Annotated in this window: 57 protein-coding genes and 1 other RNA gene (2 of these 58 only partly in view); 39 read left to right on the forward strand and 19 right to left on the reverse strand. The window is 37.0% G+C overall.

Translation table 11 applies throughout. The features are described 5' to 3' along the window. The 13 genes in view from KO172_RS04460 to KO172_RS04520 are tightly spaced (at most 50 nt apart) and all read right to left on the reverse strand, a layout consistent with a single transcriptional unit that may run on beyond the window. Positions 1–399, reverse strand: partial view of a gamma-glutamyl-gamma-aminobutyrate hydrolase family protein gene (locus KO172_RS04460; RefSeq protein WP_215492320.1) — the 5' portion only. 300 nt of this gene lie to the left of the window's left edge; 399 of the gene's 699 nt are visible here — the first part of the coding sequence; it begins with the start codon at positions 397–399; its stop codon lies beyond the left edge, outside the window. Next, the gene (locus tag KO172_RS04465; RefSeq protein ID WP_215492321.1) at positions 396–1058 is read right to left on the reverse strand and encodes a uracil-DNA glycosylase; all 663 of its coding nucleotides are present in this window, start codon (positions 1056–1058) and stop codon (positions 396–398) included. Before KO172_RS04465 ends, KO172_RS04460 begins: the two co-directional genes overlap by 4 nt. After that, a complete protein-coding gene (locus KO172_RS04470; protein WP_215492322.1) occupies positions 1048–1428 on the reverse strand; it encodes a metallopeptidase family protein in 381 nt (126 codons plus the stop codon). The genes KO172_RS04465 and KO172_RS04470 overlap by 11 nt, the downstream gene beginning before the upstream one ends. Continuing rightward, positions 1425–2150, reverse strand: coding sequence for an MTAP family purine nucleoside phosphorylase (locus KO172_RS04475; protein ID WP_215492323.1), 726 nt, complete (start codon positions 2148–2150; stop codon positions 1425–1427). The genes KO172_RS04470 and KO172_RS04475 overlap by 4 nt, the downstream gene beginning before the upstream one ends. A 2-nt stretch (positions 2151–2152) precedes the next feature. Next, positions 2153–2740, reverse strand: coding sequence for a ComF family protein (locus KO172_RS04480; protein ID WP_215492324.1), 588 nt, complete (start codon positions 2738–2740; stop codon positions 2153–2155). Beyond that, positions 2737–4941 carry an SF1B family DNA helicase RecD2 gene (recD2, locus tag KO172_RS04485; protein WP_215492325.1) on the reverse strand — a complete coding sequence of 735 codons (2205 nt, stop codon included), beginning with the start codon at positions 4939–4941 and terminating at the stop codon, positions 2737–2739. Before recD2 ends, KO172_RS04480 begins: the two co-directional genes overlap by 4 nt. 22 nt (positions 4942–4963) lie before the next feature. Beyond that, positions 4964–5167: a hypothetical protein gene (locus KO172_RS04490; protein WP_215492326.1), complete on the reverse strand. Its 204-nt coding sequence runs from the start codon at positions 5165–5167 to the stop codon at positions 4964–4966. Positions 5168–5171: 4 nt separating this feature from the next. After that, the gene (locus tag KO172_RS04495; RefSeq protein ID WP_215492327.1) at positions 5172–5624 is read right to left on the reverse strand and encodes a hypothetical protein; all 453 of its coding nucleotides are present in this window, start codon (positions 5622–5624) and stop codon (positions 5172–5174) included. Position 5625: 1 nt separating this feature from the next. Then, on the reverse strand, positions 5626–6714 hold the full coding sequence (locus KO172_RS04500) for an FAD:protein FMN transferase (protein ID WP_215492328.1): 1089 nt from the start codon (positions 6712–6714) through the stop codon (positions 5626–5628). A gap of 50 nt (positions 6715–6764) precedes the next feature. Next, entirely contained in the window at positions 6765–7814 is a 1050-nt protein-coding gene (locus KO172_RS04505) for a DHHW family protein (protein WP_215492329.1), read from the reverse strand. 9 nt (positions 7815–7823) lie between these two features. Next, positions 7824–9203, reverse strand: a complete 1380-nt coding sequence (locus KO172_RS04510) for an MBOAT family O-acyltransferase (RefSeq protein WP_215492330.1) — start codon at positions 9201–9203, stop codon at positions 7824–7826. Continuing rightward, positions 9203–9658, reverse strand: coding sequence for a DUF4358 domain-containing protein (locus KO172_RS04515; protein WP_215492331.1), 456 nt, complete (start codon positions 9656–9658; stop codon positions 9203–9205). Before KO172_RS04515 ends, KO172_RS04510 begins: the two co-directional genes overlap by 1 nt. A 13-nt stretch (positions 9659–9671) precedes the next feature. After that, positions 9672–10580: a GDSL-type esterase/lipase family protein gene (locus tag KO172_RS04520; protein ID WP_215492332.1), complete on the reverse strand. Its 909-nt coding sequence runs from the start codon at positions 10578–10580 to the stop codon at positions 9672–9674. 289 nt (positions 10581–10869) lie between these two features. Between KO172_RS04520 and KO172_RS04525 the strand changes: the two genes are divergently transcribed. The 15 genes from KO172_RS04525 (at position 10870) to serS (ending at position 28280) form a co-directional block, all read left to right on the forward strand. Next, positions 10870–11505, forward strand: coding sequence for a glucosaminidase domain-containing protein (locus tag KO172_RS04525; protein WP_215492333.1), 636 nt, complete (start codon positions 10870–10872; stop codon positions 11503–11505). Between the two features lie 376 nt (positions 11506–11881). Continuing rightward, entirely contained in the window at positions 11882–13327 is a 1446-nt protein-coding gene (locus KO172_RS04530; protein WP_215492334.1) for a copper amine oxidase N-terminal domain-containing protein, read from the forward strand. 18 nt (positions 13328–13345) lie between these two features. Next, the gene (locus KO172_RS04535) at positions 13346–15796 is read left to right on the forward strand and encodes a hypothetical protein (RefSeq protein ID WP_215492335.1); all 2451 of its coding nucleotides are present in this window, start codon (positions 13346–13348) and stop codon (positions 15794–15796) included. Positions 15797–16160: 364 nt separating this feature from the next. After that, the gene (locus tag KO172_RS04540) at positions 16161–16346 is read left to right on the forward strand and encodes a hypothetical protein (protein WP_215492336.1); all 186 of its coding nucleotides are present in this window, start codon (positions 16161–16163) and stop codon (positions 16344–16346) included. Beyond that, positions 16336–17760, forward strand: a complete 1425-nt coding sequence (locus tag KO172_RS04545) for a TldD/PmbA family protein (RefSeq protein WP_215492337.1) — start codon at positions 16336–16338, stop codon at positions 17758–17760. The genes KO172_RS04540 and KO172_RS04545 overlap by 11 nt, the downstream gene beginning before the upstream one ends. Further along, positions 17760–19040 (forward strand): metallopeptidase TldD-related protein, encoded by a 1281-nt coding sequence (locus tag KO172_RS04550; protein WP_215492338.1) that lies wholly within the window; start codon positions 17760–17762, stop codon positions 19038–19040. Before KO172_RS04545 ends, KO172_RS04550 begins: the two co-directional genes overlap by 1 nt. Further along, positions 19040–19708 carry an orotate phosphoribosyltransferase gene (gene pyrE, locus KO172_RS04555; protein WP_215492339.1) on the forward strand — a complete coding sequence of 223 codons (669 nt, stop codon included), beginning with the start codon at positions 19040–19042 and terminating at the stop codon, positions 19706–19708. The genes KO172_RS04550 and pyrE overlap by 1 nt, the downstream gene beginning before the upstream one ends. Further along, a complete protein-coding gene (locus tag KO172_RS04560) occupies positions 19708–20607 on the forward strand; it encodes a DUF2232 domain-containing protein (RefSeq protein WP_215492340.1) in 900 nt (299 codons plus the stop codon). The genes pyrE and KO172_RS04560 overlap by 1 nt, the downstream gene beginning before the upstream one ends. Position 20608: 1 nt before the next feature. Then, the gene (locus KO172_RS04565) at positions 20609–22642 is read left to right on the forward strand and encodes a DHH family phosphoesterase (RefSeq protein WP_215492341.1); all 2034 of its coding nucleotides are present in this window, start codon (positions 20609–20611) and stop codon (positions 22640–22642) included. Further along, positions 22642–23085, forward strand: a complete 444-nt coding sequence (gene rplI / locus KO172_RS04570) for a 50S ribosomal protein L9 (protein ID WP_215492342.1) — start codon at positions 22642–22644, stop codon at positions 23083–23085. The genes KO172_RS04565 and rplI overlap by 1 nt, the downstream gene beginning before the upstream one ends. A gap of 12 nt (positions 23086–23097) precedes the next feature. Continuing rightward, positions 23098–24429 carry a replicative DNA helicase gene (dnaB, locus tag KO172_RS04575; protein WP_215492343.1) on the forward strand — a complete coding sequence of 444 codons (1332 nt, stop codon included), beginning with the start codon at positions 23098–23100 and terminating at the stop codon, positions 24427–24429. Then, on the forward strand, positions 24419–25009 hold the full coding sequence (locus tag KO172_RS04580) for a GNAT family N-acetyltransferase (protein WP_215492344.1): 591 nt from the start codon (positions 24419–24421) through the stop codon (positions 25007–25009). The genes dnaB and KO172_RS04580 overlap by 11 nt, the downstream gene beginning before the upstream one ends. After that, on the forward strand, positions 24984–26054 hold the full coding sequence (locus KO172_RS04585) for a DnaD domain protein (RefSeq protein WP_215492345.1): 1071 nt from the start codon (positions 24984–24986) through the stop codon (positions 26052–26054). Before KO172_RS04580 ends, KO172_RS04585 begins: the two co-directional genes overlap by 26 nt. 1 nt (position 26055) lies before the next feature. After that, complete coding sequence (locus KO172_RS04590) at positions 26056–26991, forward strand: ATP-binding protein (RefSeq protein WP_215492346.1); 936 nt, start codon at positions 26056–26058, stop codon at positions 26989–26991. Between the two features lie 11 nt (positions 26992–27002). Further along, positions 27003–28280, forward strand: a complete 1278-nt coding sequence (gene serS / locus KO172_RS04595) for a serine--tRNA ligase (RefSeq protein ID WP_215492347.1) — start codon at positions 27003–27005, stop codon at positions 28278–28280. 74 nt (positions 28281–28354) lie between these two features. Here the strand turns inward: serS and KO172_RS04600 are convergent, their stop codons facing one another. Beyond that, a complete protein-coding gene (locus KO172_RS04600) occupies positions 28355–28873 on the reverse strand; it encodes a flavin reductase (protein ID WP_215492348.1) in 519 nt (172 codons plus the stop codon). A 187-nt stretch (positions 28874–29060) separates the two neighbouring features. Between KO172_RS04600 and KO172_RS04605 the strand changes: the two genes are divergently transcribed. The 4 genes from KO172_RS04605 to KO172_RS04620 are packed head-to-tail and all read left to right on the forward strand — an operon-like array spanning position 29061 to position 31520. After that, complete coding sequence (locus tag KO172_RS04605; RefSeq protein WP_309557646.1) at positions 29061–29513, forward strand: chromate transporter; 453 nt, start codon at positions 29061–29063, stop codon at positions 29511–29513. 4 nt (positions 29514–29517) lie between these two features. Beyond that, positions 29518–30054 carry a chromate transporter gene (locus tag KO172_RS04610; RefSeq protein ID WP_215492350.1) on the forward strand — a complete coding sequence of 179 codons (537 nt, stop codon included), beginning with the start codon at positions 29518–29520 and terminating at the stop codon, positions 30052–30054. A 9-nt stretch (positions 30055–30063) separates the two neighbouring features. Further along, positions 30064–31035 carry a phosphate acetyltransferase gene (pta, locus tag KO172_RS04615; RefSeq protein ID WP_215492351.1) on the forward strand — a complete coding sequence of 324 codons (972 nt, stop codon included), beginning with the start codon at positions 30064–30066 and terminating at the stop codon, positions 31033–31035. Then, positions 31035–31520: a dihydrofolate reductase gene (locus tag KO172_RS04620; RefSeq protein WP_215492352.1), complete on the forward strand. Its 486-nt coding sequence runs from the start codon at positions 31035–31037 to the stop codon at positions 31518–31520. The genes pta and KO172_RS04620 overlap by 1 nt, the downstream gene beginning before the upstream one ends. Before the next feature lie 171 nt (positions 31521–31691). On the opposite strand, the gene KO172_RS04625 is transcribed toward KO172_RS04620, so the two are convergent. After that, the gene (locus KO172_RS04625; protein ID WP_215492353.1) at positions 31692–32633 is read right to left on the reverse strand and encodes a hypothetical protein; all 942 of its coding nucleotides are present in this window, start codon (positions 32631–32633) and stop codon (positions 31692–31694) included. Between the two features lie 344 nt (positions 32634–32977). On the opposite strand from KO172_RS04625, the gene KO172_RS04630 reads away from it, so the two are divergent. Beyond that, positions 32978–34078, forward strand: coding sequence for an MFS transporter (locus KO172_RS04630; protein ID WP_251320167.1), 1101 nt, complete (start codon positions 32978–32980; stop codon positions 34076–34078). 9 nt (positions 34079–34087) lie between these two features. Then, positions 34088–35245: an ArgE/DapE family deacylase gene (locus KO172_RS04635; RefSeq protein ID WP_215492354.1), complete on the forward strand. Its 1158-nt coding sequence runs from the start codon at positions 34088–34090 to the stop codon at positions 35243–35245. Positions 35246–35296: 51 nt separating this feature from the next. On the opposite strand, the gene KO172_RS04640 is transcribed toward KO172_RS04635, so the two are convergent. Further along, positions 35297–36625, reverse strand: coding sequence for a DUF2254 domain-containing protein (locus KO172_RS04640; RefSeq protein WP_215492355.1), 1329 nt, complete (start codon positions 36623–36625; stop codon positions 35297–35299). Between the two features lie 119 nt (positions 36626–36744). On the opposite strand from KO172_RS04640, the gene KO172_RS04645 reads away from it, so the two are divergent. From KO172_RS04645 to KO172_RS04670, 6 genes are all read left to right on the forward strand, one after another. Continuing rightward, positions 36745–38130, forward strand: a complete 1386-nt coding sequence (locus KO172_RS04645; RefSeq protein ID WP_215492356.1) for a DUF438 domain-containing protein — start codon at positions 36745–36747, stop codon at positions 38128–38130. A gap of 123 nt (positions 38131–38253) precedes the next feature. Continuing rightward, a complete protein-coding gene (locus tag KO172_RS04650) occupies positions 38254–38757 on the forward strand; it encodes a prolyl-tRNA synthetase associated domain-containing protein (RefSeq protein WP_215492357.1) in 504 nt (167 codons plus the stop codon). Continuing rightward, the gene (locus KO172_RS04655) at positions 38747–39385 is read left to right on the forward strand and encodes a hypothetical protein (RefSeq protein WP_215492358.1); all 639 of its coding nucleotides are present in this window, start codon (positions 38747–38749) and stop codon (positions 39383–39385) included. The genes KO172_RS04650 and KO172_RS04655 overlap by 11 nt, the downstream gene beginning before the upstream one ends. Beyond that, entirely contained in the window at positions 39382–41577 is a 2196-nt protein-coding gene (locus tag KO172_RS04660; RefSeq protein ID WP_215492359.1) for a DUF3160 domain-containing protein, read from the forward strand. The genes KO172_RS04655 and KO172_RS04660 overlap by 4 nt, the downstream gene beginning before the upstream one ends. Positions 41578–41594: 17 nt before the next feature. Beyond that, entirely contained in the window at positions 41595–42044 is a 450-nt protein-coding gene (locus tag KO172_RS04665; RefSeq protein WP_215492360.1) for a PPC domain-containing DNA-binding protein, read from the forward strand. A 166-nt stretch (positions 42045–42210) separates the two neighbouring features. Beyond that, positions 42211–43551 carry an MATE family efflux transporter gene (locus tag KO172_RS04670; RefSeq protein ID WP_215492361.1) on the forward strand — a complete coding sequence of 447 codons (1341 nt, stop codon included), beginning with the start codon at positions 42211–42213 and terminating at the stop codon, positions 43549–43551. Positions 43552–43622: 71 nt separating this feature from the next. On the opposite strand, the gene rbr is transcribed toward KO172_RS04670, so the two are convergent. After that, positions 43623–44204, reverse strand: a complete 582-nt coding sequence (rbr, locus tag KO172_RS04675; protein ID WP_215492362.1) for a rubrerythrin — start codon at positions 44202–44204, stop codon at positions 43623–43625. Between the two features lie 197 nt (positions 44205–44401). Between rbr and KO172_RS04680 the strand changes: the two genes are divergently transcribed. From KO172_RS04680 to KO172_RS04730, 11 genes are all read left to right on the forward strand, one after another. Continuing rightward, positions 44402–45295 carry a YitT family protein gene (locus KO172_RS04680; protein WP_215492363.1) on the forward strand — a complete coding sequence of 298 codons (894 nt, stop codon included), beginning with the start codon at positions 44402–44404 and terminating at the stop codon, positions 45293–45295. Between the two features lie 169 nt (positions 45296–45464). After that, a complete protein-coding gene (locus KO172_RS04685) occupies positions 45465–45989 on the forward strand; it encodes a hypothetical protein (protein WP_215492364.1) in 525 nt (174 codons plus the stop codon). Between the two features lies 1 nt (position 45990). Continuing rightward, on the forward strand, positions 45991–46551 hold the full coding sequence (locus KO172_RS04690) for a DUF5317 family protein (RefSeq protein WP_215492365.1): 561 nt from the start codon (positions 45991–45993) through the stop codon (positions 46549–46551). A 1-nt stretch (position 46552) separates the two neighbouring features. Continuing rightward, complete coding sequence (locus KO172_RS04695) at positions 46553–47737, forward strand: CapA family protein (protein WP_215492366.1); 1185 nt, start codon at positions 46553–46555, stop codon at positions 47735–47737. Positions 47738–47748: 11 nt separating this feature from the next. Next, positions 47749–48816, forward strand: a complete 1068-nt coding sequence (locus KO172_RS04700) for a uroporphyrinogen decarboxylase family protein (protein ID WP_215492367.1) — start codon at positions 47749–47751, stop codon at positions 48814–48816. A gap of 162 nt (positions 48817–48978) precedes the next feature. Beyond that, a complete protein-coding gene (locus tag KO172_RS04705) occupies positions 48979–49800 on the forward strand; it encodes a hypothetical protein (protein WP_215492368.1) in 822 nt (273 codons plus the stop codon). Next, on the forward strand, positions 49793–50794 hold the full coding sequence (locus KO172_RS04710) for a uroporphyrinogen decarboxylase family protein (protein WP_215492369.1): 1002 nt from the start codon (positions 49793–49795) through the stop codon (positions 50792–50794). Before KO172_RS04705 ends, KO172_RS04710 begins: the two co-directional genes overlap by 8 nt. After that, on the forward strand, positions 50787–52505 hold the full coding sequence (locus KO172_RS04715) for an ASKHA domain-containing protein (protein WP_215492370.1): 1719 nt from the start codon (positions 50787–50789) through the stop codon (positions 52503–52505). The genes KO172_RS04710 and KO172_RS04715 overlap by 8 nt, the downstream gene beginning before the upstream one ends. Before the next feature lie 9 nt (positions 52506–52514). Continuing rightward, entirely contained in the window at positions 52515–53159 is a 645-nt protein-coding gene (locus tag KO172_RS04720) for a cobalamin B12-binding domain-containing protein (protein ID WP_215492371.1), read from the forward strand. A 23-nt stretch (positions 53160–53182) separates the two neighbouring features. Then, positions 53183–54535 (forward strand): Na+/H+ antiporter NhaC family protein, encoded by a 1353-nt coding sequence (locus tag KO172_RS04725; RefSeq protein ID WP_215492372.1) that lies wholly within the window; start codon positions 53183–53185, stop codon positions 54533–54535. A 36-nt stretch (positions 54536–54571) separates the two neighbouring features. Further along, on the forward strand, positions 54572–55714 hold the full coding sequence (locus KO172_RS04730) for a double-cubane-cluster-containing anaerobic reductase (RefSeq protein WP_215493401.1): 1143 nt from the start codon (positions 54572–54574) through the stop codon (positions 55712–55714). 87 nt (positions 55715–55801) lie between these two features. On the opposite strand, the gene ssrS is transcribed toward KO172_RS04730, so the two are convergent. Beyond that, positions 55802–55978, reverse strand: a non-coding RNA gene (ssrS, locus tag KO172_RS04735) — 6S RNA. Between the two features lie 42 nt (positions 55979–56020). Then, positions 56021–56917: an RluA family pseudouridine synthase gene (locus KO172_RS04740; RefSeq protein ID WP_215492373.1), complete on the reverse strand. Its 897-nt coding sequence runs from the start codon at positions 56915–56917 to the stop codon at positions 56021–56023. Positions 56918–57041: 124 nt separating this feature from the next. On the opposite strand from KO172_RS04740, the gene KO172_RS04745 reads away from it, so the two are divergent. Further along, a protein-coding gene (locus KO172_RS04745; RefSeq protein ID WP_215492374.1) for an NAD(+)/NADH kinase crosses the window boundary here: on the forward strand, positions 57042–57671 show its 5' portion. The gene runs 174 nt beyond the window's last position; only the first 630 of its 804 coding nucleotides appear in the window; the start codon lies at positions 57042–57044; its stop codon lies beyond the right edge, outside the window.

Raw genomic sequence — 57671 nt, forward strand, 5'->3', positions numbered from 1 at the left:
AAGCTTAGCTACATTTGCTTTGTATATGTCTTGGTATAGCGTTCCCCCTAAGTATGCGTTTATAAGCTGCATACCTCTGCATATACCAAGTATTGGCTTCTTCGCCTTGATTGCTTCATCTACAAGCTTTATGTCGAAGGCATCCCTCTCATTCGATATACCAAGTATACCTTTTTGCAATTCTTCGCCATAGACAAGTGGGTTCACGTCGTGTCCGCCAGTTAGTATGACAGCATCAGCAATATCTACGAGCTCCGTTACACCAATAAGGCCAGTGTATGGAGCAATGAAAGGTATTGCACCCGCCATGCGCACAGCTTCAGCGTAGTTTCTATTGATTTGTACATAATGCCTCTCACCATCTGAGTATGGCTGAGAGCTTATCAAAATTTTCTTCATTGTATTCTCCAATCTATCTCTTTAATATTGTGTGCTTTTAAGTAGGCATTCGTCTTTGAGAATGGTCTTGATCCGAAGAAGCCTCTATATGCCGACAGTGGCGACGGATGAGCAGATGTGATTACAAGGTTCTTCTTTGTGTCAATGTACTTCATCTTGCTCCTTGCATAAGCGCCCCACAGTATATAGACAACGTTTTCTTTCTTCTTGCTTAAGGTCTCTATGATCTTGTCGGTAAATATTTGCCAGCCTATGTCCTTATGTGAGTTTGCATAGCCTTTGCGCACAGTTAGTGTTGAGTTAAGTAGCAATACTCCTTGCTTAGCCCAAGCGTCTAGCCTGCCTGTCCTATTAACAATGCCGAGGTCGTCGTAGAGCTCCTTGTATATATTTCTTAAAGATGGTGGCAAGAGAACGCCATCATTAACAGAGAAGGCAAGACCATTGGCCTGATTTACTTCATGGTAGGGGTCTTGACCTAAGATAAAGACCTTAGTATCCTTCAAAGGTGATAGCTCAAGCGCCTTAAATATCTCGTAGTACTTAGGGTATATAGTGTGCTCTTTGTACTCTATGCGCAGTGCGTCACGCATCTTGATGAAGTAGTCCTTAGTGTATTCACTTTGTAAAAATTCTTCCCAATCGCTATTAATGATCATGTCTTTTCATTTCCTTATATCTTGCAAGCTCAATCTCATCTTCTACTTCAAGGTCTCTAAAGTTTGCGAGGCCTTCCATATGATGAGTGAACTCATGTTTTAAAACGTGGTATATCATGTCCCTAATTATCTCTTCGGAACAATCTCCATACATCTTCATAAATGATCCGTAGTGGATGTATATAGCCTTGCCCATGGCAGATTTTTCATACTGACCTAAGATGAAGAGGTCATCATCGATTGCCTCGGGCGATATTTTTAAATCCTCTGAGACAACAACACCTAAGTTTAGATCTCTAAAGAAGACCTCAGGTAGTCTTTCGCAAGCCTGATCAACCCACTCAGTGAAGGTATCAATGTCCGGCATCATAGGAACTTCGCTCCATCATTAAAGTCTAGACCAGCTTTGAATATTTCAAGAACAAGATTAGCTGCCTTAAGAGCAATACCCTCTTGTTCATTAGTGATTTCAACGTGCTTATCAGTAACGCCTGTGCCGTAGTTACCAACAACGTTTAGTGAAGCATACTTAATGCCTAGCTCGTTCATTAGTATAACTTCAGGTGAGCCAGTCATGCCAACGACGTCACCACCTATGGACTTGTAAAATTTATTTTCAATCTTAGTCTCAAATTTTGGCCCTTCAGTAGTAACAAGGACACCACTAGTAAGTTTGCTATCGTATTTTTCTTCAAATAATCTATTCATCTCAAGTGAGTATGGCTCGTCCATCGATATAAACTTCACGCCCTTATCAAGTCCAGTGAAGAAAGTGTAGTCTCTCTTCTTAGTAAAGTCTAAGAAGTCAATCGCCATGACTATACTAAGGGGTTCTATGTCCTCTCTAAGTGAGCCAACTGAGTTGATGGCGTAGGCATACTCCACACCTAAGTCCTTCATCGCCTTGACATTGCATCTGTAGTTTATAAAGGTAGGTGGTACAGAGTAGTTTAGTCCATGTCTTGGCACGAAGATGGTATCTTCATTAAGAACATTGTACTCGCAAATGCCATATTCATTTTCTATCCTTTTTGTTTCGATGCTCTTCATAGTCTTAAGAGCCGTTCCACCAATTATTGCGTATTTAAACATATTTACCTCCTTGAGCACAGTATGAGACCGAAGACCTTGGCGAAGCCTGCGTCCTTCATAACGCGTGCCGAGTCCTTCATAGTCGTTCCTGTAGTTATTATATCATCGATTATAAGCACATTGCCATGCGCATCTGTGCCTTTCTTAAATATTCCTTGCATGTGAGACCTTTCAGCGTAGCTAAGCTTATGCATATCATGTACTTGCAGCTTCTCATAAGTGTATAGTTTAAGACCCATATCCTTAGCAATGACTTTTACAACCTCACCCATGTGGTCAAAGCCTTTCTTTCTAAGCTTTTCTTTGTTCATAGGCACGCTTGCAATGTAGTCAATAGTGTTGTCTTTTAAAATATTTTTGATCTCTTCTTCGTAAAGGTAGGCGAAAGCAGAGATGTATTTTTTTTGTATTCCAAACTTATAGTTGAAGAGGTGCTCTCTAAAAAAGTCGTTGTAGTAGACTATGGAGTAGAGCTCATCAAAGCCATCAATAAAGAATGCCTTGCGTATTATATCAATGTTAGAGCCGCAGCTAGAGCAGTAAGCTAGCTTTGCATCGAGCTCTTCATTACAAAATGGACAGCTTTTCATTTGAAGACCCTCTTTAGATCACGAATTCTTTTCTCTAAGCTTGTGTACCTCTGCATGATGAAGTTGTTATCAATCATAAGCTTTAAGTACTTTTCTCTTCCAACTAAGATGAGAAGCTTTTTCGCCCTCGTTATGGCTGTGTAGAGAAGGTTTCTTGTTAAGAGTTTTTCATTTGCGTAGGTGATAGGCATGATGACGCAGTCGAACTCACTACCTTGCGACTTATGAACTGTAAGCGCGTAGCTAAGCGATAGCTCGCCAAGTAGTGAAAAGTCATAAGTAGCACTCTTGCCATCATCAAAGTCTATGTCAATGGTCTCGCTATCTTTGTCAAGGCTAGTAATGATACCTGTGTCACCGTTGAAGACACCCTTTACTTCTTCATACTTGCCACTTTTATACTCATGCGAAATTATATCGTAGTTGTTTTTCATCTGTATGACCTTGTCACCAACACGAAACTCCTTACCCATAGCTCTGACAGTTTCAGTATCGGCTCGAGAGTTAAGTAGGTTTTGCAGCATGTAGTTAAGGTTAACTGTACCGAGCTTGCCTTTTTTAGTTGGAGTAAGTATCTGCACATCTTTGAATGGATCGAGGCCAAAGTAGTTTATAAGCCTTTCATTTAAAAGGTCAAGTATCTCATCAAGTATGTCATCATCCGAGTCCTTGCTTATGAAGAAGAAGTCGCTGTTCTTCTTATTCACTTCAGGCATCCTGCCCATGCGTATCTCTTGCGAGTTGATAGCTATCATACTGTTTTCGCTTTGCCTATATATATGGTCTAGCTCAGTTGTTTCAACCTGCTTAGACTTGATTAAGTCCTCTAAGACATTGCCAGCGCCAACACTAGGCAGCTGATCCTTGTCGCCTAAGAGTAGGAGAGTCTTACCCGGCTCTATAGCTGCTAAGAGCTCGCTAAAGAGCAGGGTGTCCATCATAGATACCTCATCCACGATGATGAAGTCCGCTTCGATTTCCTCAGAGCTTTCGAAGAAGTCCGCTCCATCGATAGGGGCGATGTTAAGTAGTCTATGTAGAGTCATAGCTGCCTCGCCAGTTTTTTCTTCCATGCGCTTAGCTGCCTTGCCAGTCGGTGCAGCAAGTGCGAAGGATACATCAAAGTTCTTAAGTATAGTTATGATTGCTTCAATGATGGACGTCTTGCCAGTACCAGGGCCACCTGTGATGATAGATATATTATTGACAAAGGCTTTCTTGATAGCAAGCTTTTGCTTTGCATCGAATACTATATCGTTGTCATCCTCATATTTATTAATTAGGTCTTCACAGTCAAAGATAGTAATACCTTGTGATGCGTTCTTGATGTCGTAGAGCCTCTTTGCACACTCAATCTCTTTCTCGTAGTATATGCTAAGGTAGACATTGTATATGGAGCCGCGCTCTTTCTTAACAGCAATGACGCCCCCTGTTGCAAGCTCCTTGATGGCGAGATTGAACTTATCTTCATCCATCGTCATAAGAAACTTTAGCTCCTCATACAGTCTGTCCTTCGGTATGTAGGTTGAGCCTTGTGCAAGGTAGATGTTAAGTAAGTAGATGATGGCGGCCTTTAGTCTCTCAAGACCATTGGCATCGACTCCTTCTTCAAGAGCAATCTTATCAGCAGTCTTAAAGCCTATGCCTATCTTGTCATAGATAAGTCTGTATGGATTTGTCTTCAATATGTTTATGGCCTCGTCATTATAAATATTGTAGATTTTTAACAAAGTAGCAGTAGGTAAGTTATACTTCGCAAGCTTTTGCAAGATCTCCTCACGCTCTTTGTTTGACTTTATGTACTCTTTTATATCTTCAAGCGCCTTCTTACCTATGCCTCTTACTTGAAGTAGTTTATCTGTTTCGTTGAAAATTACTTTAATAGAATCAAGGCCGAAGAGGTCTATAATCTCTTCGGCTCTTTTTTCACCAATTTTAGGAATGCCACTTTTAATCAAGTAGCTCCTAATAGATTCAATTGTATCTCTTTCTTTAAAATTAAGCTTAGTAAAGCTTAATTGCTCGCCATACTTGTCGTGGAAGACAAGTTCGCCCTCAAGCTCAACATAGTCGTGCTCCTTAACAGTCAGAGCAGTACCCACACAAGTAATAAGCTCACCATCAGAGTTAACTTGCATAACAGTGTAAGCATTCAAATCATTTCTATATACAATTTTAATTACTTCACCGTCTATAATCATATTAACTCCTTTAATAAATTAATTATTCTTCTTCAGTATTTTCTTCGTTTGAATTGTTATCTTCTTTTAATGAATTCTCGATAAGTTCTTTTTCTTCTTTGCTTATAAGTCTTGTTCCTGTGCTTGACATCTTAGGTATATTGTTGATTTTGTCTCTAAGTGCATTAAACTTCTCGTTTGTCTCCTTAAGTATGTCCGTAAATTTATCGTCGATAGTCTTTGCCATATTATCACTTCCTTAATCTGTATTTGCCCTTTACACCTAGTGAGTAAAGAAGCTTTGTCAGTAGAAACACAATGAATGCTGTAATCGCGTTTACCGGTATGAAAAAGCTCCTTAGAACCAGGTACATGGCTTGATTTATCATATTAAATATAAAATATTTCTCTGTGAATAGTTCTGCCTTTATGTAGAACTTAGCTAGTATTAGCGATATTAAAAATATTATCGTGCCTATAAAAATGATTAAGTTGTACGACTTTAAAGTCTTTCTCATCCTATACCTCGTATTTACCAAGTAGCCTGATAAGTAGAAGAGGATCAGTATTATCAGTGAGTAGATAATCATCACGCCTCTTTGTATGATGGGGCTAGTGAGTTTCTTCAGTGAGAGCATCATAAAAACAGATAAAACTGTGATTAGGATGTATGAAAGCACCGCTTTTATAGTGTTCTTAAGCATTTTACTTCGTTGCTCCTAAAGACTTTGAGTAGTGCTTAAGGCCATCTGTGTAGAACTCAGTGTTGTCGAAGTTTATCCATAAAGCTTCTGTATCAGGGAAGTCCTTCAAAGCCTCTACACCTTCTTCGTATGTCATAGTGAACAGTAGAGTAGATAGGAAGTCAGCTATGCCTGAGTCCTTGGTAATAACAGTTACCGCTCTAAAGTTTCTTGCACTCGATAGAGTTCTTGTATCTATGATGTGATTGTACTTAACATTGTCAAGACCGTAGAAATATCTTTGGTAGTCGCCAGAAGTAACTATAGACTTGTCCATGGTGTAGAGTATGTCATAGATACCTGAGTCGCCATCTTTCATCTCTGAAGCAGAGTAGGGGTTCTCAACACCTATGGTCCACTTTTTATTAGTCTCGCCGTTAGGATGACCTATGGTCTTAACATTGCCACCGGCACTTATAACAACTGAGTCAAAGCCTTCACTCTTTAGCTCGTTACATATAAGCTCAACAGCATAACCCTTAGCAACAGAACCTAAGTTTAGCTTAGTGCGTTCATCTGTTATATAAACTGTGTTTTCTTCTTTATCTATGATGATATTGTTTAAAGACGCATACTTAGCTCTCTCTTTAAGTTCATCGATATTAGGAGTAGCAGCCTTAAACTCTTCATTATTGAAGGCTTCATTCATACTCTTCTCCCAAAGTTCGATTATAGCACCAAAAGCAATATTGACACGCGAGTCATACTTAAGACCAAGAGTCTTTGATTGCGATATAAGATCTATAAGCGCCTTATCAACTTTAACCTTTTCCTTGCCAGCCATCTTGTTGATGGTGTAGACATTGTTCACGCCCTCATGCTCTTTGTGACAATCGAATAAGTTGTCGTAGTGTTTTAATTTTTCAGAAAGCATTTTATCAAATTTATCAGCTTCGTCCTTAGTATAGAAGTAGCCAGTTGCCTTAACCAAAGTATCGAAGCTGTCGAAGTAGTCGAAAGTAAACTTCATTCTTAACTTTGGCTTGCAAGATGCTAGCACAGAAACTAATAAAACTAGCGTTAGGAATAATGATATTTTTCTCTTATTCATCGTTTCACCTCTAAGTATATAATACAACATAAAGTGCGATTTTTCAAGCTTTAATTAAGTCCGTTCACGCTGCCAAGCACTAGAGCCGTATCAATCTTCTTCTCATGAACAAAGTCATTAATCTTTTGATTGAAGAAGCGCTTGTCAATCATGTATATAGTTTTGTACTCGTTTGTAAAGAGACTTGCTACGGCATTAGCAAAAGAGTCTTTTATAATAAGAAGGCTCTTAGTAGATGAAGGATTTCCTTCTATCTCAACAAGACCATAGTTACCACTAAAGAGTGCCTTGTACTTATCCTTGTTCTTGAACTCGTCTCTATCAAGAACCTTTATGTCCTTGCCGTCGCCCTTGACCTTGATACCCTCATAGTTCTTTGGAAGGTAGAATAGTATCTCATCCACGGCGCTATTGTAGTACGAAGACTTCGAATCAAGCGAGCCTCTAAAGTTTTCACAAGTAACCTTGTGGGTATCTTTCATCTCTTCAAGGCCCATCGCGCTAGCTATCTCTTGGTAGGCAAGGTAGGCACCTTCACGCCAATGGTGATCCGATTTGTAGAAGATGTACTCGTCCTTGTGAGCCATAAGTGGGCTATATAAGTCAATGTAAGTAGCGTTAATTTCATTTTTGTATCTATCAAGAACAATTCTTTCGTCACTAAAGAGAGCACCCTTAGGAAGCTTATCTCTATATATCTCGCCTTTGTCAGGACTGATTGCAATGTATTTATCCTTAACATCGACTTCGTTTAGATACTTTATAAACTTTTCGACTTTTTTCTCGTCGTAGATATATTTTTCGTAATAGTTTTTATCCGTACCTATATAGACACCGTTGAACTCTCTTTTGCCAAGAGCGTAGTCAAGCCTTGACCTTGCGCCAACAAGTTCGTCCTTGAAGATGAATTGATCCTTTAAGTAGCTTTCAAACTTCTTAGTGAAGTCACCACTTTTTAGCGAGAAGAAGGAGAACTTCGGAAGCTCTTCTAAAACTCTATTTTCATTTTGACTAAAACTTCTGTCTTTACTAATCACGTTTGCGATTAAGACCGCAGATATAAAGACGAAGAATAAAATTTTAAGTAGTTTATCTTTCATACTCATCACCTAAAATCTAAAGTATAAGAATGGGTTGTAGGACTCGCTAATTAGCGACATAGTTACAATGATTAGCAAGGCGAATAAAAATGCGATTTCTAAGTAAGTAGTCTTTCTCTCTTTGTCTATAAGCTTCTTACAAGCGCCGAAAGATAGAGCGGTACCTACTATTATATAGAAGCCATACTCTTTTAAGTAGAAAAGAGTCTCAGATGAAGCAAAGTTTTTGAAGTTAATCATCGCTTTTAAGAATGGTCCTATATCAGATACTTTAAATTCGAATATAACCCAGCCTATAATTATGAATATTAGAGCATATATATGCCTTATGAAGCCTGGAGCCTTATCAAGAGCCTTAGCAATAAGAAATTTTTCTATTACAAGGAGAGTGAAGTAGTATAGTCCCCATAGTATGAAGTTAAAGTCCGCTCCATGCCAAAAACCTGTTAAGAACCAAGTGATGAAGAGGTTAAAAATTTGTCTAGCAAGCTTCACTCTATTGCCACCAAGAGGTATATAGACGTAGTTTCTAAACCATAAGGACAGACTCATGTGCCAACGTCTCCAAAACTCAGTTATCGACTTTGAGATGTAAGGGAAGTTAAAGTTTTCTAAGAAGTCAAAGCCAAGCATGCGTCCTAAGCCTATCGCCATGTCGGAGTAGCCACTGAAGTCAAAGTAGATCTGAAGAGTAAAAGCGATGATGCCAAGCCACGCCATTGATGCAGGCAGTGTTATTATTTCTTTCGCAAGTATTAATTTATATAGCTCGCCAAGCTTGTTTGCAATCAAGACCTTCTTCGCAAGGCCATAAACAAATCTTTTGATACCATAGGCGACGGACTTGTCAGAGAAGTCTCTCTTCTTCAATTGATTAAAGATATCGATGTACCTAACTATAGGTCCAGCAACTAGCTGAGGGAACATCGCAACATATGCACTGTAGTCGAAGAAGCTCTTCGATGCTTCAACCTCGCCTCTATATACATCTATGGTATAGCTTAATGTTTGGAAAGTGTAGAAGGATATACCAAGAGGAAGACTCAATGTGCTTGCGCTGATGTTTAGATTAAATAGATAGTTTAAGTTATCAATCACAAAGTTGTAGTACTTAAAGAAAAAAAGCAGACCAATATTGACGATAACACTCAATATAAGGACTGCTTTACGTTTCCATTCAACTTTAAATTTATCTAATAGTCTTCCGTTGCAATAATCAAATACACTGGAAAAAAGCATTATCCCTACATATATCGGCTCGCCCCACGCATAAAATATGAGCGAGAGTATAAAGAGCGTGAAGTTCTTTATCTTGTCTGGCGATATATAGTATAGAAATAATGCAATTGGTAAGAATACGTATAAGAATAAAAGTGATGAGAATACCATTATTTAAAAAGCGAAGCTAAAGCCTTTTTAACTTCGTCCGACTTATCAGAAATTACGAGTACGATAGTCTTGCCATGTTCTTCATATACACTGTCTTCAACAAGCTTTGCTTGATCAGGAGCGTAGTCTTTGTATATTTTTATAAGATTTTCTTTGTATGCGTCGATTTTATCTTTAAATTCACTTGCATCCTTTGCATCTTTAAGTCTTAGTAGCAAAACGGCATTAGTATTAAGGTTAGTTTGAGGACCATACATCTCATAAGCTTCAACCTTATCAGTATCAAAGTCAAAAGTATCCTTTAAATAAGAACCTTCTTCTTCCTTTGAAAAGTTTGAGAAGTCAATAGTCTCCTTAAGCTTGTCCTTAATGCTGTCAAGGCTTACATCTTTACTTGAGCATCCCACCATAAAAACTAAAATTGCAACACTTACAAATAGCAATAACTTTTTCATAATCAACCTACCTTTAATTGTGTATATTTTTAACTTCATTTAACCATACCTTGTGGAAGCTGCTCTTTAGATGCATGCCGTCTGGTTCAAAGTAGTCTTGGTTCTCATCCAATAGGTAAGAGAAGTCCAAGTAAGTCAGACCTCGCTCACTAGCGATAGACTTAACAACCTTGTTAAATGAGTTTATCTTCATATTATTAACCCTTGCGTCTTCCTTGGTATCCAAAGCCTTGCTTACAGGGAATATACCTTGTAAGTATATATTAGAGTTTGGAAATTTTTCTTGTAGAGCACTAAGCATAGCCTCATACCTTTGTTTAAACTTTTCTTCACTCTTAACAAAGACAGAGTCATTTAATCCCATCATCAAGTAAATGTTCTTAGGAACTATATTGAAGTTTTCATTGGGAAGAAGCTTTCTAAGAGTATCCGTATTTAGACCAATCTTAGAAAAAACATTGTCATCAAACAAGAACTTGTAGTACTTAAGCTCCTCAGTGATTGAGTCACCAATGAAGAGGTCGTCCTTAAAGTAATCCTTGTAAACGGATATAGGAACAGTGTTTACAGATGACTTAGATACCTTAATCTTTTTAAAGTCATCAGCTTTAATTTCTCCACCTTCCTTAGGAAGTTTTGCGAGCTCTTCCTCTTGAATCTTCTTTCTGTATGCAAGAAGCTCCTTTTCTCTTATATCAAAATTATAGTTATAGATCTCTTTGTCAATCAAATCATTAACAATGTTCGTTTGCTTAATTCCATCAAAAATTTCATCTACATTAATATTTTCTTTGTCTTTATTTAAATTATATCTATTATGTAAAAAATAAATTATGCCTATTAAGATAAGAATAAAAATTGCTCCTGAGATAAATTTTCTTCTCTTTCTAGTTTTTTTTCTATATACAAAATTGTCTTTCATATTACACTCCCATTTATTTCGAAATCATTTTTATGAAACAAAATTATATAATTTCATTTTTTTGAAACAATTTTAATCATAAAAAAATGATATTAGTGCGAAATATCTCTTTTCATATTATATAATGTAAATGTAGAAAATTCAATACTCTTTGCCTAAATTGTCAGAAAATAATATGAAAAGTTCGTAACAAATTGTAACATTTGCGTCATAATTTAATTAAAAAACTTTAACTAGACATTCATAATAAATTTTGTTACAATAGGACTTGTTAATTAGGAGGGACAAAATGAATAGGAAAAAAATTATAATTACATTTTTACTATTGTTTGTTTTTCTTTGTGGATATTTTTTAAATAGTACTGGCACTATGGCGCAAAGGGAAGATGACAAAAACCAAGACAATAATCAAGAAGATATAGATATTGTTGTTAACTACAGTGAAGATGACATGATCAACAGAAATGATGACGTAATCGATGACTTAAACGAGCTAGTTTTAGTTATGGAAGAAGAGAAGAATCTTACATATAATGTATATGAAAAAACAAACTTAAGTGTAGAAGAGTTTAATAAAGTTCTAGAAAAGACAGGCTTAGCTGGTCAAGGCGAAAGCTTCAAAGCACTAGAAGACACATATGGAGTCAACGGCATATTTGCCATCGCTGTTTCAATCGCAGAGGCAGGTTGGGACGGTAGACAAGCAAACACAAACAACTTCTACGGTATGAAAGGTTCAAACGGCTACTTAAAATTCTCCTCAGCAAAAGAAAACATACTTTACTTTGGAGAGATGATCACAAAGAGCACATACAAAGGAAAAACATTACAAACAATAGCAAAAATATATTGCCCACCACGTCATAAGAAGTGGCACTCAGATGTACTTTGGTTGATGGGTAAGTTAATCGAAAAACTTAATTAATAGTAAAATGTAATTGATAAGCTTGCAGATATGCAAGCTTATTTTTTATGTTCACAGTAAAAACATATCATGTATGATAAAAAATATATAGAAAGATCAAATTCATAGTAAAAACAAAAATTTAAACAAAAAACAATGCTTTTTCTTGCATTTTAAAAAATTCTTCAATTACACCCCAAAAACATTAGACAAAATATAGCACTTCATAAAACTATACACAAAAACAAAATAAACTATGTTCATATTTAAAAATATGAACATGTTTGGAAATGATAGAACAAAATATAATTTTAAATAAAACTAGAAATATTTATAAGCATATTGTATAATTAAGATAAAGTAAAACAAAAATTATCTAAATAAAGGAGAGTTTATAATGAAAGTCAAAAAAGCAATATTAAGTACAATTATCGCAACACAAATTTTAAGCACAGCAGCACTTGCAGCACCAGATGAAGCAATCAAAGAATTTAACAAGGTAGCACCAATTAAGCAAGAAGTAAAACACTTCCAAGGCGAAGTAAAACTATTCATCATTAAAGACGGAGAAAAAGTCAGAGTCGATCAAAAGATGACAGATGGTTTAAGAGTAGTTAATGGAAGAACATGCGTAGGAGTAAGAGACCTTGTAAACGCAATCGAAGGAGCAAAAGTTGAGTGGGACGGCACTAACCACATAGTCGACATAACATATGCTGGCAAGACAATATCATACCCAGTAGGCAAGCCGCTTATGTGGGCAGATGGCAAAGCAGTAACCATAGACGTGCCAGCACAAATAGACCCAGCAATATCAAAAACATTCTTACCTATAAGAAACATAGCAGAGACATTAGGCTTCAAAGTTGATTGGGACAATAAAGCAAAGGAAGTAGTCCTAACACCAGGCGCAGGCAAAGGGGTAACAACAGCAACAGCTCAACCAACAAGACCAACAACACAAACACCTACACAAAACAAAAACCTAGCATGGGTAACAGCAAGTGGACAAAGAATACCAAAACCAGAGGAGCTACCTATGCACACTATAGGTCAAGATGGTGTAACAGTAGATTTTAATAGTGGATACACAGTTAATTTAAAACCAGAAGATTTAACTCAAAATCCAAATGGTTCTACTACTTTCTTTAAAGGCACTGTGCTTGAATATACTACAGGCATTCCATTTAAAAAGGTAGATACTATCGCTAAAAGACCATCCACATTTAATATATTTAAACCAAACAAAAATGATCCAAGAGTAGGTACTGCAATAATAACAAAAGGACATTCTTTCTACGATTCATCATACAGCGAAGTTGTTAATGATATAAAGAGTGGAAATCCAGAATCTAGTCTTCTTTTAAACATAACTAAGTTTATAAAATATTTTACTGGTGATAATGTAAGAGAAATACCTAAGGAAGAATTTAAAAGACAATGTAAAGATTTTAACAGAGAAAAATCTGGTTATTGGGGAACTGATTTAATTGATTTTGCTTTTAATAATAAGCCAAAAGTATATGATGCAACTGGACTTATAGATGTAACACCGATAGGGTTAATAAAGCATCCTGGAGAAACTCCTTTTATAGTATGGTCTAGTTTTCCAAGTTTTTATATAACAACGGAAGGTGCAGTTTTAAATACTTCTTCGGATGTAAAAGAATATATAAAAAAGAATGGTAATTTTGTAATAGATAAAGTAATATTTAAATACTACTCATATTATGTAGCAGATATACCAAATTTAAACTTTATGGAATATATAAATAATAACAAGCATTATGATGCTAATTGTTTTATATTAGGAGATTTTAGAAATACAAAACTAGCAAAATAAAAAAGGAGTGAATTTAATATGAAGAGATATATAATGGCATTCGTGGTTTTCACGATGCTGTTTTTTAGTACAATAAGTATAGTAAAAGCAGAAGATTGTATTGAAATTCCAGGAGACGTAGTTGAATCTCGTGTTAACTATCAATTTCAACACGAACCTCCAAAATTGCATGATAAAGCACCTGGAAAGTCAGAACTTGGAAAAGGAGTGGCTGAAGTTGTTGGATTTGATGCTAATGGAGAACCTATTGTTGAAACAACTTTTGATGTAACAGATAAAAATCTTGATATGAGCACAACACAAACAGACTTAGATGCAGTATATGATAAAAGAAACAGTAATACTCATCATCATGATGTAGAGTATCCAAATGTTCCAAAAGAGCAATATACACAAGAATCTAAAGTAGTGAACAACAAAGTAATATCAAGAGGAATCGCAACAAAGGGTGGAGAAACTGAGAAATCACAAATAAATGATAGCGTTGCTGACGCTAAAGAATATGAAAATTTGTCCGCAGAGGAAGCTGCGGCTAAATGTACAACATTAAAACCAGGAACAAAAGCATATGATAATTTTATAAAAGAATACAATACAAGAACACCTGCTCAACTTAGAAAAGAAGGACAGAACCAAAGAAACACAAGACAAATTACTCAAGTTATGAAAATCCAAAGACCACCAACAAAGGTATGTAAAGGCGACCCAGGATGGGACCTATGTGAAAGATTTGCTTCAATGCCAGACCCATCACCAAGAACTTGTCACAATGGTACCTTCACTCCAGCAAAAGGAGCATGTAAAGCATACACAAGAGACGATCCAATATCATCATATACAACTAGAGACCCTAAACCAACACAGCCAATGATAAAAGATGAGGATTGGTGTTCTAGTAAAGACAAGAACCAAATTAATTTTGAAACTGCAGAAACGCTTAAAAAATATTCAGGAACAATAAAAGCAAATCAAAATAATATGCAAGATAAAGTACCATCATTGGTAACACAGTTCAATGAAGAATTATGGACAAGTAAATATCAATCAGAAGATAGATTTTGGAATCCATTCCAAGAGGGTGTAATTTCATCAGGATTACCAATTAAAACAAGAGATAATAAATATTATACAGTAGAATTAGACTCATGGGAGGACAGAGAATATAGACCAAACAGCTTTTTACCTGATTCAATAGAATATGTAAGGAAGAAAGAAGCAATAAATGATACTGTAGTTAAGAAATACAATGGAAGTAATATCAATATTTATAATAATGCTCCTAACCCTAAAGTAACACATAGATACTTAGATGGAAAAGTGTGGAAAGATTTATACTCAACTAATATTGAATGTGGAATGAGATATAAATTACTAGTAGACCCTAAGTATGATATAACTGAACATATTAGATATCAACACAAACAGGTAAGAGAAATATATGGTAGAGAAAAGGTAAGTACTTACGATTGTGAACCATATAGATGTACCAAGAGGAGAAAAACTGGAACTCAACATTGGAGTGAGTGGAGACAAGAATACGTTGATGATTATGAAACATATGAAACAACTTGTTATTATACTTGTTGCTACTTAGAAGATGATAATCAAAAGCAAGAATGGAATGATGGCGAAACTCAATCATCACATAAAGCAGGTGAAATACCACCAGTATACGCACCTCGTGTAAAATGGAGATACAGAATAGGCGTAGGTAATGAGTATCACGCATCTGCTAAGAGATTAACAGACAAGGCAAAATTAACACCAGTACCAAACAGCAAAGACACTCAAAAAATGAAATCTGGTTATGGTTTCAAATACAGCGGAGACAAGTGGAAGATAGTTACTGACTATGATGAACCACAATTCAAAAATGAGTCTGACGTAATAAGACCAAATAAAAACGTAGCACTTAAATTAACTGGAAACATTAAATCACAAACAGAATATTTTGATCCAAATGTTAAATATAATAGTGCAAAGAACGCACCAGAGAGATCATCTTCAAAGGATTCAAGATACATTGAAGAAAGAATAAAAGCAAATAAAATTAAGAGTGATTTTAATAAAAATGCTATATCTAAATTTGTATCAAAGACTAAAGATGATTCAAGCCTATTGAGAATAAGACCATATACAAAGGATTCAAGTGTAAGTGGAGAAAAAATCATTTATAGAGGCAAGGCTATAAACATGGAGACTCAATTCGAATCGCAAAGTGATCCAAATAAATATTACCATGCTTATTGGGTAACTAAAGGGGAACCTAATTTGATACCAGCATACAAGCAAGCACCTCTACACTATGTTCACTTGGACTATCCATCTGGAACTATGTATGACATATACTCAATTAACAGAACATATATAAGAAACGGTTTTACGATTGATGCATATAACACCGGCTCAATCAAGATAGTCGGCAACATGTGGGAGGACAGCTTCTCAAGACCAAATTTTAAGAAGTAAAACACAAATATTAGAGAGGATAAGTAAATAAGAATTTTCATTTAGAACACTTTAGGATGTTCTTTTTTTATGCTCACAGTAAAAGTATTATTAGCGAGGCATGTACTTAGGAGCTTGCTATGTATAAGTAAGTCAACTATATATAAGCAAGCGTACTATACATATGTGAGTCTACTTTATAGTATGGAGCCTCTCATATATAAGTAGCTTTCATATATATTAGCAAGCTTCTCTCTATATACAAAGCGTTATATCTATTCACCAAAATGCTCTAGAAATTATACTTAAACTCGCTTACTTTTTATGAATATTTCTTATTGATAATTAAGTTTCATATGTGATATAATGTTTAAGAGGTGTAAGTATGAACGGAAAATATTTAATTAAAGCAGCTTTTATTATTTTGATAGCATTTACTGTTGCTAATTTATTTTACAAGCCTATACAAGAGTACACTGTATATGCTTTGTTACTTGTCGACTTACTTTTAATTGTGGGCTTATCTACAAGTAAGCCTGAAAGAAAGGAAAAGAAGACTGATGAAAAATAAATTATCACAATTCTTAATAGATGCAAAGGAATGCCTTGCAAAGACGGTTGACCTGCTTAGCGAGGACTTTGCTTATGTATCGATACTTGCTACTGATACTGACTCTACTAATTATATGGTATCAAAAAGTATAACACGTGTAGGCGAAGGCATGGACAGCGAGAGAGGCTTTGTTGCGCGTGTATTTAATAATGATTATTATGGTGAAGTATCTTTTGATAAGCTTCAAAGCCCAGAAGAACTTTACGAGATGATAAAAAAAGAAATTACTGAAAATTACAGATTTTATAAGAAGAATAATTTCTCTATGAGAAAATATTCTTTAATTGATGAGGAAGAATTTGTAAAGGATTTTTCATCTGATTTAGAGATTTCTCTTGATGAGATGAGTGTTCAAGAGAAGATAAATTATTTAACAGACATAAAGGATAAGATGCTTAAAGAGTCTGATCTTGTTGTTTCTGCGAGAGCCATGTACATAGAAACTGAAGTTAGAAAGCTTTTTGTTTCTAAAAAGATGTGTTTAAATCAAGCATATACCTTTACTAGCGTCATGGCTGAGGCTGACGTTCAAAAGGATGATGACTTCAGATATGATTACAAGGGTGTAAGTAGACTAGGCGGCTTGGAAGTACTTAAGGAGCTTGATAATATTTATAAAGAAGTTGTTCATAATGCGATCGAACTTCTTGGCTCAGAACTTGTTAAACCTGGTTACTATGATTTGATTAGTGCGCCAGACATTAGCGGCCTACTTGCTCACGAAGCTTTTGGTCACGGAGTAGAGATGGATATGTTTGTTAAAGACAGAGCATTGGCAAAGGATTATGTCAATAAAAGAGTGGCAAGCGACATAACTACAATGCATGACGGCGGCACAGCTATTGACGAATGCTCAAGCTACAGCTTTGACGACGAAGGCACTTTAGCGTCTGACACTGTAATTATTGAAAATGGTATACTTAGAAGAGGTATGGCTGATAAACTATCTGCAATGTCTTTAGGCGTTAAGCCAACTGGCAATGGTAAGAGAGAATCTTTTAGAAGAAAGGCTTATACAAGAATGACAAATACTTTCTTTGAAGGTGGCAATGACAGCGTTGATGACATGATTAAGTCGATTGACTACGGATTTTTACTTGACGGCATGAACAATGGCATGGAAGACCCTAAGAACTGGGGTATTCAATGCACTGCAATGAAGGCGAGAGAGATAAAGGACGGTAAATTAACCGGAAAAGTATTTAGCCCAGCAACACTAACAGGCTATGTGCCTGATGTGCTTGAGTCTATATCCATGGTTTCTGGCGAAATCGAAATGAATGGCGCTGGTTACTGCGGCAAAGGTTATAAGGAATGGGTCAAGACTTCTACTGGTGGCAGCTACTTAAAATTTAAGGGGAGATTAAGCTAATGGATAGAATTAAACATATTATTGATATAATAAAAGAAAATAAAGAAATCTCTGATTTTAAGTTAATTAGAAAGAAAACATCCAGCAAGGAGCTTTTCTTAATAAGAGATCAGGTAGATATGGACAGAAGCGTTGAGACTGATGACGTGAACGTGACTATATATGCTGACACTGAGGAGGGTGACAAAAAATTTAGAGGCGACTCTTTATTTAACACAGCTCCATTGGATAGTGAAGAAGAAATTTCAAGAAAAGTGTCTCTTGCGTATGAAAGAGCAAAGTTTATTAAGAACAAGTACTTTCCTTTAGCTGAAGGAACTGAATTAGTAGATGAAAAAGCATATATAGATGAGCTTGAGACTATAAAAAAGGTAAAGGACATAGTTTACAAGGACTATGGAACAAAATCTAAGATTAACTCATGCGAAATCTTTGTTAATAATATTGAGGAAAATCTCGTAAACTCAAAGGGCTGCGACTGCAAGTCTAAAAAGAGCGAGATAATCGTTGAATCAATTGCTGATGCTGTTGGTGAAGCAGGCTCAATCGAAGTTTATAGAATGTTTACGTTTTCAAAGCTAAATGAAAAAGAATTTGAAGAGAATATATATGAAGAGCTTAAAGAGGCAGAGGACAGAGCTATGTCAAAGCCAGCTGAACCTATAGAAGCGGTTGATGTTATCATCACCGGTCTAGATGTTCCAGCCTTCTTTAACTTTTATGATTATCAAGCAAGTGGCTCTACTCATTATATGAAGCTAAATAAATTAAAATTAAATGAAGAGGCTCATAAAGGTGCTAAGGGTGATCTTGTAAATATAACTTTAAAGCCTGAGATTGAAGGCTCTGTGCACAATAGCAAGTATGATAGCGACGGTGTTAAGCTAAAAGAAACACAAATATTTAAGGACGGCAAGATGATAAATTTATCAGCTGGTCAAAGATTTGCGTCATACATGGGCATTGAGGCTACAGGTAATTTAGTAAATATCGAAGTAGCTCCTGGATCTATCTCAATTGATGAGATGAGAAAGACTAGACACCTTGAGATAAAGAGTTTCTCAAGCTTCCAAGCAGATGCATCCATCGGTATATTTGGCGGCGAGTTTAGGCTTGCTAAGTACTTTGACGGTAAAGAAACAAAGATTATTAACAACGGTGCTTTTTCTGCTAATATCATGGAAAAAGGATTAGATATGTATTTTTCTAAAGAGATGATTCATATAGATAATTACTATGGACCAAAATATATTTTAATTAAGGATGTGAACATAGGATAATGTCATACAAAGAAGATTTTATACATTTAATGCTTAAATCGGATGTTTTAAAGTTTGGCGAGTTCAAGACTAAGTCTGGAAGGATGAGTCCATACTTTATTAACACTGGATTTTTCAATAACTCTGAGGAGATAGCCAAGCTTGGCGACTTTTATGCCAAGGCTTACATGGACAATATTAAACTAGATAAGCCTTTACTATTTGGACCTGCATACAAGGGTATACCTCTTGTTGTTTCTTGCGCTGTAAGTCTTTACAAGAACTATGGCATAGAGATCGGCTACTCATTTAACAGAAAAGAGGCCAAGGACCACGGTGAAAAAGGTATTTTCGTTGGAGAGACTCCAAATGCTGACTCGGATGTAGTCATCATTGAGGACGTAATCACTGCAGGAACTGCTGTTAGGGAGTCCATCGACATACTTAAGCACTATGACGCAAAAGTTAAGGCTCTAATCATCTCTGTTAATAGGATGGAGAGAGGTACTGGCGATAAGTCTGCTATACATGAGCTTGAAGATGATTATGGTGTTAAGGTTTATTCGATACTTGATATAAAATTTATTGCTGACTACTTAAGAAATAAAGAAGTAGATGGCAAGGTATATATAGATGAAGAGATGTATGCAAAGATAATGAAGCATCTCGATACTTATAAGGAAAGATAATGCAAATAGAAAATAAAAATCTTGAGATAGCTATAACGTTTGTGGCATTGACACTAACTATGCTTGTAACTAGGTACTTGGGCATTTTCGCAATGCCGTTCGTGCTTGGTGCTTACTTAATTAACTCAATTGCAAACAAAGATTACAGCTCGCTTTACTTATATGTAGCGTCTCTTGGTATATTGGCAATATTTCTAGAGCCTACGTTTATAATTGAGAAGGCCATGCTTGGCATACCTTTCTTGCTTGTGGCTGTGACTTTAATAAAAAGAAAACTTAGAGGGGACAAGCTAGTCATCGTTATGACTTTTACTTTTGTCGTTTCTATCATAGCTTATCTTGCGCTGCTAAGGGAGTTTTTTGATATAAACTTTGTGGAAATCTTTAACGCGAGCATTGACAGGCAGGTAGAGATGATCAAGTCTTTAGAAGGCGAGTTTGTTTTCGATAAAGATATGGTAACACTAGCTTACCAAGAGTTTAAACGCTACCTAGCGAGTATGGTGTTCTTCCTTTCTTTTGTAGTATCTTTCATAGCACTAAAGCTACCGCATTATATAGTTAGAAAAAGGGGCGACATCAACTTGAGCGAACCATTCATAGAGGCTCTAAAGCTAAATAAGTCGGCATTTTATTCTATGCTTGCTATATTATTAGTTTTTATGATGACGGACTTAGGACTTAATCAGCTTATTGTAGACAATATATCCTTTATGATATTTATCACTCTTGCAATTCAAGGTTTGTCATTTACAATGTTCGTCTTAAAGATACGCTATAAAAAGAAGATGGTGGCAAATTTTTACTTTGCATTTTCAATAATCTTTTTAGGATTTATGTTTTTTGTAAATATTATATTTGGCTTTATAGACGGAGCTACAAAGATAAGGGGTGCATAAAATGCTTAAAAAAATTGAAGCATATATAAAAGAAAACTTAATAGAAGTAATTTTTGAGCTTGTCTTAGTCATGTTACTAATGATACTAAATATCATCATTGGCTTTATAGCGCTTGTTGTCTTTGTATCAATGCATCTTAGCTTCTTACAAAACTTTGAAGATCAAACAACGCTTAGACAAAGAAATTATGAGAACATCGAAGAGACCATCGACTCATTGACAAAGCAAGCTGTATTTAAGATGCCATTTCCTATGGTTATAATTAATCAAGATGGGGAGATTAACTGGTATAACAGCAAGTTTATAAAGATGCTTGAGATTGAAGATGAGCCTGAAAACAATATACTTGATGCGATATCATCTCTTAATCTTAACGAGATAATAAGTGCAGGAGATGATCCACTAAAGATATTATACAGGGATAAGTACTATCAAGTCTATGTAAACAAGGTTAAGGCGAAAGACAGCAAGGAAAGAGAAATGCTTCTTCTTTACTGGATAGACAGAACTGACCTTAAAGAAGCAAAGGATAGCATAGAGAAGGAAAAGATGGCTACCATACTTGTATATATAGACAACCTTGACGAGGTTAAAAGCAGTGTTGAAGATGGTGTTAAAGCGACTATAGCAGGTAATGTTGAAACAGAAATTATTAACTACTTCAACGCGTTCGAAGCAAGTGTAAGAAAGTATGATGACGATAGATTTTTAATCATTGCTAATAACGAAAACTTGCAAAAGATGATACAAAAGAAGTTTGATATACTAGATAGAGTTCGTGATCTTAAGGTGCAAAGCATCATACCACTAACACTATCCATCGCTGCGACTCTTGATGGCGAGACACCACTTAAGCAGTACGAGATTGCAAGGAGCACTATGGACATAGCCTTAGGTAGAGGCGGTGACCAAGCTGTTCTTAGAAAGGGCCACAACTACGAGTACTTTGGCGGCAAGTCAAAGGCTGTTGAGAAGACAACAAAGGTTAAGGCAAGAGTCGTTGGGGGCGCACTAAGGTCCTTAATTGACGATGCATCTAACGTTGTTATCATGCCACACAAGAATGCTGACATGGACGCTATAGGCTCGGCTATAGGTGTAGTGAAGCTTGTTAGGATGAGAAAAAAGACTGCCTACATCGCGCTTAACTCTGTTAATATGAGTATAAGAAACATCATGGCAAGACTTAAAGAAGAAGAGAGTCTAAAGGGTGTAGTGAAGAGTGAGGACGAACTTAACTCTCTAATCGATAGCAAGACTTTGCTTATAGTTGTCGACCATCATAAGAAGTCCATCTCAGAGGCACCGGACTTGGTTGATAAGATCAATGACAGAGTTGTAATTGACCACCACAGAAGAAGTGGGGAGTTTATAGAGTCGACTGAGCTAGTCTTCTTAGAGCCATATGCATCATCGACTGCAGAGCTTGTAACAGAATTGTTCACATATATGACCGACAATGTAGTGCTTAGCAAGTTCGAAGCGGAAGCATTGCTTGCCGGTATAACTGTTGACACTAAGAACTTCACTGTGCAAACTGGTGTAAGAACATTCGAAGCGGCATCTATGCTTAGAAGATTTGGTGCTGACCCTGAAGTTGTTAAGAAGTACTTCAAAGAAGATTACGAAGTTATTAAAAACAGAGCGGACATAGTTAGACACTCTGAGATATATATGAACGACACTGTCATAGGTATACTTGAAGACAAGGTGGATAACTCCATACTTATTGCGGCACAAGCTGCTGATGAGATGCTAAGCATCAACGGAATGAAGGCATCCTTCGTTGCTGTCAAGATATCTAACAACGAAACACACGTGTCAGCAAGATCACTTGGAGAGATTAGTGTTCAGCTAATTATGGAAAAGCTTGGCGGTGGAGGTCACTTGAACCAAGCAGCAACTAGGATAGACTTGTCTGTTGACTTAGCTGTTGAAGAGCTAAAGAGAAAGATTAAAGAATATAAAGATGAAGAAAAAGAATCAAAGAAAGAATCAAAGAAAGAATCAAAGAAAGAAGAAGGTGTTAAATAATGAAAGTTATTCTTATAGAAGATGTTAAAGGCCTAGGCAAGAAGGGCGAGATGGTTAATAGCAAGGACGGTTATGCAAGAAATTTCTTGTTCCCAAAAAAGCTTGCTTTAGAAGCAACAGAAGAGAACGTAAAGAAGTGGAAGGAAGAACAAGCTGAACTTAAAGCTAGGATAGAAAAAGAAACAAAGGAAGCAAACATTATCAAAGCTGACATAGAAAAGAAAGTTTTAAAGATGAAGGCTGAAGGCGGTGCAAGTGGCAAGCTATTCGGTGCAATCACATCGCAAGACATACAAAAGGCTTTGCTTGATGACTTCGGTCTTGAAATAGACAAAAGAAAGATAGAGATGAAGGAAAACATTAAACAAGCAGGTGTATATACTGTTGTTTTAAGATTATATCCACAAATCACAGCTAACTTAAGGGTTAATGTAAGCATATAACAGAGGAGTACTATGGAAGTTTTAAGAGAATTACCTAACAACTTAATAGTTGAGCAGGAGGTTTTAGCTAATGCTATGCAAAACAAAACTGCTGCTGTCAAAGCTATTGAAGGCTTAAATGAAGTCGACTTTTATAACGAACTTCACAGAAAGATCTTCAATTCTATTAGGATGCTTTTCTCTTTAAACAAGCCCATAGACATATTGACAGTAACAGAGAACCTTGAAACAAATGAAGGTATAGATGCTGAGACGATAAAGTATATAGCAAGCATATATGCTAACAACGAAGGACTTAGTTCGAACCAAGACGCATATATAGACATACTTAAAGAGAAGTCTATACTTAGAAGTCTTGCAGAGTTCTCTGATGAGATTAAGGCCTTGTCACTTGAGGATAAGTCGCCAGCAAAGAACGTGCTTGAAAAGGCAGAGAAGGAACTTTTTGAAATTTCTCAAGGTGGACTTAGAAACTCTCTAACTGCACTTGACGTCATTATGAGCGACACTGTTCAAGCTATAATTAAGAGAGTGCAAGAGAAGGGCGAGCTTAGTGGTGTTACAACAGGCTTTACGGATTTAAACTCACTACTAGGTGGCTTCCAAAAGTCAGACCTAGTACTATTAGCTGCGAGACCTTCTATGGGTAAGACAGCACTTGCTGTTAACCTTGCAGTCAATGCAGCAAAGTCTGGCAAGAAGGTTGCAATGTTCTCACTTGAAATGAGCAAGCTTCAAATTGGTCAAAGAATACTTGCCTCCTTTGCGCAAATGAACTTATCGAACTTATTCAAGGGTGAGCTTGAAGGTCAAGACATAGCAAACCTACTTACTGCTTCAAACGAACTAGCAAAATACAACTTGCATGTTGATGACACGGCAGCCATATCATTAATAGAATTAAAAGCTAAGTTAAGACGTCTTAAGATGGAAGAGGGACTTGACTTAGTAGTTATTGACTACTTACAACTTATGACGACTGGACAAAGAATTGAGAACAGAGTGCAAGAAATTTCTCAAATATCAAGAGGCCTTAAGGCTATAGCTAAGGAACTAGATGTACCAGTTCTTGCCTTGTCACAGCTATCGAGAGCTCTTGAGCAAAGACCGGACAAGAGACCAAAGCTTTCTGACCTTAGAGAGTCAGGTGCCATAGAGCAAGACGCGGACATAGTTATGTTCCTATACAGAGACTACGTCTACAACAAGGAAACTGAAAATCCAAATCTAGCAGAAGTGATCGTTTCGAAACACAGAAACGGTCCTATTGGCGTGGTTAATTTAATCTGGAAGGACGAGTATACAAGGTTCTTCAACGTATCAAGCAAGGCGTATGAAAGCTAGTGAGTACTTAATAAAGCCTTTAGAGCTTGAAGACGTATATAAGTTTAAGTCTTGGCATAGGGGTAATTACTACCTACTTAATGACTACGACTTCATATATGAAGAGGACTGGGAGTTAAAGGCGTGGCTTAAGACTAAGAAGGGCATATTCAAACGCTACTTTGTGATATACTACGAAGGCGACGCCATCGCATACATTGGATTAAAAGAGATAAACATTATAAAGAAGAGTGCAGAGCTATCCATCGTTATGGATGTACGTTATCAAAACCGTGGACATGGCTATAAGATACTAATTGAATTTTTAAATTTTGCATTCACAGAGCTAAAACTCAAGAGAATTTGGCTCGATGTTAATGCCTTTAATGAAAGAGCAATTCACTTATATAAGAAGCTTGGCTTTACAAAGAAGGCGTACTACCTAGATACATATAACATTCAAGATATTGATAAAAGTAGACAAGAGTACTTGGACAACAAGTGCGAGTTCGTACAAAACGGCAGAGAGCTTCTCTGCTATGTCTACACATATGAGATAAAGAGAGGTGAGTTTTTTGAGCTTCAAGCTAGAGAAAATTAATTCAAACCTATTAGACACATCGGTAAACAATATATTTATCAGCGAGTTTATGCCGCAAGCTGACGGTACCTTTGTCAAGGTGTACTTGCTTGCTCTTAGGTTTGCACAAGATGACGATATCGAAGCAAGCAATGAGAAGATAGCCGAAGTTTTAAGAATTCCTATCATAGATGTAGTTTCTGCATGGAGGTTTTGGAAGTCGGTTGGCATAGTCGATTTTGATGACGATGGAGAGAACTTGAACTTTAATCTTGTTTTTAAAGACTTAAGAGCTCTATACTTAAGAGGAACTAACAGCAGCAGCACTACTACTAGCGTTATTAGTTCTAACACGAGAGCCTTTAGTGAAGAAGATGATATTAGCGATGACGATTTAAGCAGTGACACTAAATTGATTATAGAAGTAAACAAAGACGAAGCTGTGAAGAAGATGTTTCAAGACGTCGCTCACATCGTTAGAAGGCCACTTAACACACAAGAGAAGATCAAGATCATTAAGTGGCTGCGTGACTACAACATTAGCTGCGAGATGATATCGCACGCCTACTCATACGCGTATGATGTTTTGAAGAAGAAGTCACCTGCCTATGTGGAGAGCATAATCATGAACTGGTACGACAAGGGCTTCACAAGTCTATCTGAGGTGATGAATGACTTCAATGTAATGAATGATACACAAAGAAATTACAACAAGCTTATGCAATCGCTTGCAATGCCATTTAAGAATGTATCTGACTTTGAAAAGAAGATTATCGATAAGTGGTACGACGACTTTGGCTATGGTAACGACGTCATAATAAAGGCTGCAGAGAACTTTATATATACATCTAAGCCGTCTATAGCCTACCTTGATGCGATACTTGAAGCGTGGCACAAGCAAGGCATACAGACTGTTGAGGATGCGCAAAAAGCAAACGACCTTTATAGGTCCGATAAAAATGCAATCACTACTAAGAGGCCAAGCAAGAAGGCTAAGGACTTTGATGAGAGAGAGTACCCAGATGGTTATCTAAGTGATACCTATGAAGGCAATTGGAGGAAGTAGCATGACTTTGTTAGACGATGTTTATAGACAAAAAGCGAATATAAAAAACATTAGAGAGAGACAGAGAAGCGAAAGAGTCGAGGCTATATATAAGAAGTATCCTGAACTATTGAGACTTGAGAATGAAAAAAACGATGTGCTTAATGAGCTTACGTCCATGAACTTTTCAAATTATGAAGATATTAACAAAAAGATACTTGATATAGAAGCGAAGAAGCAAAAGCTTATAGAGGACTATGGCCTTGAAGATGCATTTAAGGTTCAATATGAGTGCCCTAAGTGCGAAGACACTGGTATATATCAGTCGAAGAGGTGTTCGTGCATAGACGATATGCTTAGAGAGAAGATGCTTGAAGCTAATGAGCTTAATACTGAGATGAGACAGAAGAGCTTCGAAAGTTTCGATGCTAATGTATTCTCAGATGAAAAGGAAGGCGATGCTCCATCGACAAGGGAGTATATGCTTGCTATCAAGAAGAGCCTTGAGGACTATGCGGATAATTTTACTAATGAGGCTAAGTCCATCTTATTCTACGGTGATGTTGGCACAGGCAAATCCTTTATGGCTGTCTCACTTGCAAAGAGGCTCATTGAAAAACTTATCAAGGTAACATACATAGGCTCCTATGAAATGTGTCAAGTGATAAACGATGCGATATTTAAAGGCGATGACGCAGCCATTGCCAAGAGAGATATGTATTACAACACAGACTTTTTAATCATTGATGACCTTGGAACAGAAATAGATACACAGGTAAGCTCAAAATCCATACTTGACCTTGTGAACTATAGGTTAAGCAAAAACTTAAAGACGCTTATAACAAGTAACCTCAATGTTGATGCAATAAAAGAAAAGTATGGCGAGAGACTATCATCAAGGCTACTATCGAATTATTATATATATCGCTTCAGAGGACGCGATTTAAGATTAAGATAAGGAGTGATTTTATGTTAGATATAAAAAGAATCAGAAAAAATCCAGAGGAAGTGCTTGAGGCTCTAAAGAAGAGACACGGAAGCTTTCCTATCGAGGAATTGCTTGAAGAAGACAAGAAGAGAAGAGAGCTTTTAACTGTTGTTGAAACTATGAAGCAAAAGCAAAACGCCATCTCTAAAGAGGTGCCTAAGCTAAAGAAGGAAGGCAAGGACGTTAGCCAAATCTTTGATGAGATGAAAGAGCTTTCAAACGAGATTAAAGATTATGATGCGCAAGTTAAACAGATAGACGACAAGATATCTGAGTACTTATTAAGCATACCAAATATACCTAATAAGAACGTTGTATATGGTAAAGACGACAGTGACAACGTTGAAGTAAAGAAGTATGGCACTCCAACTGAGTTCGACTTCGAGCCAAAGGCTCACTGGGACCTTGGAACTGATCTTGACATACTTGACTTCGATAGAGCGGGTAAGATATCTGGATCAAGATTCTCTATATTCAAAGGTGACGGCGCAAGACTTGAAAGAAGCTTAATTCAATTTATGCTTGATCTTCATACACTTGAGCAAGACTACACTGAGATGAGCACTCCATTCATGGTTAATAGAGCGTCTATGCTAGGCACAGGTCAACTTCCAAAGTTTGAAGATGATATGTTCTACCTTCCATCAAAGGACTTCTTCCTAGTGCCAACAGCAGAGGTTCCACTAACAAATATGCTTAGAGACGAAATTGTTGATGCATCTGACTTGCCTATAAATATAACAGAGTACACACCATGCTTTAGACAAGAAGCAGGAGCTGCAGGTAGAGACAACAGAGGCCTTATACGTAATCACCAGTTTGATAAGGTTGAGCTTGTTAAGTTCGTAGAGCCAAAGACAAGCTACGACGAATTACAAAAGCTACTAGCGGATGCTGAGGCAGTTCTACAAAAACTTGAGATACCTTATAGAGTCGTTCAACTATCGACAGGCGACCTTGGCTTCTCGTCAGCTATGACATATGATATCGAAGTTTGGATGCCAAGCTATGGTAGATATGTAGAGATATCGAGTTGTTCAAACTTTGAAGACTTTCAAGCAAGAAGATCCAACATTAGATATAGAAATGAGGAAGGCAAGTTAAACTTCGTACACACACTTAACGGATCAGGCCTTGCAGTAGGAAGAACATTTGCAGCCCTTGTTGAAAATTATCAAAACAAAGACGGTTCGATCACTATACCAAAGGCACTACAAAGGTACTTTGGCAAGGAACGTATAGTTAAAAGAGTAAAGTAGTTAATCAGCTTATATATGATAATAGAGCTATGTATATCAATTGATACGCATAGCTCTTTTCTTATGTCTATATTTTATTCTTCGTCATTTACATAGGCCTTCACTATCTCACCAATATATACATAGTGAAAGTCGCGCTCAGGGTAGTTCTTCTTTAGTATCGTTTGGTCTATGAAGCCTTCCTCACGAAGCTTATCTCTATAGACTTTTCTGCATACGAAGACCAGCTTTGCCTCTTTAAAGTAGACAGTTTCGTCACTAAAGAGAGGAGTAAGTTTAGTCTTAGAGAGCTTATCTTCACTGCGACCGCTATGTGTACCTAAGTACAATAAGTCCTTCTTGTAAGACTCATCAAAGAAACTTAGTGTGTAGTAGTCTTCTTTGTCAACAAATTCTCTAGTATACCTTTGTGGTCTTAGATAGATGACCGAGGTAGGCATATCGCCGTTCCATATAGCACCCAAGTGACCCCACTGTGCAGTCATAGTATTGAATGCCTTCTCATTACCTGCGCTTACAAGCATCCACTCCTTACCAATAAGAGTCATCGGATTAAACTTTAATTCTTTCATGTCAATAGCCTTTAAGCTCATAGCATCACCCCTTATATGAATTATATCACATATATCTAAGGCTCGCTATATATATTTTACTTAGCGAGTATAGAAAAATATATCTCTTTGTGATATAATAAGTCTTGGTGATTATATGGAGCTATTAATCAAAATATTTTTAGTTTTCTTTAAGATAGGCCTCTTCAGTTTTGGTGGAGGCTATGCTATGATGCCACTTTTTGAAAAAGAGATCATAAACGGTCTAAAGTGGATTAGCTACTCCGACTTCATAGACATAGTTGCCATAGCTCAAACGACACCTGGACCCTTTGCAGTTAACTCTGCTACCTTCATAGGTAATAAGCTTGCAGGCTTTTGGGGCAGTGTTGTTGCAACATTTGGAGTGACACTACCGAGCTTCATCATCATGAGCATCATATTCTTAACTATAAACAAGTTTAGAGACTCAAGAACTGTTAAGGTATCGATTAGAGGCATAAGACCAGTAGTCTTAGCACTAGTACTTGCTGCAGTGGTAACCATTGGCAAAGGAGCCATCATAGATTACAAGTCAGTCATCATAGCTGTCATTGCCTTCATACTTGTAAGAGTGAAAAAACTAAACCCAATACTTATTATGGCTATAGGTTTTGTGGTCGGCGTATTTATATATAGGTGATGAGATGAAGATACTTAATTTATTTATAACATTCTTTAAGATAGGTGCCTTCACATTAGGAGGCGGCTTTCCCATGCTACCAATCATTGAGCGTGAGATAGTTACAAAGAAGAAACTCATGACAGACGAGGAGTACATAGACTCGATAAGTCTTGCTCAGACAGCACCAGGGCCTATCGCAGCAAACATATCTATACTAGTTGGCTATAGGATATATGGCTTTTCAGGTGCACTCGCGGCCTTCTTCGGCGCAGTTTTACCAAGCTTTATCATCATATTAGTGATCTCACACTTCTTTATGGGTGTGCAAGATAACCCATATGTGCAAGCGGCCTTTAAAGGTGTAAGACCCGTTGTATGTGCACTAGTCTTTGCAGCACTTGTAGGCTTAGTAGAGAAAGCGCACTTAAATAAGTTTGAGTACGTGATAAGTCTTTTAGCTTTTTTAATAGTAGTATTTTTAGACATCAATCCCATCTTCGTAATTATTGGCGGAGTTGTGATTGCTCTTAGTAAGGATAAATTTATCAAGAATAAATAGGAGGTTATTATGGATTTATTTGAAGAATTAAAAGTTGAAGTAAAAGAAAAACATCCATCGATCGTTTTTCCAGAAGGTGAAGATGAAAGAGTGCTAAAGGCTGCTTTCAGATTAAAAGAAGAAAATATTTTAGAGCCCATAGTTCTAGGTAAGAGAAGTGAAGTAGAAGAGACTGCAAAGGCTATATCTAAAGACCTTAATAATATCAATTTCATTGATCCAGCTGAAGCTAAGGACATAGATGAGATGGCTCAAGTATTCTTTGAAAGAAGAAAGGGCAAGATCACTTTAGAAGATGCAAAGGCTTTATTACTTAAAGACGTTAATTACTTCGGAACTGTCTTAGTATATATGAAGAAGGCAGATGGCCTTGTATCAGGCGCTGCACACGCAACAAGCGATACAGTTAGACCTGCACTACAAATCATCAAGATGAAGGAAGGATACAAAAAAACTTCTGGTGTCTTCGTTATGGTTAAGGGCACTGAAAGATATATCTTTGCTGACTGCGCTATCAACATCGCACCTGACTCAAACGACATCGCAGAGACAGCTATACTATCAAATATAACTGCTAAGAGCTTTGGCGTTGATCCAAAGATTGCACTACTAAGCTTTTCAACAAAGGGCAGTGCTAAGTCAGATGAAACAGAAAAAGTTATTAAGGCACTAGAGATAGTTAAGGAAAGAGACGCATCCATTGCAGTAGATGGTGAACTACAATTCGATGCAGCCTTCGTACCATCAGTTGCTGAAAAGAAGGCAAAAGGCTCAGCTATAGCAGGCCATGCAAATGTATTCATCTTCCCATCACTAGAAGCAGGTAACATTGGCTACAAGATTGCACAAAGACTTGGTGGATACGATGCTATAGGACCCATACTTCAAGGCTTAAACAGTCCAGTTAACGACCTATCAAGAGGCTGCAACTCAGACGACGTTTACAAGCTTGCTTTAATCACAGCAAAACAAGCTTTATAATGATACTCGTAATGGCAGTCGATGCCAAGTGGGCAATCGGCTACAAAGGGGACATGCTTACAAGGATACCCGAAGACCTTAAGCGCTTCAAAGAGATGACCATGGGAGGCGTCTTAGTTATGGGACGCAAGACCTACGACTCGACAGGGGCACTTCCTGGTAGAGAAACTATCATCATGTCACGCTCACTTAAAGATGTGGATGGTGCTCACATTGCCCATGATCTTGATGAGTTAAAAAAGATGATAAAAGAAAAATTTTCTGATAAGAAAATATTTTTAGTTGGCGGTTCTCATCTTATAGAGCAGCTCATAGATGAAGTAGACGAGGCAGAGATAACTTTTATTAAAAAAGATTTTGAGCCTTATGATACTGTTATGAGGAACCTCGATAAGAACGAGGCATTTGAATTAAGTGAGATTAGTGAAGAACATGATTATGACGCAATGAAGTTTGAGTATCGAAAGTATATTAGAAAGAAATAAAATTATCAATATAAACCCTCTTTACTAAAGCAGTAGAGAGGGTTTTATTTTGCATATAGATTATTTTGAAGTGCATATTATTTAAAATAATTTATTAAAAAGTTACTTATTATTTTGAATTATAAAAAACTCTCAAGTATTACACTTAAGAGTTTTGATGAGAAATCTTAATTATCTACGATAAGTAAGATTGTATATGTTCATATCTTCATCGTAAAAAAAGTCATAATAAAGTATTGGTTTAGTAGCATCGCCCAAATACTTAATTAGTATCTCGATAGCTTTGCCTTGCATACTTTTATCAGCAAAAACATCCTTTGCTTCTTTTTCTGCAATATTAATCTGAGGCTCTGGGTAATTGCTATTTAATGAATCGATATCATTAAGAATCATATCATATAGATTTTTAATGTCTTCTTCTTTTGCACCTATATTACCAAAGTATGCTTTGAATGCTTCGTAGTCTTTAGACTTGACTGTGCCAATGACTTCAAGCGATTTATTTATAAATGCCTTGTATTTTTCTTTTAGCTCATCTTGATTTTCTTCAAAGTCTGCCGTACTTAGCTGGAAACTTATAAGCTGATTAGCAATATTTCTTGCAAGATTAAAATATATCTTTTTCTTTTCGCCTTGGCATAGCGCTTGGTAGATGTAAGCCTTACTACCATCTCCATCTTGACCTGACTCGATTGATACCTTTTCAATCTTTACAATATCGCCAGAGATTTCTAGTGGTTTTAGAGCCTCTATAATTAGATTTGGATCTTTATCTACCGCAGTTTTTGCACTGCCGGCTAGGCTTGACTTTATCTTGTCAATATCCTTAGAACAAAGCAGTTTAATATTTTTTTCAATCCACTCTTTATCATTATCAGTCATTTCAACTTGCCATACAGTATCTTTGACTAGACTATTGTCATTTGCCGCATCATTTGAACTTTCTTCAGATGTTTCCTTTTTTTCGGTACTTGAGCTTGCTTCTTTTTTATCTTCACTCGCTATCTTTGTTTCATTATTTGTTTTAGCTTTGTCGTTAGGCTTATCACTTGAGCAGGACGAACAGATAAGCATCATAATAGTTAAGCTCATACATAAAAAAATTTTTTTCATAGATTTACACCCCCTATGATTGATTAATTATACATATATATTGTAAAGAAAAAGACAAAAATATATTAATTAAGTGTTAAATTCACTTATATTAAGATTACTATAATTTATATATACTTTATATGCTATGATCAAATCAAGAATACAAAGACAAAGGAGAAGGTCTTATGGAAAAAAACAAAAATGCAAAGAAGGGTTTTCACTACGCATGGGTCATGTTATTTGTGGCGACACTTACATTAGGGGTCTACGTGCCTATAGTGAACTCATTATCTAACAGCTGACAACTAGCTGTAACAAAAGACTTAGGTTTCTCAAGAACTGCCTTTAGCTTAGGAGGCACCATAGCTCAATCAATTGGTATCTTCTTAGGACCTATCATGTCATACTACTTAACAAAGTATAACTTCAAACGCATATGGACAGTGGCGGCAGTATTATTTGCTTGTGCAGTCTTCGGTTATTCGATGGCACAAAACCAATACCACTTCTACATATTAGCAGTAGTAGTAGGTGCGTGCTACATAGCGACAGCCCACATACCTATGATGATGCTTATCAACAACTGGTTCGAAGACAAAATCGGCCTTGCGACATCCATCGCCGTATCTGGCATTTCAGGTGGTGGCGCACTACTTAGCCCAATCATCAACAGTCTTATCAAAAACGTTGGTTGGAGAATGTCATATCGTGTTTATGCATTCATTATCCTAGCTTTGGCAATAGTTTTCGGTGTCTTCTTAATATATCTTAAGCCAGAGGACAAGGGTTTACAGCCCTATGGTCATGGTGAAGACGATGAAGCAAAAGAAATTAAAAAGAAGAAAGACAACGACTACTCGCTAAATGTTGGACTATCGATCAGTGCATCTATCACATGCATATTCTTTATATTCTTAATATTGGGAGCCGTGATGAATGGTCTTTCAAACGGAGCGACACTACAGTTTCCACCTGCGCTTATAGGTGCGGCAGGCTACGACGTTGCAAGCGCTGTCATGGCTACCTACTTAGTACTAGGCGTCTTCGGTAAACTATTGCTAGGAAGGATAGCCGACAAGTATGGCATCTACCACGCACTAGCCTTCGGAGCATCAATGCTTGCTTTAACATTCGTTGCAATGCTATTTATAGACAAGGCATGGGGACCATACCTAATGGCAGTTATCTTCGGTTTTGGCTTAGCTATCGGCTCAGTTATACCACCACTAATCACATCAACTATATTCAACAGAGAAGTCTACGGTGAAGCATATGGCTTTGTAACATCAGGCGTGCAAATAGGTGCTGCGATGGGACCACTTATCGTTTCATATATATTCGACAGCCAAGGCTCATACACATGGGCGTGGATACTAAACATCGCTTTTGCACTACTAACAGGTTTCTTCTGGTTCTTAGCACACAAGAGCGCTGAAAAATATAAAGACAAGAGTGAAAAGTAGGAGGACGATATGGATAAATATATTGAAATACTTAAAAGACTTATAGAGTTTAAATCAGTTAACGACGGCGAAAAAGAAGTAGCTGAGTACATCGAAGGCCTATTCAAAGCTTATGACAATGTTACTACAGAGATTATCGACTCATATCCAGGTAGATCAAACATCATAGTCAAGCTTAAAGGCAAGGCACCTGGCAAAGTCTTTGCGGTATCAGGCCACTTAGACGTAGTTGCGGCTGCTGATGGATGGACGCATCCGCCATTTACCCCTGAAATTATCGATGGCAATATGTATGGCAGAGGTACTTGCGATATGAAGGCAGGAGTTGCTGCAGGCCTTTATATGTTACTTGACTTCATAGAAGAAAAAACAGAGTTCAATGGAGAAATTTGGTTCATAGGTACAGTTGGTGAAGAGGTTGGTATGCAAGGCGCACTTGATTTAGTAGAAGGCGGCTACCTTGATGATGTAGACGCAATCATTATACCAGAGCCAACAAAGAGAGACGGCGAGAACCAAGCAATATTTGCATCAAAAGGATCCATAATGTACGCAGTGAACGCAGAAGGTAAGACTGCTCACTCATCAATGCCAGAATTAGGCATCAACGCCATCATGACACTTGCTGAGTTCATACTCAAAGTTCAAAAACAATTTGACGAAGTAACAGTGACTAAAAAATATCAAAATGCCAATCTTGGCTCAACTATAAATGTATTTTCTATGATAGAAGGCGGACTTCAATTCAACTCCGTGCCAGATAAGGCTACTGTGAAGGGTAACATACGTACAGTGCCAGAGTTTAGCTGCGATGACTCTATAGACTTATTAGAGAAAGCCATAGAAGAGAACAACAAAGACGAGAGCAAGGCAAAGCTATCACTTGATCTAGTTCAAGTTCTAGATGCAGCAGAGTCGAAGAAAGACAGCAAACTTATTGAAGCACTTAAAGCGTCAGCACCAAATAAGAACGTTTGTGTTAAGCCACTTATCGGTACATGCGAGCTATCTCGCTACATCCACATCAAAGACGACATAGACCCTGTGGTTTATGGACCAGGTCTTACAAAGATGGCACACAAAGTAGATGAATACATCGAACTAGACGAGTACATCGACACTATAGAGATATTTAAGAAAACAGCATTAAAATATTTAAACGAATAAAATTTGTATAAAGTAAGGCTACTCATCTGAGTAGCCTTTTTCATGTGTATATTATTTTTCTTCTTTTTCTTCTTTCTCTTCTTCTTTTTCTTCTTTCTCTATCTCTTTTTCTTCTTTCGAGCCTGTCATTATCTCTTGATATATTTCCATGAAGAGACTTAGGTCGGCCTCTCTCTTAAAATTATCTACAACGGACTGGTATAGGTCCTCGGCTAGTGACATAACGACTTCTTTATTCTTATCGCTCGCAGCGAGCTTTATGACTAGTAGTCCTTGGAAGATGGCTCTTACTACGCTTGCGTCACTTTCGCCATAAGTAATGAGTGGATGTGTAAACTCAACAAGCACGTCTTTGAAGCTCTTGCTTGTGTAATAAATTCTTGCCTTGCCATCAGTTTTGATGTAGTGATGGTTCGAGTCGACATTAGCAAGATGCGAAAGTAGTATTGAGAGCTTTCTTATACAATGTATCGCTGTGTTGGGATCGTTGATACCAGGTGATAAAGCACGAGCAGCGATTTCGACTATCTTTCTTAAGCCAACTTTATAATCTTCATCAGAAATTCTTGTTTCGGTGAAAAGAAATTGTTTTTGAATTTTTTCAATTGTCTCATCGTCAAGTGAGTCTTTGCTCAAGTAGCCAAGTGTTTGCTTTTGAGTAATGAAGTCGCCCTTAGAAACTTCTATGGTGAAGACTATGTCCTCATCTTCGATTATCTTTTTAATCTTATCTATGTCTATGATTTCAAGATAGCCAGACTCTAAAGCGGCGATTCTCTTTTCTTTCTTAGTCCACTCTGCTTTCTCTAGTAATTCAAAGTCGCGCTCTTCAAGCTCTTTTGCTATCATCTTGTCAGTTTTATCTGCTATGTCTTCAAGAAGCTTAGAATAATTTACTCCAGATAAAACATTTTGCACGAAGATAACGAAGTATATTGCGCCCCATATTGCATATATCACGCCAATGGTACCAGCGATAACAAGTCTTTGGTCCTCTCCAGACTTCATAAAGTTAAGGCTCACTAAGCAGTAAACGAAGCCACCTATGAATATACCTAAGACCTTCATAGTTATCTTCTTGTCTAGGAAATTTTCAACGCTTCTAGGTGTGAAGGAGTTGTGATACAGAGTGAAAACTGTAAGTATGGTCGAGAATGTAAAGGTAGTGATTGTTAATAGGGCTGATACTAGTGATGAAAGCACTGTCATTGCTAGTTCAACACTTGATAGCATGATGCGCGGCACGTACTTAGTTAGACCCGAGTAGCTGCTGTCTATGTAGGTTACTATCGCAAGTAGTATTACAGAGTAGAAAATGTATTCAAGGCAGTATATCCACCTTCTGTTGTTGTAGAAAAATAATTTAATTTTGTTTTTCATATCCTCACCATCCTTTTATATATTATAGCACATAATGTGTTAATAAAGAAAGCCACTGTGGGTATATATAGTTAGCAATAGCTAAGGAAATAATTTGCTATTAGTGAAAGAGGTGTATTATGGAAAAGATTATTGATTTGGATATGACTGTTGCTGATTTAGTAAGTAAGTATCCAGATATTAAAGATGTACTAATCGAAATTGGCTTTAAGGAGTTACAAAACAAGCTTATGCTTAACAGCGTTGGTAAGTTTATGACATTAAAGAGGGGCTCTGTTGTTAAAAATATTAGCATGGATATTATTAAGAAGAAGCTTATCGAACACGGCTATACGATTAAAGAGAGTGAAATAAGTAATGATGACAAGGCAAGGCTTGACAAGCTTAAGACATTTATCGAAAGACTAAGTCAAGGTGAGGACATCGAGACTGTGAGAGCTGACTTTGCTAAGGAGTTTTCTGATGTCGATAGTAAAGAGATAATGAAGGCGGAAGAAGAGATTATCGCCTCTGGTGTGCCTATAAAGGAAGTGCAAAAACTTTGCGACGTTCACAGTGCACTCTTCCATGGTGCAACTGAGACAGAGAAGGGCAAGAAGCTTAAGGCGATAGACGAGCTAGGTCATCCTATATATAACTTGCATATGGAGAACAATGTCATTTCTGAGCTTATTGATGAGGCGCTTGCATTATTAGATAAAAAGGATTATAGTGCAGTTGACATTGAGAAACTTAGAAAGATACGCGTGCATTACACAAAGAAGGGCGATCTTATATATCCACTATTAAAGGTTAAGTACAATATACCCGGTCCTTCGGATGTAATGTGGTCTGTCGATGACGAAATTAGAGATGCATTTAAAAAACTTGATACAAGTAATAGAGACGAGGCATGGGCAGATGCACTTAGAAAGAATCTTCAAAGAGCGAAAGAGATGATATACAAGGAAGAAAACATATTGTTCCCAACTATTGAGGACAAGTTTACTGATGAGGAGTGGCACAATATATATGAAGACTTCAAAGCATATAGCGGTGGTCTTAGAGATGATGATGAGTGGAAGAGAGATACTTCTAATACTAATGAGGCAAAGTCTTCTTATCAAAGCTCTATGATAGAACTTAAGGGTGGACACTTTAAACTTGATGAGCTTGAAGCGCTATTAAATACAATGCCTTATGAGATTACCTTTGTTGATGCAAACGATATAAACGCTTTCTTTAATTATAATGGCAGAGAAAAATTATTCAAAAGACCAATGACAGCTATCGGACGCGATGTATATAGCTGCCATCCACCAAAGATTGAAGCCATGGTTAGAGAGATAATAGCTATGTTTAAGAGCGGAGCAAAGGATCAACTTGGCATATGGATGAATAAGGAAGGTCATGATTGCTACGTCTTATACATGGCGGTAAGGGACGAGACCGGTAAGTACCTTGGAACTATGGAGTTAGTTCAAGAGATGGACTTTGCAAAAGAACACTTTAAAGATAATAAATAAAAATTATTTTGATTAAAGGACTTGAGGCAATTGCTTTAAGTCCTTTTTTACACATAATGTTTCTTTGATAATTGATTTTTGCACCTGATTGTGGTAAAATGTATACATAATGGAGGGGATGAAATGAGAAACAAATATGAAGATGCTATCAAACTTCTTGAAGACAATGGTATCAGATATGAATCAGTTAAGCATCCACCTGCATTTACTACTGAGGAGGCTGACAAGTATATCGAGGGTAAGATTGGCTGTAGAACTAAGACTATGTTTATGACTGATCAAAAGAAGAGACGCTTTTACATGCTTGTTATGGATGACAAGGACAGACTCGATATGAAAGAGTTCGCTGAAATTGCAAACGAAAAGAGAGTGAAGATGGCGTCCGAGGAGACTCTATACGAAAAGCTTGGCAATGAAGCTGGATGTGTATCGCCCTTTGGTCTTCTTAATGACACAGAAAAAGAAGTTCAGTTCTACTTTGACAATGCTATATTAAAAGAAGAGATAATGACCTTCCACCCAAACATCAATACAGAAACATTATTTTTTAAAACTGAAGATTTATTTAAGATGCTTGAGACTATGGGCTACGAGGTTCATTTCGTTGACTTAAATAATGAAGAATAAAATTTTTGCACTGGCGATTGTTTTATTGCTGGCGTTTCTAGCTTTTTCACGAGTAGAGACTACTGAAAAATGCATAGTTATAGACGAGGAACTTGGCGAAATAGAGATGAGCTTGTCCAAGCCAATATTTGCGAGGTTTTATAATAAAGTTACTTTTACAAAAGATAATTTATCTAAAACAAAAACTTTTGATGGTAAGTACAAGCTCAATATATACAAGGTCGACTTAGGTAGGGTTAATGATGAGAACAAGTTTGACATCGCTTTTGGTGTTTACTCGATAGCTCCTTGGCACAGAACGCCATCGAAGCGAGTCTTCTTGTATAAGGTAGTGGGACTTGAGTTGAAGCCAAAGTTTCGCTGCTCGAGGCTAATCAATCCAATGTATGATTTTATCTTGTATGATATCGATGGTGACGCATTTGATGAAATCGTATCTATTGAAAAATACAAAGGCGTTTACTCAATCGGCATATATAAGCAGTACGATATGCTCATAGAGCGAATCGCGACTAAAAAAATAAATTTTCGCCCAACAAAATTAATAAAGAGCGATAAATTATATATAGAGGGTATAAATATAAAAAAGGAAATACAATTTTCAAAGGAGGGTATTGATTTAAAATGAAAAAAAGATTATTAGCAATAATTTTAGTTTTGGTAATGAGCTTAAGTGCATGCGCTTTTCCATTTAACAAAACAGACAAAGATGAGGACAAAGAGAATAGTAAAGAGAATAGTAAAAATGAAAATATTGAAGCAGGTGAAGCAGACTTAAATGCTTTGCTTGGCTACGATGCGGAAAAATTATTTAACACAGAGGAAGTAAAAGACTTTGAAGACATTGACATCGAAGCAAATGTTAAGCCATATGATATCCCAAAGGATTCTAAAAATATTGGCGGTTTTGTTCAAGATGAATACACTCAAAAATATAATGCTAAAATGATGAAAAATCTTGAAGACAACGGATTTTTTATAGATTACGCAAAAATACAACAGCCATTTAGCATTTATGAAACTAATCAATACATGGGTAATAACAATTTTATCACTACCGACTCCATTGTTCACCTATATCACATCATCTATCTTGGCATGATGGAGGATATGGAGCAAAACTCATTGAAGCAAAAGTTAATTGATTTATCTAAAAATTGTTTGGACAATGCTTTAAGTGATTACAAAGAAGCAAAGGGCGAAGAAAAAGAAATACTTATGAAAAACGCAGCATTATTCCTATGCGCAGTTGATTTGCTTGAAGCAAATTACGATGGAGAAGTGCCAAGCGAAGTAAGGGAAATAGCTGATAAAGAGCTTGAAAATATTAAAACAGAAGGAACTGCTGTATCAAACATAACAGGTAAAGAAATTGATTACTCACAATTTAAGGTTCGTGGCAATTACAGTAAAAATGAAAACTTGAAAAAATATTTTAAAGTTAACATGCTTTATTCACAAGAGTTAATTCATTTAGAAAATCCTGATAAATCAATAAATCTAGAAGCAGTTAAGCAAGCTATGCTTATCTCAAGACATATGCTTAAGGACGAAGCTAGTTTTAAATTATGGAAAGACATATATAAACCAATTAGCTTTTTAGTTGAAAACACTGAAGATACTACCCCTATCGACATATACAAGAGCATAAGTAAAGTTACTAAAGATAATTCGGTAGAGGCAATACTTGAGAAAAATGTTGTAAATGCTGTTGCTGATGATATCGCTAATAAAGAAGATCCAAAGATTAAACCTGACTCAGGAAAAGTTTTTGCTTTCTTGCCACAAAGAGCGGTTGTTGACAATACTTGGTTACAAAACTTAGTTGATACTGATCCTCACAGCAAAAGACCGGTTGTTTCAGGTGTAGACCTTATGGCACTTCTTGGCAATAGTCTTGCTGAGAGACTTACTCTAACAAACGAAGACAATTTGAAGTGGGACAAGTTTAAAGAAAAATACGACGAAACAAAGGCGATAGTTGACGCAAGAACAGATAAAGAAGAAAAAGCAAATATTTACAGAACATGGCTTTGGGTTTTAAAAGCTTTTAATAACGAATATGGCGAAGGCTATCCAGATTTTATGAGAAGCGAAAAGTGGCAGTATAAAGATTTAAATACAGCGCTTGCATCTTGGGCTCAATTAAAACACGATACAATTTTATATGCAAAACAATTTGGCGCTGAGTGTGGCGGCGACGAACCGATGGACATGAGGCACTATGTTGAGCCAAATGTTAATCTATATAGAAGAGTTAAGTATTTAGTGGGCTTAACTATGGATGCGGATGAAAAATATTCTTTATTAAATGATGAGCAAAAAGCAAGATTAAAAGATTTTGCTGATATGCTTGAATTTTTAATCAAGGTTAGTATAGAAGAGCTAAAGGACGAAACTACTAGCGATGAAGATAATGAAAGACTTAAATTAATCGGCGGAGAGATGGAAAATATCTTTATAGCGTTTAACAAAGATGAAAGCGGTGGAGAATTTGAAATTCCTCCAGTTGATAGAGACACAGCCAATGTTGCTGACTTACAAAAAATTGGACCGAATGTGGTTGACAAACCAGAAGGTTCATTCTTAGAAGTGGGTTCTGGAAGATTCTCGACTATATATGTAGTTTATAGACTTAATGGCAAGTATTATCTAGGCAGCGGCTCTGTAATGAATTACTATGAGTTCTATTCTGAAAAGAGACTTGATAACAACGAGTTTAAAGAAATGCTTCCAATTTACAATGAAGGCGAAAAAGATAAGATAGAGCCATTCTTTAAGAAAGAATTATTTACAAACAAAGTAGAAAGTTTATATTAATATAAAGGGAGAAATTTATGAAATACATCAAAGACGGCACATCATATATAGTAAGGATCGACAGAGGTGAAGAAGTGCTTGATAAGCTTAATGAGTTTGTCAAGGAGACTGATATAAAGGCAGCAAGCATAACAGGTATAGGCGCTTGTTCAGAAGTAGAGCTAGGTGTTTATAGCGTAAAAAAGAGAAAGTATAGCAAATACAAATACGAAGGTGAATTTGAAATTCTTTCTTTAAATGGCAATATCACTAGAGATGGCGATGAGCCATATATACACCTTCACATCATGATTTCAGACGGCATGGTGCTAGCAGGCGGCTTAACTTTCGGCATGGGCATCACTGTTGGCGGTCACCTTAATAAGTGCATAATAAGCGGCACATGTGAGCTACGCATAGATGAGTGCGAAAACGCTTATCAAAGAAAAATTGATGATGAGACAGGAATTAAGATCTTAGACATCTAGTTAATAAAATTTATAAGAGCAAGTCCATATACATGGGCTTGTTTTTTTCTTGATAAATGTTTCGCTTTTCTAAATAAAAAGTGGCTACTCCTTGTATGAGTTTTAAATATGTGTTATAATAATTTAAGTTGTTTTTTATAGATATATGAGATATGGAAGTGATTAATTGATAGATAATGAATTTTTGAAAAGAGTTTTTAAAGTAGCGTGGCCATCGGTACTTGAGAGTGTCTTCATAGCACTAGCAGGCATAATTGACACCTACATGGTATCGAGCTTAGGTACATATGCAATATCAGCAGTAGGCTTAACAACGCAGCCAAAGTTTATAGGCCTTGCGATATTCTTCTCGATAAGTATAGCTGTCTCGGCGCTCGTTGCGAGGAGAAAGGGCGAAGAGGATAGACGCTCGGCGAACGAAGTCTTAGTTACAGCCTTTGTCGTTGCACTTATTTTTTGCCTAGCAATAACAACGGTAATGGTATCACTCTCAGACCCAATACTAAAGCTTGCAGGTAGTAAGACAGATACACATAACTACGCGATAGAGTACTTTAACATCATCATGGGCTTTAGCGTGTTTAATGTTATAAGCATAGTTATCAATGCGGCACAAAGAGGTAGCGGCAACACGAAGATTGCCTTCACAACAAATTTAGTCTCAAGCATTGTTAATATTACTTTTAACTATATACTTATCAATGGTAAGCTTGGTTTTCCAGCTATGGGTGTAAGAGGTGCAGCGATAGCGACCATCTTAGGCACTTTCGTTGCAAGCATAATGAGTATTAGATCCTTATTCAAGAAGGACTCATATGTAAGCTTGCCATTTATAATAATTAATAAAATAAAACCAGCCTTCGATGCTTTTATCAAGATAATGAAGCTCGGACTAAATATGTTTGCAGAGAACCTTGCGATGAGAGTGGGCTTCCTGTCAACAGCACTTATGGCAGCGTCACTTGGTACAGATCAGTTTGCGGCACATAACGTAGGCATGAACGTACTAAGTATAGGCTTTGCCTTTGCAGATGGTATGCAGGTTGCTGCAGTTGCATTATCGGGCGAGGCACTTGGCGCGAAGAAGTATGACGACGCGGTTATATATGGCAAGACTTGTCAAAAGGTCGGCTTCGTTATATCACTTGCTCTGTCAGCAATATTGTTATTATTCGGTAAATACATCTTCGGCGCCTTCTTCCAAGACGAAACAGTTATTAACTACGGCATCATGATAGGACGCTTCATAACAGTCATCGTTATATGTCAGATATCACAGATCATATATGGAGGCTGCTTAAGAGCGGCGGGCGATGTTAAGTATACACTCATCGCTTCAATCATAAGCGTAAGTATTATTCGTAGTGTGATGACATATGTGCTTGTAAACATATTCCACTTAGGACTAATGGGTATATGGCTTGGTGTATTATCAGATCAATTCTCAAGATTAGTCTTTATGAGCACAAGGTTTAGGCAAGGTAAGTGGGTTGAAAAGAAGATATAAAATTTAACACGGAGATAAAAAATGATGTAGATCAATTGACCTACATCATTATTTTTTTTCTAAAGTAAATTTTAGTAATTCTCAACGAAGATTTCGAAGTGTGCTTGTGGGTGATCACATGCAGGGCACTTTTTAGGTGCTTCCTTACCTTCATATAGGTAACCACAGTTTAAGCACTTCCATATGTAAACGTCGCCTCTTTTAAATACCTTACCAGCTTCGATGTTCTCGATAAGCTTTTTGTATCTGTTGTAGTGAGCTTTTTCAACTTCACCTATGTGTGTAAAGACAGCGGCTATCTCATTAAAGCCTTCTTCTTTAGCAATTTTGGCAAACTCTGGATATACAGTTGTCCACTCTTCATTTTCGCCTTCTGCAGCAGCCTTTAAGTTAGCTAGTGTGTCTTGTAGTGCTACTGGATAAGTACCACATGCCTCGATCATCTCTCCATCAAGCTCATCCTTTAAGAACTTGTAGAACCTCTTAGCATGTTGCTCTTCGTTTTGTGATGTTTCTAAGAAGATGTTTTGTATTTGCACATAACCATCTTTCTTTGCTTGCGATGCATAGTAGCCATATCTTATTGAAGCTTGTGATTCGTTTACGAATGACTTCATAAGATTTTCGCAAGTCTTAGTACCTTTTAATTTCATAAAATTACCCCCTTTTTTTATGATGTGTACATTATATATCAAATAAATTTTTTTGTAAAGGAACTCAGTCATATATATCTTGCAAATATTATTGCAAATATCAATCAAAATGCTTGAAGACGCACTCATATTGTGGTATAATTGATGTCACGTTCAAAAGAATATTATTAAATTTATTTATAGAAAAGGGGTAAACTATGAACATAATTAATGAAGAAAAAAATTTAAAGAGGGATAAGATACAGCACAAGTACACAGTGAAAGAGGTAGTGCTTATCATCATCGGTATACTACTTGTTGCGTCGGCGATACATTTCTTTCTAGTGCCGTCTAACCTAACATCAGGAGGCGCATCAGGGATAGCGATCGTACTTAGTCACTACATACCACTTGGCATTGGACCACTGTTTATCTTAGTCAACATAGTCTTATTCATCATGGGCTTCATCTTCATAGGCAAGGACTTCGGTACTAAAACAATCGTAGTTACACTTGTACTTTCAGGCCTTGTGTGGCTCTTTGAAATAATATTTCCAAATCCAAAGCCGCTTTCAGATGACCTATTTCTAGTAATCACACTTGGTATGATCATACAAGGCATCGGTGTGGGCATGGTACTTAATCAGTATACATCGACAGGTGGTACAGACATAGTTGCTAAGATATTGCAAAAGTTCTTGGGACTCGACCTAGGCATAGGCTGCCTAATGGCAGACCTAGTCGTATCATTCTTCGCAGGATCCGCCTTTGGCATGAACATATTTTTATACTCAGTTATGGGCGTTATAATCAATGGAGCTGTTGTTAGCATCACCATCAGTGGCCTCAACACAAGTAAGCTTTGTTACATTAACACTAAAGAGGTAGAGCTTGTGTCTAAGTTTATTATAGAAGACCTTGATAGATCCGCAAACCTTATACCATACAAGGGCGCCTATACAAAGAATGATAACGTACTTATACAAACAGCAGTTTCAACACGCGAGTATATAAGACTTAAGGAGTTCGTAAACGATGCAGACCCAACAGCCTTCGTTGTAACGAGCAGCGCAAACGAGATACTCGGAGAGAAGTGGAGAAGGTTTATCTAAGTTAATATTTTATATAGACTGAGCTAGTGTTGGCTCAGTTTTTTTGTGATATAATTTTTGTGTTATAATATAGATAGACATAGTTTATATTAAGAGCTTTTTGTATTGATTATTCTTTAATGGCATGACTCTTAATATATGTTATAATATAATGAGTGAGGAGATTGATATGCAAACGAAAGGATGTATTGAGAAGTATAAAATTGAATTTGAAGAAGAGATAAGGTCGCTGTTTTGGTCGGGCGATGGAAGGCTTAAGAAGAAGATATATGGCAAGGTCAAAGAGGATGCACTGCGTGAAATTGTAAGTGATGTCTTTGTATACGATGACGACTTAGTGAAGTCACTAAACCTAAGTGCATCTAAGATAAGTGTCTTCTTAGAGACTAAGTACAAGGCTGTTGACTTTAGAAGCTTCATCGCACCACTATCGAGGGTCTTGCTACCTGTTGGGGTGTCACTTGCGACATTTTTCCTAACAACGAAGTCTTTGAAGTACTTCGACGTGGAAAAGATATTTGGCGTTACACTAAAGACTTTCTTTGCCTTTGCAATGAGTGCTATGGCTGTTGCTATGATTTTTAGTGTCTACTACACCAAGGCAAATGAGAAGAAGCTCTACGCTATATACATAAGAGATAGGCTTAACTTTGAAATCGAAAGACTACTCATAAAAGACAAGAAAGAGGTGTAAGATGGCACTATTCATAATTATATTCGCCGTATTAGTATCATTAATCAATGGCGGCAAGATAAATAATTTATTCAGAGTAAATTTAAGATATCTGTTCTTTTTATTGATAACAGTCATTATAAACATAGCAGTACTTGTATATGTTACGAGGTTTAACTTCATTTACAGACGCGAGCTTATAATGATATATCCATATCTTAATATATTTACATTTTTTGTATTGATATTTTTTTCTATTGCAAACAACAAGTACTTTGCCTTCAACATCATTGCCTTAGGTCTTGCTTTAAATTTAATTGCAATGATAAACTACTTAGGGCTTATGCCAGTAGTGAAGGACGCTTTAGTATATCTTGGCTCTGCTAATGAATTAGCTGTGTTAGAAAAGTCGATGTCGATGACGCACACGCTTGCTGTGAGTGGTAAGGCATTTAATGTTTTAGCGGACACAATACCTGTGTTCAAGTTTACAGGGCTTAGAACTGTACTAAGCATAGGCGATGTATTTTTGTCTTTAGGCTTATTTATGCTTGTAGAAGATGTGATGAAGAGGAGGCCCTAGTATGTTTTTTAGACAATGCACCATCTTTCTTATCTGCCTTATAAACATAGTCTTAGGACCTATAACATGTAATCACGCAGCAAAGCTGGCAAACGATGGAGCTAGCTTAACTTATGTTCATGATGTAAAAGAGATACCCATCATTGAAATCAAGAAAAAGGAGCCTTCTATCGATAGCGAGGTCAAGATATTTGCAGCGGGTGACTATATGCTGCACGGTCCTCAGCTAAGAGGCGCAAAGCAAAGTGATGGCACTTACAATTTTGATGAATATTTTAAATACTTGCCGCACTTTAAGGACGCAGACCTTGCTATGCTTAACTACGAGTCGACTGTCTCTGTTGATGGCAGGTACACAACTTATCCTATGTTTTCATCTCCTATAGAGAGTATTGAGTCGATCAAGAAACAGGGCTTTGATATCATATCAACATCGAACAATCACGCTTTTGATAAAGGTTTTGCAGGTGTTAACAAGACCATAGACACGATTAAGAGCTATGGTATGGAGAGTGTTGGCACATACAAGGATGCAAACAATATGCCGCTTATTAAAGAAGTGAGTGGCATCAAGCTTGGTATCAGCGCGTATACTTTCTCCATCAATGGATTTGAGAAGAAGGTTCAAGGCACGGACAAGGCTTATGCGATAAACTTCATCGACATGGATAAGATTAAGAAAGATGTAGAGTTTATGAATGAGAATGATGTCGACTTCAAGGTGATATATGTACACTGGGGCAACGAGTATCAATTAAAGCCGAGCGCATGGCAAGAAAAAATCGCAAAAGAGCTTAACGAACTCGGTATAGATGTAGTCTTAGGTTCGCACCCACATGTAATACAAAAGTCTGAAGTCATTGAAGCAAATGGCAAGAAGACATACGTCTGCTACTCTATGGGTAACTTCATATCTAATCAGAGACGTGAGGCCATGGGTCAGAGATATAGCGAGAACGAACTTATGATGGAAGTCATTTTGAAGAAGGATGCTAAGGGTACAAGCGTTGCAAAGTTTGAAGCGCATCCACTATGGGTTGATAAGTACGTAACTCAAGGCAGAGCGCACTATAACATAATCCCAGTTAAAGAGGCTCTTGATGGCAAGATCAAGGTCGAAAGATTTAATCAAATCAAGCCAAAGTTAGTAGAAAGTCTAAATGATTTCAATAATATATATAAATAGGAGATGGTTTAATGTATTTTGATGATGAAATGACACCAAAAGAAAGGATGATTGCCTTTTCAAAGGGCGAAGCAATTGACAGAATACCTGTAGTGCCAGATATGGGGGTTACTATGGCATGGTATATAGGTAAGAAGACAAATGATTATTACACATCATCAGATGTAATAACTGAAACTGAGATCGCTTTATTCAATCGCTTCCACCACGACAACATCTGTGTCTCTACAACACTAAGAGGTATGGCTGAAGCCATGGGCTCAGTTATGAACTACCCTGATGACAACATTTCAAACTTAAGAGAGCCAGTTGTCAAAACAGAAGAGGACATCGATAAGCTTGAGCTTGTTGATCCGTGGAAGGATGGTCACCTACACGTACTACTTGAAGCACTTGAAAAGCTTAGAGACGCTCTTGGCGATGTAGCAGACATAGGCGCATCGATGACTGCACCATTCACAGTAGCTGCCTCGGTACTTGGCACTGAGAACATGCTTAGATGGATAGTTAAGAAGAAGGATGCTTTCCATAGACTTATGGACATCATTACAAAGAACAACGCTGAGTATATCAAGGCACTTGGTAAGATTGGTTTCGGAACAGGTTTTTGCGACCCTGTATCATCGACATCTATGATTAGACCTGCACAATATAGAGAGTTCTCACTACCATACTTCAAGAGAAATGTTGAAGACGTAAAGAAGTATTGTGGAGGCGCACCAACTATACACATATGCGGCAAGAGTAAAGACATATGGGAAGATGTTGTTAGTGCCGGTGTAGGTAACTTCTCTATCGACAACTGTGAGGACCTTGAGGAAGCTAAGAGGATAATGGGTGACAAGGTTGTTATCACAGGTAACGTGCCACCAGTTGACGCGATCTACTTAGGTAACGATGACATCATCAAGGAAGAAGTGAAGAAGTGTGTTGCTAAGGCTTGGGACTCACCAAAGGGTTACATCTTATGTACTGGATGTCAAATACCAAAGAACAGCCCTATAGAGAACATCGACTCCTTTATGAAGTGGGGTAGGTATTACGGCAAGTTGCCAATGGATACATCTAAATTTATATAATATTTTTTTATAGACTTTGGACATTAGAAATAATTTACTGAATTAATGTGCGTGTAGCAATGCTATATGCACATTTTTATTGTATAAATTTCATGAATACCTCTTAAATACATATGTTTGCGCAATTCACAAAGCTGTTATATAATATTTGCTGGTGAGGGCGTGAAGAAGATAGGAGATATTAGAGTGTACTCTTGTACTGCAACTAACGAGAAAGAGTATACTGATTTGAATTTGAATATTAAAGAAGAAGACTTGTTCAGTGATGCTAAGATGTATAGAGAAGTAGCTCAAAGAATGAGCCTTGGTTTTGCTGCAATTTTTTATCCTATTGCAGGCACTCTTGAAGGTGAACTTGCCGGCATGATGCTTGACAAGGATGCTAATCTTAGAAGATTTGTTGAACTTAATGATTTAGATGAACTATACAAGTTAAAAGATTTTAATTTTAATTTGGAGCACTTTACTTGTATGCAAAAAGCTATGGCAAGTGAAGAGGCTCCTATTTGTTTTAAGCTTAATGGTCTTTTGTCCTTCTTATCACAAGTGATAGATATATCGAAGCTGCTATTAGCTTTTAGAAAGAAGCTTGATAAAGAAAAAATTTATGCATACTATAGACGAAACGTTTTAGACTTACTAGCACATCTTGATGAAGAGAAGGTAAAGATCATATGCCTTGCTGACCCGCTACTTAGTGTTGAGACATTAGGACCTAAGATTGTTAAAGAGCTAGTGAATGATTTCTACTTTCCACTTATTAATGACATATTGCAGTATACAAACTTTAAGATACATATATGTCCTAAGCTCGGCTTTGCATTGTCAGACCTAGGACTATTTAATGAAATCAAAGTAGAGACTGATAAGATGACTTATCAAGAAGCGCTGTTAAGTTCATCTTACAGACTCTTTAGCAATAGATGCTTTAAGATTTTAGCTAATGTTAGAACGATTACAGTATTAGGGGGGAATTATGAATAAAAAGGAAAGACTATTAAAGATACTTCACGGTGAAAAGGCTGATAGGCCAGCTGTCATCTGCCCAGGCGGCATGATGAATCCATGTGTAACTGAGCTTATAGAAAAGCACGGCATTGATTTTGCAAAAGCAAACTCAGACGCAGAAGAGATGGCAAAGCTATCGAAGCTAGTTGTTGAAGAAAATCTGTTTGAGAACTACGCAGTACCATTCTGTATGAGTGTTGAGTCAGAGATGCTAGGATCAAAATGCGTTTACGGTAATAACTGCGAAGAAGCACACATAGTTGAGTATGCAATGGACAAGCTTGATCTAGATAAGCTTAAGCATGTCAAGGTTGATTTTAATAGAGAAGACGCCCTGATAGGAGCGATTAAAATTTTAAAGAATGATACCATACCAGTCATTGGTAATATAACAGGACCGTTCTCAGTTGCAACAAGTCTTGTTGATGCAAAGGAAATCTACGTTGGACTAAAGAAGAACAAAAAAGTTTTTGAAGAATTCATGACTTATATATCAGATAAGATTGCTGAGCTTGCGATTAAAGAGGTCGATGCAGGAGCCGACCTTATAGCTATCGCAGACCCAAGCGGCACAGCAGAGATACTTGGACCAAAGTACTTTAAAGAGTATCTAATACACTATGTCAACTACATCATAGACAAGATCAAAGCACATAAAGAGGTGCCTATTATAGTTCATATCTGTGGCAATATGAGGAGCGTTATCGATATAGTTGATGAGATTCACGCAGAGGCATTCTCCTTTGATGCCATGGTTAATCTAAAGAATGCAAAAAAATATATACACAAGCCTGTCATGGGTAACGTGTCGACATATTTAATAGAAAATAACAGAGCTGATCAAGTTTACAAGGTCGCTCAAAATAGAGTCAAAGACGGTGTTGACATCATAGCTCCAGCCTGTGGGCTTGGCATGGGATCGCCTCTTGACAATGTAAAAGCTATATTAAAAGGAGTAGAAGATGCCTAAAATTCACATACTTAGTGATGACAATATAATCGAAGCAAAAGAGGAAAGCGTTCTTTTAGATGTACTAAGAGAGAACGGTTACTTTATAGAAGCACCGTGCAATGGTATGGGTACTTGCAAGAAATGCAAAGTTAGGATTATAGATGGCACACATGAAGATGTAGTTCTTTCGTGCCAGTACAAGCTTAAGAGTGACATAAGCCTTGATTTCTTTGATGAGGCTAAGGCAGAGAACCTACTTACTTCAGATATAGATACTTTTGATGCAACTGAGTCGGTTCTTACTATGAAGACTCACAGCTTTGAAGACAGTAGAGACGCCGATACTTCATGGGAAGATGAGTATGAGAAGGTCTTCGGTCACATCTCATACAATGTATTAAAGAATACAAACTTTACTAAGGGTGTAAAGCATGCGATATATCTAAACGATGATGTGATAGCAATCCGCGATGAAGGTAATGACAAGATATATGCAGCTGCTGTTGATATAGGCACAACAAGTGTTGCAATATCAGTTCTTGATATAAGTAGTGCTAAAGTTGTAGAGAGAGCATCCTTTGTCAATCCACAAATTAGTTTCGGACTTGATGTCTTGTCAAGAATGAGCGCAGCTATCGACCTAAAAGACAACTTATATAAGATGCAAGAACAGATTACTAAGGCAATCGAGGAGAATATAATAAAAATATTTAATAAGCACAGCTTGGATATAGATAGTTTATACGAAGTAGTCTTCTCAGCCAACTCCGTTATGATGCATATACTTATGGGCGTCGACCCGACGAGTCTTGGCGAAGCGCCATACAAGATAGTTAGCTACTTTAATTTTGAGATAGATGCAAAGGACATTGGTATGAAATTTGGAAGATATACAAAGGCGTTCACTATACCATCGATCTCGTCATACGTCGGTGCGGATATACTAAGTGGCGTTAATCATATAGACATAGAGAGCATAGACAAGAACGTCATGTTTATGGATATAGGCACTAATACTGAGCTAGTTTTAAAGTACAAAGACCACTACTATGCAAGTAGCTGTGCAGCAGGTCCAGCACTTGAAGGTATGAACATCGAGTTTGGTTCGAGAGCTGAGCTAGGCGCTATCGAAAATGTTTTCTTTGACCTTGATAGTGGAAGTAAAAACATAGTCGTGATAGGTAAGCAAAGAGCAAAATCGATATGCGGTTCTGGTGTTTTAGCTGTTATACGCGAGGCGCTTAAGGTGGGTCTAATTGATTACAGGGGAAGGCTTGTAAAGCTAGAAGACCTTGATGAAAATGATAAGCGAAGGACTTTCTTAAAGGATCTTGATGGCAAGAGCGTTATCGACTTAGGAGATGTCTACATCACTAAGAAGGACATACGTAACATTCAGCTATCAAAGAGTGCAATACTATCTGGGATAGTATTATTGTTCAAGAAGCTTGGCATGAGAGCTGAAGAAGTTGATGACTTATTCATTGCAGGTCAGTTTGGTTATCACTTATCAAAGGATATGCTTTTAAACACTTACTTTATACCAAAGATAGATGAAGAAAAGATTTCGTATCTTAAGAACACTTCACTTGATGGCGCGATCAGTGTAGTTTTATCAAAGAAGAAGAGAAAAAATCTTTTGAGTTTAAGCAAGAAGATAAAGTTTTTGGAGTTAAGTTATGATGACAACTATCAAAAAGCTTTTATCGACTGTTCATATTTTAAATAGGAGGAAGATATGAGAAAAGAAGAGTACTACAAAATTCTAGACGACTACGTCTACGAATACGAAGACGAAAAGATAGCAGAGGTGGCACAAAACTATATTGATGAAGGTTATGACGCACTTGATGCTATAGTTAACGGATTGGTTCCAGGAATGAAAAGAGCGGGGGAAGCTTTTCAAGAAGAGGAATATTTCGTAACAGACCTTTTGTTATGTTCAGATGCAATGAACAATGCACTTGATGTGTTAAGACCACACCTAGAGAAGAACGAGCTTGAACACAATCACAAGATAGTCATAGGTGTTGTTGAAGGGGACACTCACGACATTGGCAAGAACTTAGTTAAGACCATGTTTCAAACACAAGGTTTTGAAGTCATAGACCTAGGCAGAGATGTTGAAGTGCATAAGTTTGTTGACGCCGCACAAGAGCATGGAGTTGACATCATATGTATGTCGACACTTATGACAACAACCATGAGAAACATGAGAAGAGTCATTGAGATACTTGAAGACAGAGGCATAAGAGACAAATACAAAGTAATGATAGGTGGAGGACCTATCTCACAATCATTTGCAAATAAGATTGGCGCAGATAAGTATACTGTAGATGCTGTCGAAGCCGTTAAAGCTGCTAAGGAGTTATTAAAAATATAATAAAAAAGTAGGAGGAATTTGTGATGGACGAAAAATCATCAATCAAACCTAATGGATTGGCACTGATACCATTCATTGTATTTATAGGTTTTTTCTTGTTATCAGGAATCATTTTAGACAACATGGGTGTAGAGATGGCATTCTACCAAATACCATCACCTATAGCAGTACTTATTGGTACTATCGTTGCCTTCTTAATGTTTAAGGGATCGATAGACTCAAAGTTCGAAGTATTCGTTAAAGGCTGCGGAGATGACAACATCATCATCATGTGTTTAATCTACATCTTAGCTGGTGCTTTCGCAACACTATCTAAGGCATCTGGAGCTGTTGACTCAGTTGTAAACTTGGGCTTAAGCATAATACCAGTTCAATTCATAACAGCAGGTTTATTTGTAATCGCTTGCTTCTTATCAATCGCAACAGGTACTTCAGTTGGTACTATAGTTACAGTTGGTCCTATCGCTGTAGGTATTGCACAAAAAGCAGGTCTACCAGTTGCTTTAGTATTAGGGGCTTTAGTAGGTGGATCAATGTTTGGTGACAACCTTTCAGTTATATCCGACACAACAATCGCCGCAACAAGAACTCAAAATGTTGATATGAAGGATAAGTTTAGATCAAACTTCAAGGTAGCACTACCAGCCGCAATTGTAACACTTATTATCTTATTAATAGTTGCTAGGACATCTGGACCAGTTAACTTTGATGATTTAAGCTACAACTTTGTACTTATCTTACCTTACTTGTTCGTACTTATAGCTGCTTTATGTGGCGTTAACGTATTCGTTGTACTTACACTTGGTATTGTATTTGCAGGCGGAGTTGGTATCGCAACTGGCTCATACAACGGACTTGAACTTTGCCAAAACATTTTTAGTGGCTTTTCAGGACAATTTGAAATATTCTTACTTTCAATGCTAACTGGTGGTCTTGCTAATATGGTTAGAGCTAATGGCGGTATCGAATGGCTAGTATTAAAGATAGCTAAGATGGCAAAGGGCAAAAACTCTGCAGAACTATCTACTGCACTACTAACTATGATATCAAACGCTGCTCTTGCAAATAACACTGTATCAATCATCATATGCGGACCTATCACAAAGAGAATTTCTAATAAATTCAAAGTTGACCCTAGAAGAACAGCATCACTACTTGATATGTTCAGTTGTATAACTCAAGGACTTATCCCTTACGGTGCACAAATACTTATCGCTTCAGGCTTCACTGAAGGGGCTGTATCACCAGTTGAGTTAGTTCCATATATTTGGTATCCAATGATATTATTAGTATTTGCAGTTCTATCAATCTTTGTTAGATACGCTGACCTTAAGACTAAATGGAACTTTGAACTTGACAAAGTAGAAGAAGCATAAATTATATTTAATTGATTTATAGAGGAAGATATTTTGATAAACATAAGAAAAGATTTACCAGAGATTTTTGATGAATTTAAAGACAAGAGAAGAGAATCGTTTTTAAAAGTAAAAGAAATTAAAGACAAGAATATACCTGTCATAGGTATATTCTGTACATTCTTTCCGCAAGAGATAGCTCTTGCGGCGGGAGCGACATCTGTTTCCTTATGTTCAACATCTGATGAAACCATAAAAGATGCTGAAAGGGACTTACCTACAAACCTTTGCCCACTTATCAAGGCAAGCTACGGCTTTGCTATAACAGACAAGTGTCCCTTCTTTTATTTCTCTGACCTTATAGTCGGAGAAACAACTTGCGATGGCAAGAAGAAGATGTATGAGTACCTTGGTATGATTAAGCACGTCTATGTTATGGAGCTGCCACAAAAGAGGTCTGAGGAGAGCCTTAAGCTATGGAAGGCTGAGATTAAAAAGCTTGCTGCATATGTATCGAAAGAGTTTGGATGTGAGATAACAGAAGAAAAGCTTAGAGAAGCAACTGTGATAAAGAACAATGAAAGAAGTGCTGTTAAAGACTTTTATGGCATAATGAAGGCTGACGAACTTCCTATCATGGGTTTAGACTTGTGGCATGTTTTAAATGGAGTGCAATTTGAATTCGATAAGAAGGCAATACCTAATGAGCTTTCAGAGCTTAAGAAGAAAATTTTAAGTGAGAACAAACACATCACAGGTAAGAAGAGGATACTTATTACAGGTTGCCCAATAGGTGGAGCGACTGAAAAGGTAATAAAGGCTGTTGAGGACAACGGAGGCATTGTAGTTAGCTACGAAAACTGTGGTGGCGCTAAGGCGATAGATGAGAACGTTGACCTAAGTAATCCAGACATATATGATGCGCTTGCTAAGAAGTACTTAAACATTGGCTGCGCATGTATCAGTCCTAACACACCAAGGCTTAATCTATTATCAAGAATGATAGATGAGTATAAGGTTGATGGCGTTGTTGATATGCAGCTTCAAGCATGTACACCATTCCAAGTAGAGACAAAAGTTATTAGAGACTTTGTCACAAAAGAAAAGAATACTCCTTACATCCAAGTAGAAACTGATTACTCAGAGTCAGACTTGGGACAATTAAACACAAGAATCGAAGCATTCATAGAGATGCTTTAGCTAAAAAGAGGCCCTCCTAGTGAGAGCCTCTATATGTTTTTAGCACAAAACTAAAGAGAGTGAGTATATACTCACTCTCTTTTGATATGTAATCCCATTATGTGCCGTTTTTCATAAGTAATTTATCCCCGCATATACGAGGTGGGTTCGTTATTCACAACTTCTAATGTCCACTTAAGGCATATTATCCATTGTAAAAAAATCACGGTCCCATATTATTATTGTCGGTTAAATTAATATGAAAAGCGCGCACTACAGGATAGCTTATATATATTATATAGCAAAGACTTTTAAAATGCAAGTCATTTACACAAAATTTTTAGAAAAATTTATTATATCAGAGTGATCACTCACTATATAGCGTCTCTCTTCATTAGTCCTTGGATCCTTAAAGCTTATCTCGAAGGAATGCAATAGTTGTCTATCAACACCTTCATAAGTCTTCTCATTGTATAGAGTGTCACCTACTATAGGAAAGCCCAAGTACGCTAGGTGCAACCTTATCTGATGCGTCCTTCCTGTACATAGATCCGCTTCGACTATAGAGAACTTTTCTGTACTTAGAACTTTTTTGAATATGGTCTTTGCATAATCGCCCTCGTCACTATCGCAGACTTTCTTTTTTATATGATCAGTCTCGTCGGTCTTGATGTTCTTCTCAACTACTATCTCATCATAAGGAAAGCCTCCATCGACTACTGCATGGTACTTCTTCTTGAAGGTACCACTCTCCATTTGAAGCATAAGATTGTAGTGGGCGAAGGGGTTCTTTGCAACGACCATGAGACCTGTTGTGTTCATATCGAGTCTATTGACAAGGCGAACGCGCCTCTTAAGAGAGCGTGACTGAAATAGATTGTTAAGAGCATTATACATAGTCGCACCTTGATTGTTCTTCGTCTCGTGCACCAAGATGCCCTTCTCTTTGTTGATGACCATGTAGTCTATAGTCTCATCTACTATGTCCATCTCGCATGTGAAGTCATCAGGCACTGTGTCCTCTTCGGGCATATGTATATGAAGCACCTCTCCCTTAACTATGGGTAGGTCCTTGCGTCTAAATTTTTCATTTACAAATATATCTTTATTAAGGTAGCTTCGTCTAAAGAGTCTCTTTGATATATTAAGCTCGTCAATCATCTCACTCATCTTGTCATATGACCTCTTTGCAACAAAGCATACATTGTACTCATCGTTAATCACATTATCACCTACGAGTAAATTATATTATATATTAAGAGTTTTTACAAGCAAAGAGCATTTAAAACATTGAAAAAATACTATTTTTGTTATATAATTAAGTAATAGTTCATACAGAGGTGACGATATGAGTGAGAGAATTATAAATATACTCGCTAAAGACGACGACTTAAGTAAGAAGATACTCTTAGAGCTTGAAGACAAGCTTGGAGAGCAGGGCTTCATTACGACTAGAGATTTTAATAAGGACGCAGAGTTATCTATAGTATTAGGCGGTGACGGCTCCTTCTTAAGAAGCGTGCATCAAAATGATTTTCCCGAAGTGCCTTTCGTTGGTTTCAATACAGGCCACTTAGGCTTCTTTCAAGAGCTTTCAATTGACGATGTCGATAGATTTGTCGAGGAGTATATTGCTGGTGAATATAGACAAGAGTCGCTGCACTTAATAGAGACTAATGTCTCTTATGAGGGCGGAAGCGAAAGACTGCTTTCTGTTAACGAGATGGTTGTTAAGGCAAACAACTCAAAGGCGGTTGAGCTTGATGTCTTTATTAACTCAAACTACTTAGAGAGGTTCTTTGGTGACGGACTTATAGTCTCTACACCAGTAGGCAGCACTGCATATAACTACTCGGTGCGTGGAAGCGTTGTGCATCCTAAGCTTGAGTGCTTACAAATAACACCACTCGCACCTATCAACTCGAAGGCCTTTAGATCCTTACAAAACTCACTTATAGTTCCACCGAACTTCATAGTA

The organism is Fenollaria sporofastidiosus, assembly GCF_943169635.2.
GTDB lineage: Bacteria > Bacillota > Clostridia > Tissierellales > Peptoniphilaceae > Fenollaria > Fenollaria sporofastidiosus.

Coding starts and splice junctions, on each gene's coding strand:
- KO172_RS04465 (WP_215492321.1), bottom strand. CDS start 1,058: ATGATCATTAATAGCGATTGGGAAGAATTTTTACAAAGTGAATACACT.
- KO172_RS04470 (WP_215492322.1), bottom strand. CDS start 1,428: ATGATGCCGGACATTGATACCTTCACTGAGTGGGTTGATCAGGCTTGC.
- KO172_RS04475 (WP_215492323.1), bottom strand. CDS start 2,150: ATGTTTAAATACGCAATAATTGGTGGAACGGCTCTTAAGACTATGAAG.
- KO172_RS04480 (WP_215492324.1), bottom strand. CDS start 2,740: ATGAAAAGCTGTCCATTTTGTAATGAAGAGCTCGATGCAAAGCTAGCT.
- recD2 (WP_215492325.1), bottom strand. CDS start 4,941: ATGATTATAGACGGTGAAGTAATTAAAATTGTATATAGAAATGATTTG.
- KO172_RS04490 (WP_215492326.1), bottom strand. CDS start 5,167: ATGGCAAAGACTATCGACGATAAATTTACGGACATACTTAAGGAGACA.
- KO172_RS04495 (WP_215492327.1), bottom strand. CDS start 5,624: ATGCTTAAGAACACTATAAAAGCGGTGCTTTCATACATCCTAATCACA.
- KO172_RS04500 (WP_215492328.1), bottom strand. CDS start 6,714: ATGAATAAGAGAAAAATATCATTATTCCTAACGCTAGTTTTATTAGTT.
- KO172_RS04505 (WP_215492329.1), bottom strand. CDS start 7,814: ATGAAAGATAAACTACTTAAAATTTTATTCTTCGTCTTTATATCTGCG.
- KO172_RS04510 (WP_215492330.1), bottom strand. CDS start 9,203: ATGGTATTCTCATCACTTTTATTCTTATACGTATTCTTACCAATTGCA.
- KO172_RS04515 (WP_215492331.1), bottom strand. CDS start 9,658: ATGAAAAAGTTATTGCTATTTGTAAGTGTTGCAATTTTAGTTTTTATG.
- KO172_RS04520 (WP_215492332.1), bottom strand. CDS start 10,580: ATGAAAGACAATTTTGTATATAGAAAAAAAACTAGAAAGAGAAGAAAA.
- KO172_RS04525 (WP_215492333.1), top strand. CDS start 10,870: ATGAATAGGAAAAAAATTATAATTACATTTTTACTATTGTTTGTTTTT.
- KO172_RS04530 (WP_215492334.1), top strand. CDS start 11,882: ATGAAAGTCAAAAAAGCAATATTAAGTACAATTATCGCAACACAAATT.
- KO172_RS04535 (WP_215492335.1), top strand. CDS start 13,346: ATGAAGAGATATATAATGGCATTCGTGGTTTTCACGATGCTGTTTTTT.
- KO172_RS04540 (WP_215492336.1), top strand. CDS start 16,161: ATGAACGGAAAATATTTAATTAAAGCAGCTTTTATTATTTTGATAGCA.
- KO172_RS04545 (WP_215492337.1), top strand. CDS start 16,336: ATGAAAAATAAATTATCACAATTCTTAATAGATGCAAAGGAATGCCTT.
- KO172_RS04550 (WP_215492338.1), top strand. CDS start 17,760: ATGGATAGAATTAAACATATTATTGATATAATAAAAGAAAATAAAGAA.
- pyrE (WP_215492339.1), top strand. CDS start 19,040: ATGTCATACAAAGAAGATTTTATACATTTAATGCTTAAATCGGATGTT.
- KO172_RS04560 (WP_215492340.1), top strand. CDS start 19,708: ATGCAAATAGAAAATAAAAATCTTGAGATAGCTATAACGTTTGTGGCA.
- KO172_RS04565 (WP_215492341.1), top strand. CDS start 20,609: ATGCTTAAAAAAATTGAAGCATATATAAAAGAAAACTTAATAGAAGTA.
- rplI (WP_215492342.1), top strand. CDS start 22,642: ATGAAAGTTATTCTTATAGAAGATGTTAAAGGCCTAGGCAAGAAGGGC.
- dnaB (WP_215492343.1), top strand. CDS start 23,098: ATGGAAGTTTTAAGAGAATTACCTAACAACTTAATAGTTGAGCAGGAG.
- KO172_RS04580 (WP_215492344.1), top strand. CDS start 24,419: ATGAAAGCTAGTGAGTACTTAATAAAGCCTTTAGAGCTTGAAGACGTA.
- KO172_RS04590 (WP_215492346.1), top strand. CDS start 26,056: ATGACTTTGTTAGACGATGTTTATAGACAAAAAGCGAATATAAAAAAC.
- serS (WP_215492347.1), top strand. CDS start 27,003: ATGTTAGATATAAAAAGAATCAGAAAAAATCCAGAGGAAGTGCTTGAG.
- KO172_RS04600 (WP_215492348.1), bottom strand. CDS start 28,873: ATGAGCTTAAAGGCTATTGACATGAAAGAATTAAAGTTTAATCCGATG.
- KO172_RS04605 (WP_309557646.1), top strand. CDS start 29,061: ATGATGCCACTTTTTGAAAAAGAGATCATAAACGGTCTAAAGTGGATT.
- KO172_RS04610 (WP_215492350.1), top strand. CDS start 29,518: ATGAAGATACTTAATTTATTTATAACATTCTTTAAGATAGGTGCCTTC.
- pta (WP_215492351.1), top strand. CDS start 30,064: ATGGATTTATTTGAAGAATTAAAAGTTGAAGTAAAAGAAAAACATCCA.
- KO172_RS04620 (WP_215492352.1), top strand. CDS start 31,035: ATGATACTCGTAATGGCAGTCGATGCCAAGTGGGCAATCGGCTACAAA.
- KO172_RS04625 (WP_215492353.1), bottom strand. CDS start 32,633: ATGAAAAAAATTTTTTTATGTATGAGCTTAACTATTATGATGCTTATC.
- KO172_RS04635 (WP_215492354.1), top strand. CDS start 34,088: ATGGATAAATATATTGAAATACTTAAAAGACTTATAGAGTTTAAATCA.
- KO172_RS04640 (WP_215492355.1), bottom strand. CDS start 36,625: ATGAAAAACAAAATTAAATTATTTTTCTACAACAACAGAAGGTGGATA.
- KO172_RS04645 (WP_215492356.1), top strand. CDS start 36,745: ATGGAAAAGATTATTGATTTGGATATGACTGTTGCTGATTTAGTAAGT.
- KO172_RS04650 (WP_215492357.1), top strand. CDS start 38,254: ATGAGAAACAAATATGAAGATGCTATCAAACTTCTTGAAGACAATGGT.
- KO172_RS04655 (WP_215492358.1), top strand. CDS start 38,747: ATGAAGAATAAAATTTTTGCACTGGCGATTGTTTTATTGCTGGCGTTT.
- KO172_RS04660 (WP_215492359.1), top strand. CDS start 39,382: ATGAAAAAAAGATTATTAGCAATAATTTTAGTTTTGGTAATGAGCTTA.
- KO172_RS04665 (WP_215492360.1), top strand. CDS start 41,595: ATGAAATACATCAAAGACGGCACATCATATATAGTAAGGATCGACAGA.
- rbr (WP_215492362.1), bottom strand. CDS start 44,204: ATGAAATTAAAAGGTACTAAGACTTGCGAAAATCTTATGAAGTCATTC.
- KO172_RS04680 (WP_215492363.1), top strand. CDS start 44,402: ATGAACATAATTAATGAAGAAAAAAATTTAAAGAGGGATAAGATACAG.
- KO172_RS04685 (WP_215492364.1), top strand. CDS start 45,465: ATGCAAACGAAAGGATGTATTGAGAAGTATAAAATTGAATTTGAAGAA.
- KO172_RS04690 (WP_215492365.1), top strand. CDS start 45,991: ATGGCACTATTCATAATTATATTCGCCGTATTAGTATCATTAATCAAT.
- KO172_RS04695 (WP_215492366.1), top strand. CDS start 46,553: ATGTTTTTTAGACAATGCACCATCTTTCTTATCTGCCTTATAAACATA.
- KO172_RS04700 (WP_215492367.1), top strand. CDS start 47,749: ATGTATTTTGATGATGAAATGACACCAAAAGAAAGGATGATTGCCTTT.
- KO172_RS04710 (WP_215492369.1), top strand. CDS start 49,793: ATGAATAAAAAGGAAAGACTATTAAAGATACTTCACGGTGAAAAGGCT.
- KO172_RS04715 (WP_215492370.1), top strand. CDS start 50,787: ATGCCTAAAATTCACATACTTAGTGATGACAATATAATCGAAGCAAAA.
- KO172_RS04720 (WP_215492371.1), top strand. CDS start 52,515: ATGAGAAAAGAAGAGTACTACAAAATTCTAGACGACTACGTCTACGAA.
- KO172_RS04725 (WP_215492372.1), top strand. CDS start 53,183: ATGGACGAAAAATCATCAATCAAACCTAATGGATTGGCACTGATACCA.